This window comes from Bifidobacterium vansinderenii (assembly GCF_002234915.1).
Taxonomy (GTDB): Bacteria; Actinomycetota; Actinomycetes; order Actinomycetales; family Bifidobacteriaceae; genus Galliscardovia; species Galliscardovia vansinderenii.
Genome location: NZ_NEWD01000005.1, coordinates 1 through 57,671, shown reverse-complemented (window position 1 = coordinate 57,671; position 57,671 = coordinate 1). Strand labels below are relative to the sequence as shown.

Sequence of the window (57,671 nt, the reverse complement as noted above, 5' to 3'; positions counted from 1 at the left end):
ATCCGCCTGCTCGGCACTCCGCCAGGAGATCACTACATCTTTACCATGAACGCGTATGTCGATTTCATCACCGAATTCGGCCTAGTCATGTTCATCGCGGCATTGGCGTTGGTTTTTGTACATGTCACGCGTAATCATGCGTGGAACAAGATGTCCGTCTGCTGGCTGCTGCTGCTTGCCTATCTCTATATTCAGTTTGAGGGTTATGCCTTTTATGCCTTCTGGCTGTTCATCTGGGCTGTGGGCGCAAGCGTCCTGCCAAAGGCCGCCGTCCGTGAGCGGAAAGAGCGGGAAGGATGCGATAGGCGTCATGCGGAAGAGGAGCGCGGTTGACGTTATCCGGACGTGAGATCGTGCCCTTACCGTGTTTTGACGCTGACTCTTGGGAAGAATCGTGAAATTCCGAGGGTGCTCGAGAGCCTATACGCCCCCCGAAGAGTAATGTATCTCTGGGCCGTAATGCCCCCGAACTGTAGCGGGGGTTTGATAAAACGGTTACCGAAATATGTCAGATACAGTGGGACTCTGTGACGGGAACCGCAGGAGTCGCAGGCGGTCGTTGTAAGACGGCGCGAGACTGCAGAGAGGGTTGTCATGGCTGAGGAATACAACTGGCCGATCGACGAATTACGTGCCGGAAACGGGGGAAGCGTATCACGCGGTCCTTCGGTGTTCTCGTTCCCCTCCACCACGTCCACTGGTGATACTCCGTTGCTGGATCCCAGCGCGCTTGCCGCGCGTGCCGGCAACTCCGCGTTTGACGATAATCCCGGCAGGAAGGCCACTGTTGTTCTTACTTCGGTCGCCGTCGTGATCGCACTGGCCGCAGGTGGTGGATTTGCGTTTCTCCAGCATCGCGATTCGACCCAGTCGGCATTCGACTCCTGCCAGCAGTCGGTGTCCATCTACCAGCAGAATACTGAACGTCTGAAGAAGACCGTGAAGTCCGTGGAGCCGGCCACTCAGGTCGCCGCCGATGCGGTCGCCGATCCCGCAACCCTTGATGCTCTGCAGAAGGCACTTTCCGACACCCAGAACGTGCCGCAGATTACTAATGATTGCAATCCCAGTGCCGCAGCCAGTCAGAACAAGGCCGTCGACGAGAAGATCACCAAGCAGACACGCGATCTGGGAACGAAGAACGAGAACGTTCTTGACGCTAGTGATGCCGTGATGGCATCCAAGTCCGCCAAGGAAGCGGGTGAGGCTCGTCAGGCTCTGAAGGACCAGCTGACGGATGTGCAGACGTTCTTCAGCACTGCCGGAGCCAAGGCCGATCCTTCGGTTCGTGCGCAGCTTTCCGATGCCCTCAATCAGGCCCAGCAGCTGCTGACCACCGATCAGATCATGAGTCCGACCGTATATCAGAACGCGTCTTCTGCTTTGCAGGCAGCTGTGGATAAGGTGAATCAGTCCGTACTCGGCTGAAACCGGATCAAAGAGTCTCCCGTCACGCTGACCGGAATTCAGGTTGGTAGATTAATAACGATATAGAGTTGGAAATCTAGGAACATACGAAGAGAAGTAGAGGTCGGGCCATGCACATCATGTTTGTCTGCACGGGCAACGTCTGTCGGTCGCCCATGGGCGAACTGATGATGAAGCGGTATCTCGCCGGCTCGTCGATCACCGTGTCCAGCGCCGGCGTGAAGGGACTCAAAGACCGCCCGATCCACCAGTCCAGCGGCAAGCTCATGGCCAGCGTGGGCATCGACTCGAGCGCGTTCCGCTCCCGCATGCTCACCGCCGAAATGGCACAGGACGCCGACCTCATCCTCTGCTTCGAAAAGGAGCAGCGGCGCGACATCGTCTCGCTCGCCCCTATGGCGGTGAACTACACGTTCCTGGTCACCGACTTCGCCAACATGTGCCTCTACTCCGCGCAGCAGAAGCTCGTCAAGGGCCGAACGCTCGAGGAACGGCTGCGGTCCGTGATCAATGCGGCCTCGTTTATCCGTCCGATGATTCCCGCACCGCGTGACGTGGACGACCCCATGGGCAAGAGCTTCGACGTGTTCTGCCGTGCCGCCGAGCAGACCAACAAGGCGATCTGGATCATTCTCGACAGCATGCGCAAGCATTACACGGATGCGGTGACCAACGCCTCGGCCGGCCCTCGCAAGGACAGCGTGCGCAAGGCTGGCGCCGCGAAGGCCGATGCTGTGGAGGCTGATGCTGCAACCACCGCCATAGTCGTCACCGCAGGGAATGCGGCCGACCATTCGGGTGAAGCCACCGTCGTTCTTCCGCCGGTACAAGGGGCGCTCGCTAAATCAGGCAATTCCGGTAGTACGATCGGTGCTGACCACGGAAAGGTGACCGCAACGAAATGACCGACGACCAGAAGTTCACGCGAGGGGATGCCGAAGGAACCGTGGACAGACCATCGTCGCAGGACATGCCCGGACTTCGTCGGTCGGGTGTAGGCCCAGGTGCAGCTGGTACGGGCGGTGCGACGGTCGGGACTGTCGGCGCCGATGTGCCGATGATGGCGGATATCCCCGGATCCTCCGTACGATCGGGCATGCCGGTGATCTCGGATTCGCATTCCGTGTCGGGACCGGTGCCGATCTCATCCTCGAACGCGCCGGCCACGGTGGAGATCGTGTCCTCTGAAGAGGAACAGCCGGAGACGCTCCCCGCTGAGAACTCCGGGACCGCTGAAACCTTTGGAACCGTTGAGTCCGCCGGTCCAGTCGATCCGGCCGAGAATACGGATCCTGCTGAGACCACGCCGTCTGAGACAGTGAACGCGACACCGAATCCGGACATCACGGCAACCCAGACGATGCCGGTGATCCCGGCCGTGCTGCCTGAATCGTTGGCACCGGAGGATATCGAGGCCGCGTCGGTGGTATCCGATCCGTCCGAAAAAGCCGCGGACTCGGGAATCCCCATGCTGGACATTCCCGGTGGACCCGACGATCGAAATGCGACGGGAACGAACTCCGCAAACCAAATGAACCAGTTTTCAAACAATGTAACGTCACCGTCGGTCGTAGCGCCGATCATGGAGGATATGGTGTCTGATCGTGCAGTAAACGAAACCGCTGACAGTCCGGCCGTCACCACTGCCAGTGCTTCCGCGGATTCCGCGATTTCCGGACAGAACGCCGACAACGTGCCGTCGATCAGCCCGACAGATGCTTCTGCACACGCCGGTACCGATGAATCCGCAACGTCTGAAGTACCCACGGTTGTCGCCGACTCGAATACATCCGCCGTCGATGTGCCTACAACCGTTACGGAAGCGCCGACCATGGTGTTCTCTCCTTCTGCGCTCGCCGACGCCGCAGCACAGGCGGCCGCGAAGAACGGTGCTGCGGGCGGAGCTGCCGGTGCCGGATCCGCTGGTGCCGGGGCCAAGAGCACCGCACCCAAGTCGACCTCCGAATGGCTGTATCCGGACGACGCCAAGGCTGCGTCAGCGCGTCATGGCGGCGATCTTGTTGACACGTCCTGGGGCATCGAGCCCATCCAGTTCCCTGCATCCGTGACCGGTGCTGACGACACCGACGTCGACGCGACCAAGCCGTTCGGCGACCTGCCGCAGTTCGCCGGACCAGCCTCCGATGCCGACGACTTCGAGCACAGGGACAAGCCTGCGCTGGCCGCGCTCGCCGGAGCCGGATTCGCCGACGACATGGTGGACGAGGAGAAGCCCGAGGAAAAGAAGAAGTCGCCGTGGATCATCGTGGCGATCGTTGTCGCGATTCTCGTGGTGATCGGACTCGTCGTGGGCGTATTCGTTTACTGGAACTCGCTCAAGAAGGACGGCGCCCACTCCGACGCGATGACTCAGTGCATCGCCGCGAACAATCGCGTCACCATCGCCAACGACAAGCTCAGCAAGGCGTTGAGCTCCACCAAGGACGCGCAGGGCATCGCCGGCGATCAGGTGGCCGACGCCAACACCGTCAGCACGCTCAAGACCGCCGTGGAGGAGGCCGGGAGCGCGGGCAAGGCCAAGAGCTGCACGTATCTGGCCTCCACTGAGCAGCTGACCGCCGCCGCCAAGGACAATCGCACGCTGGCGAGCAAGCTGGAGAAGAGCGTGAAGAGCGTGACCGCCGCCGCCAAGGCCGTGACCGACAGCAAGCAGCAGAAGGAAATCGACACCGCCAAGCAGCAGCTGCAGGATCTGCTCGCCACCGCGCAGCAGACCATGGCCGACAGCGAGGGCGAGGTGTCCGACGAATCGACGCGCACTGCACTGCAGTCTGCCATCGACTCGGCGAATGGCGTGCTTGCGAACACGGATGCTACGGTTGATGACCTCAACAAGGCGAAGACCGATCTGCAGAGTGCGATCGATGCGGTGACCGCCTCCATGGACGAATATCAGGCGGCGCTTAAGGCGCAGCAGCAAAAGGAATCCAGCTCCGACTCGGATTCCAACGGTTCCAGCAACTCGAACAGCAACAGCGGAACCACCAAGCGCAACAGTGGTTCCACGACTCGTCGAACCACGAGCCCGTCGACCACGCATAGGAACACCACCAGCTCGAGCCCGAGTGCGTCGAGCTCGTCGCCCAGTACGACGACTTCGACTTCGCCCGGTACCAGCGGCACCGAGGGCAGCACGGACAACTCCGGCAGTGGCGGTAATGGTTCCGGTAACGGATCCGGTAGTGGATCCGGTGGCTCTAGCACCGACAGTGCTACCGGTGGTACGAGCGGCAACGGAACAACTGATAACGGTACGAATTCCAATAATTCAGGAAAGACGACCACTTCAAACTGACGCCGGTCGCTGTTGACACCCTCCCTCAGTCGCGCTTTGCGCGCCAGCTCCCTCCCTTGGAGGGAGCACGAGGATGGGAAGGGAGTTCTCCCTCCAAGGGAGGGAGATGTCACGGCGCATGTCGTGACAGAGGGAGAGCTCGAACTCCTACCAGTCCCAAAACCCGATTTATGGCTAAACTCAGCGCACTCTTTGATCACGCCATCGAAGAGTGAACCGGAAGACTGACACAGATCGTTGAAATTCCAAGGGTGGTTGTCAAGAAAGCGTGATGATTCTGGCGCACTCTTCGGCTCCGTTGTCGAAGAGTGCGCCAGAATCGGGGTTAAATCACTCGCCGCCGGCGAAATTCAGCTGTCGCCAGGCCTCATAGATGGCGATCGATGCGCAATTCGTCAGATTCAGGCTGCGCAGGCTCGGGCGCATGGGCAGACGCACCTGCTCGGCCACGTGCGGTCCTTCCATGATGTCCATCGGATCGGGAATGTTGCCCGGTTCGGGGCCGAACAGCAGAATGTCGGTCGGGCGGTACTCGATGTCCGTGTACAGCTTGGTGGCGTGTGCGGTGAACGCGATGATGCGCGAGTTCGGCATCGACTCCACCAGATTCTCGAAGTTCGGGTGCAGCACCACATGCGCCATGTCGTGGTAGTCCAGGCCGGCGCGGCGCAGCTTGGTGTCGCGCAGGTTGAAGCCCAGCGGTTCCACCAAATGGAGGATCGTGCCGGTCACCGCACACAGGCGGATGGCCGAGCCGGTGTTGCCGGGAATGCGCGGCGAGTAGTAGCACAGATGCGGAGTCACGGTCTCCGCCTTGGCGGCCGCATGCGGCGACAGCATGGCGTCAACCACGCTGATCGGATTGCCGTGGGCGTCGGTCACCAGTTCGTCGGGACCGTAGTTCGACTTGCGGTAGCCGTACTCGAACATTTTCTCGACCTTGGCTTCCGGGTTTTCGGCAGGATTCTGGGGATTCGCAGGGGTTCCCTGGGCTGCGTTCTCGGGGTTCTGTTCCATATTCACAATGGTCAAGGATAAGAACGGCGAACGACAGTTGAGATGGGGGATGTGCTGGGAATGGCTGGGGTGAGGATGCTTATTGGGTGGGGAGGGATTGGTGGGTGAATGGCATTGTTTCTGGCGGCTCCCCTCAGTCGGCTTTGCCGACAGCTCCCTTCGGGGAGGGGAACCTAGGTGTGCAAGGTGAGGGGATCTTGATGTTTTCCCCCCGAATATGTGGCTCCTTGTGCATAAGGGTGCGAGTTTTGTGGTTTTCGTATTGGTCGCAGAGAGAAAATCGGCGGGAAATTTGCGGAATCGTGGGGATTTTGGCATGGTTGCTTGATTGAAGACCACAAAACTCGCGGTCTGCGGCGAGCATGGTCGTGCAAGAGGCGCATATCGGGACTGATGGAGCGGAAATAGGGAAAAGATGGTGCAGGGAATGATGGGCGAACTACAGAACGATGAGATGGTCGGGCAGCGCAATCAGGTCCGGCTGAAGCTGGCTGCGTGGTGGGAAGCGAACGCGCGCGATCTGCCGTGGCGGTTCGGTCGCACCACGCCATGGGGTGTGCTCGTCTCCGAGGTGATGAGCCAGCAGACGCAGATGAGCCGTGTGGTGCCGTACTGGACCGCATGGATGGAAGCATGGCCGGACGCCGCTGCGCTCGCCAAGGCATCCACGGCCGAGGTGATCACCGCGTGGGGGCGTCTCGGCTATCCGCGTCGGGCGCTGCGATTGCAGGAGTGCGCCCGCGTGGTGGCGGAACGGTATGGCAATCAGATTCCCGACGACTATGACCAGCTGCTCGACCTGCCCGGCGTGGGCGACTATACGGCGAGCGCGGTGAGTAGTTTCGCGTTCGGTCGTCGCGTGCCGGTGATCGATACGAATATCCGTCGCGTGCTGTCTCGCGTGTTTCTCGGCAAGGAATCCCGTGGCGGTGCGGCGACCCGTGCCGAGCGTGATCTTGCGGCCGACGTGCTGCCGTTCGATACCGCGGAGTCGGTGACTTGGAATCAGTCGGTGATGGAGCTCGGTGCGGTGGTGTGCACGGCGAAGAAACCGTTGTGCGAGTCATGCCCGGTGTCAGAGGAGTGCGCGTTCCTGAAGGCCGGGCTGCCGGGGCTGGGGGAGAAGCGGACCCGTCCCCGCCAGCGGTTCCAAGGCACGGATCGTCAGGTGCGGGGCATCGTGCTTGGTGCACTGCGTGAGGCTACGGGCGGTGGCGTGGTCTCACGTGAGCGGATCGAGCGGCTGTGGACTGATCATGTGCAGTTGGACGCGTGTATCGCCTCGTTGGATGAGGACGGGCTGATCGAGATGCTGCCGGGTGGGGCGTTGCGGTTGCCGCGGTGAGGTTATATGGCTGGGAGTGTTATGAGCCCGGGGTGTTCGAGTGGGGAGGGAATTCTGGCTGTTTGATAAGCGGCTCCTCCCCTCAGTCTGCTGCGTAGACAGCTCCCCTCCGGTGGGGAGGGGAGCCGGAAGCTTCGAGTCCTTTGCGGGAATTGTATGCGGGTAGCTGTTGAAGGTGACAAGGAGGGGGAGCCAAAGGGGTTGAGCGTATTGGAAGAATAGGCCGGAACGGGTCCGATTACACTCGATAGCTATGGCACAGCGGAAGAACACGTCGAACGGATCCTCGCAGAAATTCACCAGAAAACCGGCTCGGAAACCGGTGCGCAAGATCAGCAAGAAGCAGCAGCAAATCTATCGCCGTCGTCGCATCGTGGCGGTAATCGTACTGCTGGCCGTGATCGCCGCGCTGTGTGGACTGGTGTACGGCGTGGTCCGTGGCGTGCAGGCCGTAAGCGGAGCATCGGCCGACTCATCGACGTCGCAGAGCGCGAGTGCGTCGACTGACACGTCGACCAAGTCATCCAAGTCGTCGAGTACGTCAAGCAAGTCGGCGTCGAAATCCACGAAGTCGAGCGCGTCCGCCAGTTCGACCAAGTCGAAGAATCCAGGCATCCCCAGCTGTACGGCGTCGGACGTGTCGCTGGATCTGACGGCCGACACGACCACGGTGGCGCAGGGCAGCAAGGTCAACTTCAAGGTCGTGATCAAGCATGACAGCAAGCGCGACTGTGTAATCGACGGGTCGAACGCGTCGCGCATTCTCACGATCACGTCCGGCGACAACACGGTATGGCGGTCGGATTCGTGCCCGGTGGAGTCGCGGCAGCTGCTCATGACCGGCTCCGACAAGGATTCGCAGACGATCGCGTGGAACACGAACAGCACCGGCAGCGAATGCCAGGCGGAGAGCGCACGCTCGAAGGTGGATGTCGGCACGTATGTGGCGATGCTGTCGGTGAAGGACCATCCGAAGATCAAGTCCTCGCCGGTGACGATCACGGTGCAGTAGGGCGGGGTCTGCGCGGTGGAGGTGCGGATCTTAGCGGTCGGGCACCTCATCCGTCACGCTTTGCGTGCCACCTTCCCCTCGAGGGGAAGGAAGAAGGAGCGGCGGGTGCTGTCGTTTGGCGGCTCCCTCTCAAGAGGGAGGAAGATCGGGGAGGCGGTCGCACGCTATTTGCGTTCGACGCCAAGAGCTCGTAGTGCGCGGGGGAGGGAATCGACCTCGATCACGGTGATGCCGTCCACGGCGATCGGCTTGGCGCCGCGGCGACGCTTCGGCACCACCACATGCGTAAACCCGAGTCGTGCCGCCTCACGCAATCGATACTCCAATCGCGGCACCGGGCGCACCTGACCAGTCAACGAAATCTCACCGATCGCCGCCCAGTCGCGCGGAATCGGCGCATGGAACGCGGCACTCGCCAACGCGGCCGCCACCGCCAGATCGCACGACGGCTCCTTCGCCAGTCCGCCGGCGATCGTGGAAATATACAGATCGTTCGTCAGCAGCGGCACTTTGCCATGCCGGTACAGCACGGCCACAAGCATGGCCAGACGGTTGGAATCAATGCCGTTCGTGGCGCGTCGCGGCGTCGGCAGCACGGAATTCGTGACCAGCGCCTGCACCTCGATCGGCAGACTGCGGTGGCCGTCCACGGTGAACGTGACGCACGTGCCCTCGGTGCCGCCGGGCGCATCCGAATCACCCGCGTCGGACAGGAACAGCGCACCAGGATTGGTCACCTCGTCGATGCCCTCGCCGCTCATGTCGAAACAGCCGACCTCGTCGGTCGGGCCGAAGCGGTTCTTCACCGCGCGCAGCATGCGCAGCGCGGTCTGTGGATCGCCCTCGAACTGGCAGACCACATCCACCAGATGCTCGAGAGTACGCGGGCCGGCGATCGAACCGTCCTTGGTCACATGACCCACGAGCAGCACGGGAATACCACGGCTCTTCGCCACGTCGATGAGCGCGCTCGCCACCTCGCGCACCTGTGTGGAACCGCCGGCGATGCCGTCGACGTCCTGCGAGGTGATGGTCTGCGCCGAATCCACGATGGCGAGCCGCGGACTGACCTGTTCGAGCAGGCCGAGCACGGTGGCCAGATCGGTGGTGGACGACAGCAGCAGATTCTCGTTCACCGCGCCGATGCGTCCCGCGCGCATACGCACCTGGGCGGTGGACTCCTCGCCGGAGACGTAGAGGACCTTGCCGGTGAGATCGGTGAGATCGACGGTGCCTGAGTCTCCTGTAGTGCCGGTGTTGCCGGCTTTTCCGCTGGCGGTTCGTTCCGAGTTGCTCCCGCCGATGCCGGCCGCCACACGTCCCGCGGTCTCCAGCAGTAGCGTGGATTTGCCGATGCCCGGCTCGCCGGCCACCAGCACCACCGATCCGGGTACGATGCCGCCGCCGAGCACGCGGTCGAACTCCTCGAATCCGGTGCCGATGCGATCCACGTCGTGATCGTCCACATCGGTGATCGGCGTGATCAGACTGTCCGGTACGTGCACGGCGGACGTGCGCGACGTGCGGACCGTGCCGATGCCGGCGCCAGTGCTAACGCCCGGGGCATCGTTCGTCATGCCGCTGCGCGCGCCACCTCTGGACGCCGTGCCGGTTTCCGTCACCGTGATCTTCGCCGCACGTGTGCGCGAGCTCGGCCGCGCCTCGTGAAACTCCTCGACGGTGCCCCACTGGCCGCATTCCGGGCATCGGCCGAACCACTTGCCGCCGCTCCAGCCACATTCCGAGCACAGGTACTGAGTTGAGGATTTCGCCATGGCATCCACGCTATTGGCGTTGTCTGACATTACGCATGTCTTTTGGCGTGATCACACTATGCCGTGGCGTGCATCCCTAGTGTGATCACACTAGGGAAACAGGGCGGAACCCGCGGCAGTGAGCGTCCTAACGCCGTGAGAGAATCGCCGTATGCCTAATCCGAATAACAATTCCACTTCCTCCCGTCGTCGTCTTGTTGTCGTTGTCATTGCGGCGGTGGTCGTGCTGCTGGCGCTGGCCAGCGCCTTCATCTGGCCGGGATGGGCGATGAAGAATCAGGATGGTTCCAGTCAGGCCTCGCAGACTCAGTCCGCGGCCGCTACGCCCACGATCAAGGCGAGCGCGCTGCCGACCGATGCCACCGACCTGCTCAAGGCCGCTCCCGACTCCGTGACCAACTACGCCCGCACCGGTGCCGAAGCCGCTCAGGATTGGGCATCCGCCAATCCGGTGGAGGAATACAAGGTCACGTATTCCACCGGTGACACGGCGAAGGATCTGACCGTGCTGGTCGGACAGTGGTCCGACGCGAACGCCGCCAAAACGCAGTACGATGCGGTGGCCGGTGCGCTCACCGGCGACACCTTGGCGCAGGGCAACGTGAAGGTGTCGGGCGCGAACACCGGCACGTACGTGGTGAAGACCGACGCATCGGACAAGAAGCAGGCCGTGGCCGTGTGGCAGAACGATACGGCGGTGTTTCAGGTGACCGGTCCGAAGGATGCGGTGCTGTCGTTCTACCAGCAGTTCCCGCTGTAATGCCGCTTGACGCCGCGGTTTTCCAACGTTTTGCCGTTGTTTTGCGGTGAAGTGTGGGAGTTCCGTGGTGTTCGTCCGAAAGCCGTAGTACTATTGGGCAAGTTGCAATCTTTTCGATACCTATAGAATGGAGGCTTCAGATGGGTTCCGTCATCAAGAAGCGCCGCAAGCGGATGAGCAAGAAGAAGCACCGCAAGCTGCTGCGTAAGACTCGTCACCAGCGCAAGTAGTGTTGCGCTCCGTTGCGAGCAGCTGAACAGCATGGGAAAGCCCCGGATCACTTGGTTGTGGTCCGGGGCTTTCGTGTATGCGAATCGTGCCGCTTGCCCGATGCGATTCGGATTCGATGCGATTCGCGGTTTGGCGGTCAGCCGGTCATCGACCGACCGCCGTGTGATCGCTTGGTCAGTGGATCACTTGTTGCCGTTGGTCATCACGCGCGGGCCGTTCGGATCGCCGACGATCACGGTGTCGACCATGTTGAGGAACAGGCCGTGCTCCACCACGCCCACGGTGTTGATCAGATCCTCGGCCAGATCCTGCGGGTGATCGATGCGCTCGAGGTGCAGGTCGACGATGAAGTTGTTCTCATCGGTGCGCACCTCCTTGCCGTCGGCGTCCAGACGCAGCACCGGCTTGTAGCCCTTGGCCTCGAACTTCTTGACCACGTGGCCGGCGCCGAACGGGATCACCTCGACGGGCAGCGGGAACTTGCCGATGGTGTCGACCACTTTGGACTCGTCCACGATCCACACGATCTTGTTGGAGTTGATGGCCACGATCTTCTCCCACAGCAGGGCGGCGCCGCCACCCTTGATGCCGTTGAAGTTCTTGTCCACCTCGTCGGCGCCGTCGATCGTCACGTCGATGTGGTCCACATCGTCCACGTCCACGATCTTGATGCCGTAGCTCTCGGCCTGCTCCTGCGTACGACGGGAGGTGGTCACGCCGGTGAACTTCAGGCCCTCCTCCTGCACGCGACGGCCGAGCTCGTCAACGAGGAAGCGCACGGTGGAACCGGTGCCCAGACCCGCGATCATGCCATCCTCAACGAGCTTGGCGGCCTCGATGCCCGCCGCCTTCTTCAGTGCGTCCTGCTGTGCCTTGTCCATGTCTTCTCCTTCGCGATATGTGCGTCTGAGCGATCGGTTTTGAACGTTCTATGTGTTCTCTGCCCAGTCTAGGCGGCCGCGTGGAATTTCGGGGGATGACGTGGACGGTATAGGCGGAACGTCGGGGCGTCGGTTAGTGCCGGCGGTTGGCACTCCGGTGGTTGGCGGAGGCTGACGGAGGGGATGCCGGCTCAGCGGTGCGGCATGATCGTCACGTCGCCGTCGAGCTGCATGTAGCCGTCGGCGTCCACGGTGCCGGTGAACGTGATTGTGCCGCTGATCGTGATCGTGCCGCCGGAGAACGACGGACTGCTCGACGGTGGCGGCGTGATACGCACTCGGCCCGACGCGTGCAGTCCAGTACCGGTCGCGCGATGCGGCTGCTGCTGGGTCGGCGCTGCCGTCTGATGAACGGCGGTCATCGTTCGCATGTCGTGGGAATTATCCCCCAGAGTGGTCGCCATCGAAGTCGCTTCCGTTGTTGCAGTGACTCGCGCCGCGTGAGCGGTGCCGTCGTCCGTCCCGCCGATCCGTCCGCTTTCCATGCTGACGTTCACCGTGGCATTCGACGTATTCGTCGAATCAGTCGACATTGCCGTGGCACTCGACTCGGTTGCCGACGAACCCGACGAAAAGTCGGCCAGTTCCGGCACTCCCTCTCTGCCGGCGAGACGCTGTGCCAGCGAATCCGCGTCGCGTTCGCGCTCGCCGGTCTTCCCGTCGGAACTGCGTCGATCGGTATCGGACATCGTCTTCCTGGTCTTCCCGGATGTCGTCGCGGACCGCGCGCCGACGGACGTTGCGCCGGATTCGTCTCCACCGGTCACGCCGCCGGTATCCTCGCCGTGACCGAGGTGGTACTCCGCCGCCGTGATCTGCCCGTCCATGAGCATCTGCGCGTCGGCCGGCACATCCGTGCCCTTGGAATACTCCGACGCCAGCAGCGACTCCCAACCCTCGCGGGGCAGGTACCCGTCGCGTACGCCGGACCGGCAGTCCTCCGCGTACGTGCGCGCCAACTCGTCCACCTTCTCGTTGCCGGCGTTGCCCGCATGGCCCTTCACCCACACGAACTTCACCGAACCGGGACGCTTGGAGATCTCCACGTCGATCGCCTTGATCACGGCCGCGTTCTTCACCGGCTTCTTCTGCGAATTCCTCCAGCCGTTGCGCTTCCAGCCGTGCACCCACTTAGTGGAACAGTTGATCGCGTACTGCGAATCCGTCTCGATCACCAGCGGCTCCTCGCCGGGGTGCGCGCGCAACGCCTCAAGCACCGCGCACAGCTCGCCGATCTGGTTCGTGCCGTTCGTGGCGCCGCCCGCATCGCAGTCGCCGCCGTGCTCGTGTCCGGGTCGGCCGCCCGCATGTGCCTCGTGGTCGGCCCACGCCCATCCCATCGGTCCATTCGGATTGCCCAGCGCGCTGCCGTCTGTAGAAACCGTAATCGTCATGCGTTCCACCCTACCGTCTGCCATTCTCGAAACGGGCTCATCGAGTTATGGAACGAGGGCGGTCTTTTCGTCCATCGGTTGGGAGTGTAATCATGAGTAACGGTCGATTCCGTTGCCATGCGCGAACGTATCGTAATCAAGGATTGGCTTTGGATTACGTTCCGCTGCGGGTCTGCAACGGAACGTAATCATGCTGCAGGTTTCGATTACGTTCCGTACCATGATACTGACCAAACGTAATCGTAGCGTTTCCTCCGATTACGTTACGGTGCTGGTCGGTCACGGAACGTAACGGGATCGGTGCTTTCGGTTACGTTCCGTCGCGATCGGGAAATGTATCGTACGCATATGCTGAGTGTTTCGTGAGGATACGAACGTGATTGGCGCACGGGATCCGGTATTGACACTCTTTGCGCAGCGCATGAGAGGTTCAGGTGACGTTCATTGCCGCTTTGGTACGCCCGCCTGCAGCAGCTTGCGTTCCAATCGTTCCGGATGGGTGAGATCCTCGAACTCGAACCGGACGATCGTGGTCACGCCCTGCGATTTCAGCTGATCCTCGCGCTCGCGTTCGGCGTGCACCTTCGCCTGGATGCTGCTGCGTTTCGTGTCGGTCATCACGTACTTGCCCATGCCGTCGAACTCCGCCACGATGATGACGCCGCCGGGCAGCTCCCATGTGAAATCCGCGCGCAGCGGTGCGCTTGGATTCGCGGGATTCGCGAACGGTCTCTGCAGTCGCGGCACGACGAACCCCAGCTGGATGATCGTCGCGCGGGCGAACGACTCACCGCCGTTCTCGCTCAACGGATCCGTGTACGTGCAGAGTGCCGTGACGTTCGCGCTGTCGATGCCAAGCGTGCGGCAACGATCGGGAAGACCCACTATCGACACCCCCTTGCGCGCCGCGGAATCGAACATCGGCAGCGCGTCGGCGAAGGGGAACAGCGTCGCGCAATCGATGAGCGTGCGATGGATATCGGTGACGGGGATTGACGACGTTCGTGTGTGATTGACGTTGCGCATGTATATGCGCTTCAGCTGACGGGATTGATGCGGTGACGGCGAATATGCGCTGGCGATGCAGATGATCATGCTGTGATGGAGGGCGTAGGAATGATCAAGATCGTATGCGCATGCGGCGGTGAGTCCGGCGAATATCCAGTTGGGGTGCATGAGGGACAGTGCTCGTGCGATGTGCAGGTGTCGTTGTATTGGCGTCAGAGTGTTCCAATACTCGACCCGTGCATAGAGGTTACGGTACGGGGAAATCAAAAGTGCTGCCTGTGTTCGCCGACGGAGGGCTTTGCGTTGCAAGTCGGTGGTGCCGATGGCGCAGCGCTGCCCGTGCTCGGCTTCGTTGAGGAGCTGTTCGGTAGATGCATGTGTTCTCATGTGCAAACGCTAAGGCGATATGGTGATGGGTGGCAAGGGCTGGGGGACAATGTGGTCGAACGTGGCCGAGCCGTTGTGTTTGTTGCTCATCCGTTGCATGCGTGCGTCGGATAAGCATTGAAATTGTGCGTTAGTGGTCTATTTGCCGCACGTATGCGTCGAATAGGCCCCGAAGAGGGGGATTCGGTGTTTGTGGGACGTATGCATGCGTCACATAAGCACCGAACAGTGAGCTTCGGTGCCTGTTTGACACATGCATGTGGCAGACAGGCCGTAACGATCGAGAACGGATGCGATGCGAGGGAGATTATGAGTGGCGGAATGGGCGAAGGATGAGAGTATACGGATGGAATGGGAACGAATGAGGGTGGGATTGGCTAGCGAGAAGCCCGAAGCGTGTACCGGACAGACGGGCGAGTGACGGAGAAGGCTGTGAATGTGAGGTTTGTCACAGGTATTGATTTTGGAAATGATTCTTGATATCGCGCGCGTGACTACGGAAACCCGTTGAGAAAATCAAGACTTGAGAATGGGAATTTTCTCGTCGTATCGTGCGGGTGTTCTTCACGAACCGCGCCTGTCATACACACATTGAGCAGTCGAGGCGACGGTCGTGGAACATGCAGTGTTGGAATATCCCGCAGGATCGTCATGATCATCGCGGTCGACCGAGCCGACGGCACCAGCCGGCGACTGAACCGACGCTTGGACCAGCGGATCGTGCCCCACGACGGCGCGAACCGATGGCCGAAACGAAAAAACACGAAGTCGGTGACGGCCGACGACGGGTCGATGGTTGATGCATGCCGGGATCGTCCTGTCGGAGCGCTGACGCCGATGCCCGCCCGACATGGAACACCTCGGATCTGCCGTGCGACCACGATTCGTGGATTTCACAGACGTGGAAGCGTGGCTCCGAATGTCTCATGTCAATCATCGGACGACGGACATCAGGTCTTATCTGACGGTCGGGGATCACCGATCCATGACCGGAAACGACGGATGCACGTCGTCGCAATGACACCATTGCGACGATGCCGACGCTTCGCAAGCGGGCACTGGGGAATGAGAAAGGAACACCAGTGTTCTTCAACAGCAGGAAACGAGCCGCGGCGCTCGCCTCCGTGGTCGCAGCGGCCACGATGGGCGCCGGACTGATCGTACCGGTGGCGTCCGCCGCCGACGCGACCGCCAAGACCACCAGCGACGCCACGCTGAGCTGGAGCCTGAGCAAGATCGCCAGCGGCGGCGCATGGGCCGGCGGCTGCAATTTCATCTCCGCCGGCGAGGCCGGCGACACGGGCAAGGCGATGACCGCGTGGACCGCCGACAATCCGAAGCCCGGCTTCCGGGCCACGGACGGCAACGTGAGCATCACGTACCCCGACGCTAAGGGCGACCTGACCGTGACCCCGACCTGGGACACCAAGTGCCTCACCGCCAGTGGCGCCGCGGCTCAGCCGTATATGGGCGGCAGCGGAACCTCCACCGGCGCCACCGTGAACTTCAGCAAGGGCACCGGCACCATCGACGCCTCCTCCAACACCGCGGACATCACGTGGAAGGGCTCCTTCACCGTGGCGTTCTACGGCGGCATGACCTACTGGTTCGCCGCCGACCCGGAGCTGAAGGTGAACGCCGACGGCACCGCCACCCTCACCGCCGACCTTTCCGGCTACGGAACCGACCGCAGTGGCGGCACCTGGAGCAAGCTGCCCGTGGCCGAAAACCAGACCATCGCCGAGCTGAAGAACGTGAAGGTGACCGACACCGGCTTCACCGTCACCCCCGAATACGATTCCATCAAGACCACCGAAGCCCCCGACGGCGGCTCCTGGCCGCAGGACTTCGTGACCTTCCAGGACAAGACCGGTCAGGCCTCCTACTGGTACAACAGCGGCTCCTCCGACGCTAACGCCAAGGCCAAGGCCCCGACTCCGATCACCGTGGCCTACACCACCAAGACCGCCGAGGACCCGAGCAAGGTGGGCAACGTCGGCACGCTGTCCGCCGACCCGACCGTCATCGACCCGACCAAGGACCAGCAGATCACCGTGACCGGTAAGGGATACACCGGTTCCGGCGCCGCCTACGGCACCTACGTGGTGATCGCCGACAAGTCCGTGTGGGAGCCGGGCAAGGTCCCGACCGACCAGAGCGCCTTCGCCATCCAGAAGTGGGTGCGCCCCGCCAATGATCCGAAGGACGGCTACGCCAACCTCGACAAGAACGGCAACTGGACCCAGACGCTCGACATCCCCGCCAACACGCTCGACCCGAACAAGGAGTACGTGGTCGGTACGTTCGCCGCGCACATGCTGTCCGTGACCAACCGCAACCTCGACCACGCCGTGGCCCTGACCCTCAAGGCCGCCGAACCCGAGGCCACCGCGCCCGCCGCACCGGCCAAGCCGACCGCGACCGTGGCCGGCACCATGGCCGACCCGTACCAGGTGAAGGTTGAGTGGAAGGCACCGTCCGACGGCGGTTCCGCGATCACCGGCTACACCGTGACCCTCACCCCGTCCACCGGTGATCAGATCACGCAGGACGTGGCCGCCGACGCCACCTCCGCCACATTCGGTAAGCTCACCGCGCCGGCCGTGTCGTACACCGCCAGCGTGGTCGCCAAGAACGAGGTCGGCACGTCGGCCGCATCCCCGTCCTCCGACGCCGTGACACCGAACGCCGACCCGACCTCCACCCCGGCCATCACCGTGACGCCGACCACCAACATCGACCCGTCCAAGGAGACCACCTTCACCGTGAAGGGCACCGGCTTCACCGGCGGCGCCGCGTTCTACGGCGCCTACGTGGTGGTCGCCGACACCGACGTGTGGAACGCCGGACAGAACCCGTCCAGCGCCAAGGACTTCGTCAAGGCCGCCTGGATCAAGGCCGCCGACATCAAGAACGGCGAATTCACCACCACCGTGACGATCCCCGCCGACACGTTCCAGTACGGCAAGAACTACGTGGTGGGCACCACCGCCGCGCACGGACTGTCGCTGACCGACCGTCGTCTCGACACCGCTAAGCCCATCGCGCTCAAGGCCCAGGCCCAGGTTCCGGACGCTCCGGCCAAGCCGACCGCATCCGTGCCGGCCGCCGGATCGGTGAAGGTGGAATGGAAGGTGCCGTCCGACGGCGGTTCCGCGATCACCGGCTACACCGTGACCCTCACCCCGTCCACCGGCGCCCCGATCACGCGTGACGTGGCCGCCGACGCCACCTCCGCCACGTTCGACGGCCTGACCGCCAAGGGCGTCTCCTACACGGCAACCGTCGTAGCGAAGAACGAAGCCGGCACGTCGGCCCCGTCCGTCGCCTCCGCCGCCGTGACCCCCACCGAGGCCACCAAGCCGTCCGCCCCGCAGAACGTGACCGTGAAGCAGGGTGCCGTCCACGAGCTGCTCGTCAGCTGGGAGAAGCCCGAGGACAACGGCGGTTCCGCGATCACCGGCTACACCGTGACCCTCACCCCGAAGGACGCCTCCGCCGCCAAGGTCAAGGCCTCCGCCCTGACCGCCGACGTGGACGCCAACACGTTCCAGCACGCCTTCTCCAAGCTGGATCCGGCCACTGAATACACCGCGTCCGTGACCGCCAAGAACGCCAAGGGCACCAGCGCCGCCGGACAGTCCGACGCCGCCGTGGCCCCCGCGCCGATCGCCCCGAAGCTGACGTTCGCCGACGCCGACGGCAAGGCCATCACCGAGCTCAAGCTCGACGTGGACGGCAAGGCGACCGTCAACGCCGTGATCGCCGGCGAGAACACCGACGACGTGACCGTCGCATGGGAGTCCTCCGACGCCGCCGTGGCCAAGGTGACTGCCGCCAAGTCCGGCGACAAGGCCACCGTGACCGCACTCAAGTCCGGCGCTGTGACCGTGACCATTAAGGCCACCATCGACGACACCGCAGTGTCCGCCTCGATGCCGGTGACTGTGGCCGCCCCGAACACCGACGGCGACAACGATAGCAACGGCAACGGCTCTGCCGACAACGGCAACGGATCGACTGGTACCACCAACGGCAACTCCGGTTCGACCGGATCCACGTCAGCGAACAACGGCACGGGCTCGTCCACCTCGACGAACACCAATGCCGCGAACGGCGCGAACACCAACAACACAGCCAAGAAGACCGCCACGCTGAGCAAGACCGGCTCCGCCGTGCTGGGCGTGTTCGGCGCCGCCGTCGTGCTCGTCGCTGGCGCGGGCATCGCGCTCGCCGCTCGCCGCCGCATGAGCCGCGACTGACGCCTAGGCAGTGCTCCCTCCATGGGAGGGAGCTGGCCGCCGCAGGCGGACTGAGGGAGGGATGCAGGAGCACCTGGTTTCAGGTGCTGGATCCCTCCCTCTGTCACGACGGGCGTCGTGACATCTCCCTCCCTTGGAGGGAGAACGTCCGAACTATTCCGTCACGACAGTCGCTATGACATCCCCTCCAAGGGAGGGAGCACTACAAACGCATGCTCTGAGGAAGAGGAATCCAATCCATGAACATCGGACATATGAGCCGCGATCTTCGCCGTGGCGCCCGTGCGCTGCTGGCGTCGGTGATCGCAGTCGCATGCCTGCTGTCCGTGGCGGGCTGCGCCAACATCGGCACCATCAGCGAGGCAAGTCTCGACTCATGCACCGTGCCGGACGCATCCACCGAACCGAACCCGCCGGAACTGCCCGACGTCACCGCGGCAAAACTCAGCAACCCCCGCACCATCGAAGGACCGACCACCGCGTACACCAGGTCGGATCAGATCATCCCCGTCAGCAACGCGCCCTTCGAACGGCAGACGCTACCCGTCACCGTCACCAGTGCCGACGGCCCTGAACAGACCGTCACCGACACCACGCGAATCCTCGCGCTCAACCAGAACGGCGGTCTCGCCGCCGCGGTCTACGCGCTCGGCTTTGGCTGCAACCTCGTCGGCCGCGACACCGCCACCGGCTCGTCCGGCATGGACAAGCTGCCCAAGGTGACCGCCAACGGCATGGATCTCAACGCCGAGGCGATCATGGCGTTGTCGCCCACCGTCATCATCACCGACACGAGCATCGGACCGTACGACGTGCAGCTGCAGCTGCGCCAGTCCGGCGTCCCCGTCGTGTTCATCCCGCTCGTCAGCGATCAGGGCGTCAAGGGCGTCGGCACGCAGATCCAGGCCGTGGCCGACGCGCTCGGCGTGAGCGAACTCGGCAAACAACTCGTCGAACGCACGAACAGCGAAATCGACCAGACCATCGAGGCAATCAACGAACGATTCGTACCCAAGGACACCGATCGCAGACCACGCATCGTGTTCCTCTACGTGCGCGGCACGTCGATCTACTACTGGTTCGGCGAAGGCTCGGGCGCAGACTCGCTCATCCAGTCGATCGGCGGCGTGGACGTGGCCAAGGAGGTCGGATTCGCCGGCATGTCCCCGACCAACGCCGAAGCCCTGATCAAGGCCGCGCCAGACGTGATCCTCGCCATGACGCTCGGCGTGGAATCGGCCGGCGGCGTGGACGGCATGCTCGATCTGCCTGGAATCAAGGAGACCCCCGCCGGCGAGCACCGACGGGTGGTGGACATGAGCGACTACGAAATCATGAGCTTCGGACCGCAGACCGCGCAGGTGCTCGCCGCGCTCGCCACCGCCGTGTACGCACCGGACCTCGCGTACCAGCCCTCGGACACCCAGAACGAGACCCCGAATCAGGAGGATGCGCAATGAGCGCAGCAACGACACAACGCCCGCAGCGGGCCGATCACATACGAACCAACGCCGCAAACCTCGGCCTCGCCGCCGAACCGCGCATGGGTCGAACCGCCGTCACGTTCCTCGTCATGACGGTGGCATTGATCGTCATGATCGTCGTCTCCGCATCACTCGGCCAGCTCATCATCCCCTTCGACCAGGTGATCGGATCGGTGCTCAACCGCATCGGCATCCACTGGCTCGACGGACCGTCCCGCGCGTTCGGCAACGAGGCATTGTGGAACGTGCGGTTCCCGCGCATCGCCATGGCCGTTGTCGTCGGCGCGGCACTCGGCGTGGCCGGTGCGGTGATGCAGGGCGTGTTCGGCAATCCGCTGGCCGAACCGGGTACCGTCGGCGTATCGTCGGGCGCGGCCGTGGGCGCCAGCTGCTCGATCCTCATGGGCTGGACGTTTCTCGGATCGTTCACCACGCCGTTCCTCGCGTTCGTCTGCGGACTGGGCACCACGGTGGCCGTGTATCTGCTGGCCCGTCGCGGCGGCCGTACCGAGATCGTCACGCTGATCCTCACCGGCGTGGCCGTGAACGCCATCGCCGGCGCACTCATCGCGTTCTTCACGTTCGCCGCGCCGACCAGCGCGCGCGACCAGATCGTGTTCTGGCAGATGGGCTCGTTCAACGGCAGCCGCTGGCAGCAGGTGGCGCTCGTGGCACCCATGTGCGTGATCGGCATGATCATCGTGCAGACGCTGGCCCGCCGACTCGACCTGCTGTCGTTGGGCGAACGCCCCGCCCGTCACCTCGGCGTGAACGTGGAACGACTGCGGTTCATCGCCATGCTGGCCGTGGCGTTGCTCGTGTCGTCGGCCGTGGCGTTCGCCGGCATCATCTCGTTCGTCGGACTCGTGGTGCCGCACCTGCTGCGCATGATCCTCGGACCGGGGTATCGCACGCTGCTGCCCGCGTCCGCGCTGGGCGGTGCGCTCCTGCTGACGATCGCCGACTTCGCCGCGCGCACGACCATCGCGTTCGCCGACCTGCCGATCGGCATGCTCACGTCGTTGGTCGGCGGACCGTTCTTCTTCTGGCTGCTGCGACGCAGCCGCTCCAAGTCGGGAGGCTGGGCATGACCATGACTCTTTCACTGCCGTGGCGCACGGATCATCTTGCGCCCGATATGCCCAAACCGGGCGACTGCGTACTCGAACTGTCGAACGTGAGCGTGAGCATCGGCGAGCGCGCCGTGCTTCGGGGCGTGGCCCTTGACGTGCGTGCCGGCGAACTGCTGGCGCTCGTCGGCCCGAACGGCGCCGGGAAATCGACGCTGCTCAACGCCATCACCGGGGACGTGCCGCTCACCGACGGCGAGATCTCCCTGTTCGGCAAGCCCGCCGGCGTATGGGATTCCACGGAGCTGGCCATGCGCCGATCGGTGCTGCTGCAGTCCGTGGACGTGACGTTCCCGTTCTCCGTGCGAGACATCGTGCGCATGGGCCGCGCTCCGTGGGAGGGCACTGCGCAGGAGATGAACGACGACGTGATCGTTGACGACGCCATGGCCACGACCGAGGTGACGGCGCTTGCCGACCGCGTGTACGCGTCGCTGTCCGGCGGCGAGCGCGGTCGTGCCGCGTTCTCCCGCGTGCTGGCCCAGACCGCACCGATCCTGCTGCTGGACGAGCCGACCGCGGCCATGGATGTGAAGCATCAGGAGATGCTGATGCGTGTGGGTCGCGAGTATGCGGCTGCCGGCTGCGCGGTGGTGGTGATCGTGCACGCTCTGGATGCGGCTGCCGCGTGGGCGGATCGTGTGGCGCTGCTGGAGCGCGGCCGGCTGCGCGCGCTGGGCACGCCGGAGGAGGTGCTGACCCCGCAGCTGCTCAGCGACGTGTACCAGTGCCCGATCGACGTGCTGCGGCATCCGGACGGCGGGCTGATCATCGTGCCAGGGCGACCGGTGGTGGCGCGCAACGTGTATGGCCGATGCAGCGTTGGCGTGGGTGATGGCGTGGGCGCTGAAGCCGACGTTGCGAATGGCTCGAGCGATGGTGTGAGTTAGGAGATCGATGAAGGTGACGAGGACGATGAGGCAGAAGGCGCCCGCCCGTCTGGCGGCGATGATGGTCGCCATGCTGGTCGCATTGGCCGCGCTGGCGACGGTCGGAACGGTGGGTTCGGTTCCCGTGCGGGCGGCCGGCGCCACGGTGTCGGTTTCGGTGCAGGGCGGCACGCTGAACCCGGACGCCGCGACCACGGTGGACCTGTCGGGTAGCGGATTCCAGTCGGTGCAGGGCGGGTTTGGCGGCATCTACGTGCTGTTCGGATGGGTCAGCGATCCGAACGGGGATTCATGGAAGCCGTCAAAGGGCGGCGTGACCGGCGAGACCTACCGGTACGTGCCCGACGACGAGAACAATCCGACGGGGTACGACGTGTTCGTCGCGTTCCCGGGCGATCCCACGGCGTCGGCGGCCAACGGCGGGCAGATCGCGTCCGACGGCACGTGGCGCGCAACGATCACGGTGCCCGGCGCGAAATTCACCAGCGTCGACCGGTCGAACAATCCGGTGAGCGTCGACTGCACGGCTGTGCAGTGCGGCATCATCACGATCGGCGCGCACGGCGTGGCCAACGCCACCAACGAGACATTCACGCCGATGACGTTTGGTTCATCATCGGCGCAGCAGACGAATGACGACCAGGCCACGAATGGTCAGTCCGCGGCCGGCCAGTCCGCCACCGAGACCACGGATGGGTCCGACGCAAACCAGGCCGATCAGTCGGCTGCCGCCGGCACCGGTCAGCAGGATGGCGCGAACACGCAAGATAACGGTACGAACGACACGACGAACGCCGCGGCATCGGCTGCGGACTCCGCAACGACAAGCAGGGGGAACGACATGACGACGAGCATCCCGACCTTGGGCGTGGCCGGCTGGCTGCTGGTGGCCGCAGTGGTCATTCTGGGAATCTCGACCATCGCGCTGGCCGCGGGAATCGGCGGATACCTGGCGGCCAAGGCGCTACTGCTTGGCATCTCGCCGGCGGCGTTGGACCGGGAGGCGGCCCGTCGCGAGCGCAGGGCTGCCACCGTGCGCGCCCGCGAGGAGATCAGGACGGAACGCCACCGGCGGAAGCTGCACGAGCGACTGCTGAAGGAGCGGGCGCGGGCCGACAAGGCGCAGGCTATGGCGGAAGGCCGGCCCGCCGATTTCGAGACCGACGCCGATGCCGAGACGGCCGTCACGGTGAACGGGGAAGGCTCGTCCGTTACCGCCGATGCCCGCCCCTCCATCTTCGTGCCTGGCGGCGGTCTGCGCTCGCGGAATGCCGTGCAGGGCGTCGAAGCCGAGACGGGGGCGGCGTGATGAGTTTGGGACGGACCGTACTGAAGACCATCTGCGCGCTGTCCACGGTCGTGGCGGTGGGCGCCGGATCGGTGGCCGCCATCGCGCCGGCGTTCGCGGCCACGGGAACCAAGGCGAACGGTGCCGATGCCGCCTCGTCCTCCTCCTCGACCGATACCACGGTGACCGACGTCGTGCTCGACTGGGGCGTGAATCCCGAAAGCGGCGGCGGATCGTATGCGGGCGGCTGCAACGCCCTGTCCGCCGGCACCACGGGCAACGCTGGCGGCGCCACGATCTGGACGGCCGACTCCGTCGACACCGACGGCGAGCCGCTGTATCGCACGGTCGATGAGAGCGCGCATGCGCAGATCCTCAAACCCGATGCGAACGGCGACCTGCGGCAGGTGTCCGGGTTCGACACACGATGCACGAACCGCAACGGCACCAGCATCAGCGGCAGAACCGGCGGACTCACCTTCACACCGCAGGGCGCGACCGATGCCGAACCCACGTACTCCGAGAACATCGTGCGACTGACCGGCGGCGAGGGAACGGTGAACGCCGCAGCCGGCACCGCGCACATCGCATGGAAGGACGCGTCGTTCACCATCGTCTACTACGGCGGCATGACCTACTGGTCGATCGCCGACCCCGTGCTCGACATCAAGGACGGCAAGGGAACACTCACCGGCACGGCCACCGGGTACGGCGCCGACCGCAATGATCCGGGCAAATGGTCGACGCTGGAGGTCACCACCATTCATCTGGCCGATTTCACGACCGGAACCGGGAACGGCGACGCCGATCAGATCGTGTTCGGCGACGAACGCATCGACGTACAACCCGACTACCTCGGCGTGGACGTCGGGGAGGGTCAGGCCGATCGGACCGACGCTAACGCGGCATGGTGGGGATCGTTCCCCGAAACATGGGTGGCGTTCAACAAGCTGACCGGACAGACGTCGTACTGGTACACCACTGACGGCGGTTCTGACAGCATTCAGCCGCGCAAGGTGGCGTCGCCCATCAGCATCACGTGGGGGGAGGCCGCGCCCGCGCCCGATACGCCATCGAATCCCGGTGACGGCGACGGTAGCGGCGGCGGATCCGGAGACAATTCCGGCAACGGTGGGAACGGTGGCGGCGATGTTGGCGGGAACGGTTCCGGCAACGGTGACAACACCGGTTCCGGCAACGGTCCTGACAATGGTTCCGGTGGCGATTCCAATTCCGGCAATTCCGGCAACGGTGAGAACGGTGGCGGCGACGCTAGCGGGAACGGCGCCGGCGGTTCCGGAGACGCCGACGGCAACGCCACCGTCACCTATTCGAACGTCACCCTCCGCTGGGGCATGAACGACGAGACGAACTCAGCATCCTACTACGGCGACTGCAACTTCCTCTCTGCGGGCAAGGCGGGCAACACCGGATCCGCCAGGGTCTGGACGAAGGATCTCTACAAGGCCGTGGACGGCAACGTCAGCATTGAAAAGCCGAACTCGTCCGGCCAATGGGTGCGCGCGTCGTGGGACAGCCGATGCCTCACCCGCAGCGGTGATGGCGTTACCATGGGCAAGCGCGCCGACGGCCGATCGATCAACACCGAATCGCAGGTGGTGATCGCCAACGGCTCCGGCGTCATGGCGTCGGACGGTTCCGTCACGATCTCATGGAAGGGATCATGGACGGTCGCCTACTACGGCGGCATGACCTACTGGAGCGTCACCGACCCCACGCTCACGCTCGACGCGAACGGCAACGGCGCGCTCACCGCCACCGCGTCCGGCTACGGATCCTCGATGACCGACTCCGGCAAATGGGTGACGCTGTCGCCGCGCACCATCCACGTGGCCGACATCACGGGCGTGAACCTCAGCCAGGCCGAGTCGGCGCACGGCTTCACTGTCACACCGAACTATCTTGGCGTCGCGGTGACCGCAAGCGGCGACCACGGCGGACAGGCGGCCAAAGACGACGGCAACGCCGCATACTGGGGATCGTTCCCGCAGTCGTTCGTCGACTTCCAGATGGAAACCGGACAGTCCGCCTACTGGTACACGGCAGGTGGCGCGCGCGACTTCGCCAAGGTCACGCTGCCGATGTCCGTGCAGTTCGACGCCTCGTACACGGTGGACGTTCCCGCCGATTCGCCCGCTGCGGCTACGGCCGCCGGCGCGGCGGCATCGTCCGCTTCCGGCTCCTCGTCGTCCACGTCGAGCAGCGGAGGCAGCGGCAGCGGTGCCTCGTCCGCCTCCGCGTCCGGTTCGACCGGGAATAAATCATTGGCATCTGCGAAAAAGACCGATGATCAGCAGAAGAACGACGCTTCCGGCAACGACAATGGCGGCAGTCGTGCCGGCCGTTCCTCCGCATCCGACGACGAGCCCCTGGCCGAGGCCGGCACGGTCACGCTGATCGAGGACAATGCGCGTACCATCGCCGCCGGTTCGGCCGGCGTGGCCGCCGCGACCGCGATGCCGCTGGGATGCGGCTGGCTCATCCGTCGCCGTCTGGGACTCGACCCGTCCGACGCGCTCGACCGTCTGCTCGCCGGACGATGACGGAACGGAAAGGCGGTCTTTCGGATTACGTTCCGTTGACGCCGCGAAACGGTTCGTAACCGAACAACGCTCTTCGATTACGTTTCGTTCTGTTGAGATGACGGAACGTAATCGTATCCGACCGTTCGCGGACTTGACGGTGACGAAACGTGCGCGAATGCATACGAAAGGGGTCTGGCGTCACAGTCGTACTGCGATGCCAGACCCCTTTCGTATTTCGCTTGTATCTCGGTTATCGATTCGACGACCGATTACGCGACTACTCGCTCAGCGCCTTGTCGACCACGGCGCCGGCCTCGTCGAGCACCTTGTCCAGTGCCTCGGGGGAGACGAAGGACTCGGCGTACACCTTGTAGATGTTTTCGGTACCGGACGGGCGGGCGGCGAACCAGTTGTCCTTGGTCGTCACCTTCAGACCGCCGATCTTGGCGCCGTTGCCCGGAGCCTCGGTCAGCTTGGCGGTGATGTCCTCGCCGGCCAGCTGCGTGGCGGTCACGTCGCTGCCGGACAGCGTGGCGAACTTCTGCTTCTGCTCGAGCGTGGTGGGCGTGTCGATGCGCTTGTACCAGCTCTCGCCGAAGCGCTCCACCTGCTCCTGATGCAGCTGGGCCGGGTTCTTGCCGGTCTTGGCGGTGATCTCGGCGGCCAGCAGGTCGGGGATCAGACCGTCCTTGTCGGTGGTCCACACGCGGCCGTCGCGACGCAGGAAGCTCATACCGGAGCTCTCCTCGCCGCCGAACGCCACCTCGCCCTTGAACAGCGGGTCGACGAACCACTTGAAGCCCACCGGCACCTCGACGAGCTTGGCGCCGATGGAGGCGGCCACGCGGTCGATCAGCGAGGAGCTCACCAGCGTCTTGCCGATGCCGGCGCCCTTCGGCCAGTCGGGACGGTTGCCGCCGAACAGGTATTCGACGACTACGGCGATGTAGTGGTTCGGGTTCATCACGCCCCAGTTCGGGCAGACGATGCCGTGACGGTCGGCGTCCGGGTCGGTGCCGCCGACGAGATCGTACTTGTCCCACGCGCCGGCGTTGAGCTCGTCGACCAGACCCTTCATCGCGTACGTGGAGGAGGGGTCCATGCGGATCTTGCCGTCGTGGTCGATGGTCATGAAGCGCCAGGTCGGGTCGACCTCGGGACGCACCACGTCGATCGACAGGCCGAACTTCTCGTTCATGAGCGGCCAGTAGTTCACGGAGGCGCCGCCCAGCGGGTCGATGCCCAGACGCACGCCGCTGTTGCGGATCACGTCGAAGTCGATCACGTTGCCCAGATCGGACACGTAGTGGTCGCGGAAGTCGAAGCGCTCCACCAGATCGGACTTGACGGCCTGCTCGAACGGCACGCGCTTGACGGACTTGTAGTCGCCGAGCAGCTCGTTCGCACGGGCGGCGATCGCGTTGGTGGTCTCGGCCGGAGCCGGGCCGCCGGTCGGCGGATCGTACTTGAAGCCGCCGTCGGTGGGCGGGTTGTGCGACGGGGTGACCACGATGCCGTCGGCCAGATCGTCACCGCTGAAACGCTGGGTGCTGTCGGCCGCGCGGTTGTGCGTCAGGATGGCCTGGGAGACCACGGGGGTGGGGGTGAAGTCGTCGCGCGAATCGATGCGCACGCGCACGCCGTTGGCGACGAGCACCTCGATGGCGGTCTTCCACGCCGGCTCCGACAGGGCGTGCGTGTCACGGCCGATGTACAGCGGTCCGGTGACGCCGTCCTTCTTGCGGAATTCGGCGATCGCCTGTGAGATGGCGACGATATGAGCCTCGTTGAACGAGGTCTTCAGGCTGGAACCACGGTGGCCGGACGTGCCGAACGACACGCGCTGCTCGGGCACCGAGGGGTCGGGGACGAGGTCATAGTACTTGCCGATGACCTCATCGACGTTGATCAGATCTTCTGGGGTGGCGGGAAGTCCCGCATTTTTAGCAACCATGACACCATCTTGCCACACGAAACGGCGCAAACGCGTGCATGAAATGAACAATCCCTGTCGAAACGCCGACGCCGTGTTGACGTTTCGACGACTTTCGCCGGTGTGGGATGGCACAGGTCGGCGTGGGACGGTGCGGCAATCGGCGGAACGGGCTAAGTTTGTGGTGAATCAAAGGCAAGACCGGCGATGCGCAGAGAGAACACCGGCGAGAACGGAGAACGGGCAATGGCGAGCGAACGTGATACGGCGCGGGCGATCATCGCGGCCATCGGGGGAGCGGGCAACGTACGGGGGCTCACGCATTGCGCCACCCGTCTGCGATTCGAGCTCGTCGACGCGTCACGGGTCGATCAGGCGGCGATCGACGCCAATCCCGCGGTTCTGGCCGGATTTCCCCGTCAGGGCGACCGGTACCAGGTGGTCATCGGCGGCGATGTGGAGGATGTCTACCACGCCGTGATGGCGCTGCCCGGCATGGCGGACGAATCCGACGGGGTGCCGGTCGCCGATCGATCCCCCCTCGGCGGCATGGACGTCGGTTCCGCTGCGACCGAATCCACGACCGTGACCACAAACGCAAACGTGGCCGACGCATCCCTTGCCGACACGCCCATACCCACGGCGTTGCGCGAGCGCGGCACACGCTGGCTGGCCTGGTTCTTCGAATACCTGTCCGATTCGTTCCGTCCGATCATCGGCGTGCTGCTCGGCGCGTCGATCGTCATCGCCATCGTCAATCTGGTCGCCGCGTTCGGCGTGCGCACGGCCGATGTCGGATCGCCCGGCTGGATGTTCGTCACCGCGATGTGGAAGGGCGTGTTCTACTTTCTGCCGATCATCGTCGCGTACAACGCGTCGCGCAAACTCAAGGTGGATCCGTGGCTGGGCGCCATGATCATGGCCGCGTTCATGACGCCGCAGTACACGGGGCTCATGGATCTGCCGGTCGCTTCCTGCTCGGTCAACGCCACACTGGGATCGCGCTCGTGCACGGTGCCGGTGTTCGGCCTTCCCATGCTGGTGAGCGACTACAGCGGCAACGTGTTCGTGCCGCTGCTCATGGTATTGGCGCTCGCCGGGCTCTACCACGGTCTGCGTCGTGTGGTGCCGGCGAACATGCGCATGGTGTTCATGCCGTTCCTATGCATGGCGGTGATCACGCCGCTCACCGGATTCGTGATCGGGCCGTTCGGCGTGTGGCTGAGCAACGGCATCTGCACGGCGTTGGCATGGCTGAGCGTGCATGCGCCGTTCGCATTCGCCGTGCTGCTGCCGCTGATCTATCCGTTCCTCGTGCCCGTCGGGTTGCATTGGCCGCTCAACGCGCTCATGCTCATGAACGTGCAGCTGCTCGGCTACGACTTCATTCAGGGGCCGATGGCCGTATGGAATTTCGCGTGCTTCGGGTCCACGGCCGGCGTGCTCATCGTGTCGTTGCGCGAACGCAATGCGGCCATGCGCGCCACGGCGTCGGGCGCGCTGGCGGCCGGTCTGCTTGGCGGTCTGACCGAGCCGAGCCTGTACGGCATTCATCTGCGTTACCGGCTGGTCTATCGCCGTATGCTCGCCGGCTGTGCGGCGGGCGGTGTGGTGATCGGCGTGCTGGGTCTCATGTTCCCGTCGGTCACGCCGTCGGGCGCGGTGGTGCATGTGGTCACCGCCAGCGCGTTCGCGTTCACGTCGCTGCTGACGATTCCGCTGTTCGACCCGATGTGGGTGTACGTGGTTGCGATCGGCGTGGGATTCCTTGTGCCGATGCTGCTGATCGTGGCGCTCGACTACCGCACTCCGGAGGAGCGCGAGCGCATGCGTGCGCGCGGTGCCGCCGGCGTCTCTTCCGTAGGACGTGATGATGACGGCCGCGATGATCACCGTGATGATGGTCGCGATGCCGTTGCTCATAATGACGATGCCGTTGCCGATCCCGGACGGATCGTCGAACCTGCGGATAACATCGAACCTGCGGATGACGTCGAATCCGCTGACTCGGCTGGGACGCCCGAATCCGAATCCGCCGTCACGCTGAACTCGCCGGACGACGACGTCACTTGTATTGGTGCACCCGTTCCCGGTCATACGATCGCGCTCGACGACGTGAACGATCCCGTGTTCGCATCGCGCGCGCTCGGCGAGGGCGTGGGCATCATGCCGGCGGGCGAGCCGGCGGAGGGAACGGAAACCACCGTGGTCGCACCGGTATCGGGTACGCTCAAGACCGTGGCCAAAACCGGTCATGCGTTCGGCATCAAAACCGACGACGGCATTGAAGTGCTGGTGCATATCGGTATTGGTACAGTGAGAATGAATGGCACGGGCTTTGCCATGGCGGTGTCCAAAGGAGAACAGGTGAGTGCGGGTGACGTGTTGGCGACGGTCGACTTCGGTCGCATCGTCAAGGCCGGATGCAGCGCGGTGACGGTGATGACCGTGGCCAACAGTAGCCGGATGACAACGGTTTCGCCCGTGCTCGACGCCATGCTGTCCGCGGGAGAAACGGCGATCAGAGTGGAACGCTGACGACAATGAACGAAACGGTACGAAGGGGAAAGGGAACAGGCATGGAGATTCTTCGCGTATTCAACAACAACGTCGTGCTCGCCAAGGACGACGACGGTGGCGAGGTGATCCTCACCGGCCGTGGCATCGGATTCCAAGGCAAGCCGGGCAAATCGATCGATCCTGCGAGCGTGGTGCGCAAGTTCGTGCCGTCCGACGGCCGTGACCCCGACCATCTTGCGCAGATGCTCACCGATATTCCGCCCGAGACGCTTCGCTCGGTCCTCGAATCGATGAAGGAGGCCGGACTTGACGAGTCCGCGCTCGGCAGCACCACGCTCGTCGTGGCGCTCGCCGATCACGTGGACAACGCCGTGGCCCGCGCCCGCAACGGCGTGCACATCGCCTACCCGCTGATGGGCGAAGTGCGCAACCTGTACCCGAAGGAGTATGCGCAGTCGCAGGCGTTGCTCAAATCGTTGAACAAGCGTCTCGATGGCGTGCTGCCGGACGAGGAGACGACCGCGCTGAGCCTGCATCTGGTGAACGCCGGTTTTTCGTCGGGCGACCTGACATATACGTATACGATGACGGGCGTGATCCAGCAGATGCTGGCGATCATCGAACAGAGCTACGGGGTGACGCTCGATCAGGCGTCGGTGAACGTGGGACGGTTCATTACGCATCTGCGCTACCTGTTCGTACGCATCCACCAGAACCAGCAGCTGGAATCCGAGCCCGATCCGATCGTGGCGGCCATCCGCGACTCCTATCCTGAGGCCATGCAGTGTGCGTCGCGCATCGCGTCGGTGCTGGAGCTACGGCTCGACGCCGACATCACCGAGGACGAGGTGGCGTATCTGGCGTTGCACGTGGCGCGCGTGGCCGGCAAGGCGAAGTGACGGCCATGCCGACTGCGTCATGTCCGGCAGTGTCATGACCTCATGAACTGAAATTGTGTGTTGCCTGTTCGCATCGGTACCTTACGGACGGGTATTGAAAAGAAAGGACCGCTATGCTTTCCCGTTCCGTGACGATCGGCACCCCGCTCGGCCTGCATGCGCGCCCGGCCGCGCTGTTCGCCCAGGCAGTGCTGGAATCCGGATTCGACGTGCACATCGCCACCGCCGATGGTGAGGCCGACGCCGGCAGCGCGCTGGAGATCATGACTCTGAACGTGGATGGCGGCGACACCGTCACGCTGAGCATCCCCGACGATTCCCCGGAAGCCGCCCGCGCGCTGGACTCATTGAGCGCTCTCCTCTCCGGCAACCTCGACGTCGCCTAGCACCCCTTCCCGTTCCCCAATCTCTTCGTGCTCCCTCCCAGGGAGGGAGCTGTCCGCCAACGGCGGACTGAGGGAGGGCTCCCCACTACTCCGAGGGATGTCTTACCCATGCTCCTTTCTTAGGAGGGAGCTGTCCGGCTATCCCGGACTGAGAGAGGGTGCCCATCCCGCATCACCAGATTTCCTCGAAAGGATCCCCATCCCCATGCCATCCTCCACCCCATCCACCTTCCACGGCATCGGCATCTGCCCGGGAACGGTCGCCGGGCCGGCCGTCATCCTCGCCGGACGAATCGGGGGAGACGTCGCCGCGGCCGAACCCGAGCCTCCCTGCGCCGACCCGAACGCGGAAACCGAACGCATCGCGGGCATGATGGCCAACGTCGCACAAGAGTATCGAGATCTCGCAGCGTCGGCCGATTCTGCCGATGCCCGGGCCATGCTCGAGGCGGCGGCATTGCTCGCCGTGGACCGGGGGCTGATCAACGCGGTATCCAAGCGACTGCACATGGGCGATGGTCCGAAGCTCGCCGTCCGCAACGCGGTGGAGGAATATGCGGCGCTGTTCCGCAATCTCGGCGGTCGTCTCGCCGAACGCGTGGCCGATCTGGAAGATATTCGCGACCGTACGCTCGCCGCGATGGAGAAGAGAGCCGTCGGCGAAGGCACGGGAGCGCAAGGCGGCGCCCATGCCATACCGGCACTGTCCGAGCCGTCGGTGATCGTGGCTAGGGAACTGGCACCGGCCGATCTGACGATGCTGCTGGGCACGAACCGCGACATGGTGCTGGGCATCGTCTGCGAAGCGGGCGGCGCCACCTCGCACGCGGCGGTCCTCGCCACACAGGCCGGCATCCCCACCGTCATGCGCGTAACCGGACTATTCGATGCCATGACCGACGATTCGTACGACGATTCACATTCCGCCGGTGGGCGCATGATTGCGTTCAACGGCGAAACCGGCGACGTCGTGCTCGACCCCACCGACCGTGAGATCGCGCTGCTTCGGGAGCAGCCGGACCCCGGTGCGGAATTGGGGTTGGGAGCCGAAACGATCAGCGATCCAGCCGTGCCGGACGATTCGGATTCGGATGCGGGTGCGGCCGGCGTGCCGGGCGCCGCCGTTGCCCAGGGCGGCAGCGTCACCGCAGACACCAACCCTGAAGTCAGGGAGGTCAAGCTTCTGCTCAACCTCAGTGGTTCCGAGGACCTCGCCGCCATGGGCGAAACGATCGCCGAATCCGATGGCGTGGGCTTGCTGCGCACCGAATTCCTGTTCCTCGACCGTGCCGATGCGCCGAGCGTGACGGAACAGGCCGACCTTTATGAACGGGTGCTGCGCGCGTTCCCCGGCAGACGCGTGGTGATCCGCACCCTCGACGCGGGCTCCGACAAGCCTCTCGCGTTCCTGCCGCGGACGGACGGCGACGCGGAGCCGAATCCGGCACTCGGCGTGCGCGGCATTCGCCTGAGCCGGGTATATGAATCGTTGCTTGATGATCAGCTCGCCGCGCTCGCCGAGGCGTTTGATCGCACGTATGGGGATGTCGATTTGTGGGTCATGGCGCCGATGATCGCCACCGTGGAGGAGGCTGAATGGTTCGCCCGCAAGGCCCGTGCGTACGGACTGCCCAACGTGGGCGTGATGATCGAGACCCCCGCGGCCGCGTTGTGTGCGCGGGAGATTCTGGACGTGGTGGATTTCGCGTCGATCGGCACGAACGATCTGACGCAGTACGTGATGGCCGCGGACCGGTGCAACAGCGCCGTTTCTGGCCTGCTCGACCCGGCGAATCCCGCGGTGATGCGGCTGATCGCCATGGTCGGTGCGGCGGTGCGTGAGACCGGCAAGCCTGTAGGAGTGTGCGGCGAGGCCGCGGGGGATCCGCGCATCGCGCCGAAGCTGGTGGAGATGGGCGTGACCTCGCTGTCCGTCGCCCCCGCCCGGCTCTCTGCACTCCGTCGATCGCTGGCACGCCTTTCCGCAGAGTAAATAGGCATTGGCTCCCCTCTTGGAGAGGAGCTGTCGCCAACGGCGACTGAGGGGAGCGAGCGGCTTAATCCTTGGAAGACTGCTGTTCCTGAGCCGCCCGTGACCGATCGTCGTCAGACGCCATTGCCGTCGCTTCCTCGACAAGCTCGGAGTCCCCGGCAGCCGGCACCTTCACCGGCTCCATCACTCCCGTCGCGTCCGGCATGGTCGCCGGCACCTCAGGCACGCGCACGCACAGCGCACGATGCTCCACGGTGAACTCGATCAGCGAGGTCTTGCCGAGAATATCACCGTCCACCTCGGCCAACGCAGGCTTCTCCAAACGGATGCGAGCGCGCACACCCTGCGTCTGATCCACCGACGAATTCGTCGACAACGGATTCTGCTCGGCCTTGCGGGTGATCGTCTGATGCACCACGTCGCCGAACAGGTTCGCCCAGCCGATCAGTCCGCCGGTCGTATCGATGAGTTCGAAGTCGAGGATACCGTCGTCGTACGCGGCCTCCGGCATGAGCGAGAATCCCGGAATCTGACCGCAGTTGCCGGCCATGAACGTGCGGAACGAGATGTTCTTCGACGTCTGCTCCTTGCCGTCCGTGCCGATGATCGTCACGTCGCCGTGATAGCGCGGCGTGAACAGGTTCTTCACGCCGCCGACGAAGTACGCAAGCCAGCTGATGTTCTTCTTCAGCGCCGGATCGGTGTCGTCGATCATCGCCGCGTCAAAGCCGATGCCGGCGATGATCAGGAACGCGTGCTTGCGCTCCGGCTCCTCCGAATCCAGCAACGCCAGACGGCCCATGTCGACCTTGCGCGAACCATGCGACGTGGCCACGGTGAGCGCCGCGTCGACGTCGCCGATCGGAATGCCCATGTTGCGGGCGAAGAGATTGCCGGTGCCGATCGGCACGATGCCGAACGGACGATCCGAACCCGCCACCGCACTCGCCGCCGTGCGCACCGTACCGTCGCCGCCCACGGCGACGATCGCGTCCGCACCGCGTTCCATGGCCTCCCTGGCACAGTCGCGTCCGTCCTTGTCGAGCTGCGTCTCCACGATCATCGGTTCGGCAAGATGATGCGACTCGAAGAACGCGAGGATCTGCCCCTTGACCTCCTCGGCGCCGGGCTTGGACGGGTTGAGAATGAACGCGTAGTGCACGGGCGCCTTGTCACGCTGCACGATGGCCGTCGCCAGCCGGTGCTTGCGGTACGCCTGAACGGCGAGGAAAACGGCGACGCCCACGGCGACCACGGCGATCGCGATGAGCACGATCCAGACTGGAGACAACGATGACAACATACTTTCCATTGTGTTATCCATCCCCTGTTCAAGGGCGCAACGGCTCGCGGATTTCTTCGTTTTCCGCACAAAAACCATCGGAAAAATCAACGAAAGACCGTTGCCGGCAGTGTCTCATGTGGGCGTTAACGTAAGCCATATGCTTGATATTCAATTCATCCGTGAACACGCCGACGTTGTCAAGGAATCGCAGCGCAAGCGTGGCGAATCCGTGGAACTCGTGGACGAGGTGCTGCGCTCCGACGCCGCCCGTCGCGAAGCACTGAAGGAATTCGAGGCCGCCCGCGCCGAGCAGAAGGCCATGGGCAAGAAGGTCGCCTCCGCTCCGGCCGATCAGAAGGCCGCCATCATCGCCGAGACCAAGGAACTGGCCAACAAGGTCTCCGAATACAAGTCCGAAGCCGACAAGGCCGCCGAGGAATACACCACCGCCATGTGGAAGCTGTCCAACGTGGTGGAGCCGGAAGCCCCCGAAGGCGGTGAGGACGACTACGTGGTCGTCAAGAAGATCGGCACCCCGCGCGACTTCGCCGCCGAGGGCTTCGAGCCGAAGAACCACCTCGACCTCGGTGTGGGCGTGGCCGGCATCGACATGCGCCGCGGCGTGAAGGTCTCCGGATCTCGCTTCTACTTCCTGCGCGGAGCCGTGGCCCGCATGGAGATCGCCATGCTCACCATGGCCGTGGACCAGGCTGAGCAGAACGGCTTCATCACCACCATCACCCCGACGCTCGTGCGCCCCGAGATTATGGCCGGCACCGGCTTCCTCAACGCGCACTCCGACGAGATCTACCGTCTGCGCGAGCCCGACGACGACTACCTGGTCGGCACCTCCGAAGTGGCGCTCGCCGGCATGCACGAGAACGAGATCCTGAACCTGGAGAACGGCCCGCTGCGCTACTGCGGCTGGAGCTCCTGCTACCGTCGCGAGGCCGGTGCCGCCGGCAAGGACACCATGGGCATCATCCGCGTGCACCAGTTCAACAAGGTGGAGATGTTCGTCTACTGCAAGCAGGAGGACTCCCGCGCCCAGCACCAGTTCCTTCTCGGCATGGAGCAGGAGATGCTCGGCAAGATGGAACTGCCGTACCGCATCATCGACACCGCCGCCGGCGACCTCGGCTCCTCCGCCGCCCGCAAGTTCGACTGCGAGGCTTGGGTGCCGACGCAGGGCCGCTACCGCGAGCTGACCTCCACCTCGAACTGCACCGAGTACCAGGCCCGCCGCCTCAACATTCGCGAGCGCACCGAGGACGGCTCCACCCGTTCCGTCAGCACGCTCAATGGCACGCTGGCCACCACCCGCTGGCTCGTGGCCATCCTCGAGAACCACCAGCAGAAGGACGGTTCCATCGTGATCCCGACCGCCATGCGTCCGTACATGGGCGGCCGCGAGGTCATCGAGCCCACCACCTGGGAGGCCTGATTCCCTGTACCTTGGCCCCGATCGCGGGCTGTTGAAGCCCCCTCCTTCTTGGAGGGGGCTTTCTGTATTGCGGCCGTGTTTTTCCGAGTCTCCCGAGTCTGCGTCGGGGATTTCCCGGCCGATGATTATCCTGATGGTTCCGTGCGGCGGTCCGGTCAGCGATAGCCGTCCCAGACGGGGGAGGGGAAGAGTCGTTCCTCGCAGTCGGCCCAGAGACTGGTCAACGATATCTGGGGGTTATGCAGCCATTGCACCTGAATGCCGTCCATGGTGGCGTCGCACACGCGCATCGTGGCGCGTATATCCACGCCGTCCGGGACCTGCCATGCGGCTTGGCAGGCCCACTCCAGCGTCTTGTTCTCGCGCTTGACGAAGTAGTCGTGCGCGGGATGTGAAGGTTCTAGCGTCTCCGCGTTGAGCATGCTGAACAACTGCACGAACACGGGACGCTTCTCGTTGACGCGCGCCAGCAGACGGTAGTAGGCGGGCAGTGGTGCGGGGCCTTCATAGTCCACGGTGCCGGGTGTATGCCGCCTGATGAATTCCACGAATTCCGGTGTCTCGTCGTACCGCTCGGTGATGATCAGCGTCAGCAGATTCTTTTTGTTTTTGACGTAGTAGAGCAGATTCTGCTTGCTCATGCCTGTCTTGTCGCTGATGCGTTCGAGCGAGGTGCCGTAGAAGCCGTATCTGGCCATCAGTTCCGTGGCTGCGTCGAGTATCGTGTCGAGACGATCGTCGAACTTGCTCATGATGGCTTCTCTCCTGTGCGTTGGCGTGGATGGGCGACCGTGCCCATCGCATGTACCATCGTACATTACTTTTACCTAATGGTAAAGCAAGGGCATGGCGGCTGATCGTGTACATGATGATTGATGTTGCGAATTATTGACGATTTGTTGCTCGAATAGGTGAGACACGCCTTAAATTTCAACATTCTTGATATTTTTTACCGACTGGTATATTTTTTACTTGCGGTCAATTTTTACTCAAGTCAAAAACATGAGGAACGACCGTGTTGATGACGGTCGTATCAACGGTCGCCGATTGACGATTGTGATCAACTGGTCGACCGATCCGGCCGATTGATCATTCGACGTGTGGAGTCGAAGCAGACCTACCGCGTCGAGGCATGGAAGGATGCGCTTCGCCGGCGGCGAAGCGGCTCATAATCAAAGGAGTGAATGAGCATGACAGCCTCACAGACGGAGCACAAGAAAAACGGACCCGAACCGCCCAAGGGGGCGATCAGTGCGCATGACGCGATTGAAGCTCTTGCCAACCAGCCCATAACCATGGCCCAGCGCGTGCGATTCCTCGCGGGATTCCTGCTGTGCGGCATTCTGTGGTACGCGCCGTTCGCAGCTGCCATCGGCATTCTGCTGCCGCAGAGATTCCTCGACGACGGTGTAGGCAACCCCACTGCTCTTGTTGCCCAGCTCAACTCCATCGGCGCATTCGTGGCTCTCGTCGCCAACCTGCTGTGGGGCACGCTGTCCGACCGTTCCCGTTCGCGCTTCGGGCGTCGCTCACCGTTCATGATTATCGGTGCCGCACTCGCCGGCCTGTTCCTCTGGCTCACCTCCGTGGTTGGCAGCCCGGCGCTGATCATCCTGTGCTGGTGCGGTGCGCAGCTCTTCCTCAACATGCTGCTCGCGCCGTTCCTTGCTGTACTATCCGATCGCGTGCCGGAGAACAACCGCGCCAGCATGTCGGCCGCCTACGGCCTCGGCGTGACGGTAGGCCAGTCTGTCGGACAGATCGTGGGCGCCCAGCTCATCCATAACCTCGGCTTCGGCATCCTCCTGTCCGGCGTGCTGCTCGGCGTCACCGGCCTGCTCGTCGTGGTCATCTGGCCCAAGGAACCCTCTGCGCAGAACCTGCCCCGTACCAACGAGGGCTTCGGCTCGCTCATCAAGGCGTTCACTCCGCCTACCAAGAACTGCCGTGACTTCTATCTGGCGCTGTTCGGACGCCTGTTCATGGTCACCTCCATGTACATGATCGTCAACTACCAGTTGTACATTCTGCAGCAGTACATCGGACTCGACGCCACCGGATCCGCTGCGGTGCTGTCCGTCACCGCCGTGATCATCATGGTCGCGTCCCTCATCGCGTCCGCGGTCACCGGCCCGCTGTCCGATCTCATCCAACGCCGTAAGGCGCTGGTGATCGGCGCCGCCGTGATCATCGCCATCGGCTTCCTCATTCCCGCCTTCGCGCCGAGCATCTGGGCCATGTACGCGTGGAGTGGCCTGTACGGTTTCGGCTACGGCGTGTACAACGCCTGCGACCAGGCGCTCAATGTCGACGTGCTGCCCAGCAAGGCAGAAGCGGGCAAGGATCTTGGCATCCTCAACCTCTCCAACACCGTCGGACAGATGGCAGGTCCGGTCGCCACGTCGATCATCGTCATGGCGTTCGACAGCTATCAACTTGCCTTCCTCATCGGCGCGATCGTGCTCGTGGTCTCCTGCGTGTTCATCGCCCTGATCCGCAAGGCCAAGTAACCTCCCACGATTCCGTCCCATCGACCCATTGATTGGTCCCCATCGGTCCTATCGAACACCCGTCTGTAAACGACACCAGCAAAGGAGCACATCATGGTAAACGTCAACGAACTCACGCTTGAGGAGAAGGCGGCGCTCACATCGGGAGCCGACGCTTGGCACCTGACCGGTGTGGAATCCAAAGGCATTCCCGGATACATGATCACCGACGGCCCCCACGGACTGCGCAAGATGAAGCGGTCAACCGGAGTCTCTGGACTCTACGACACCGTTCCCTCGACATGCTTCCCTCCTGCGGCGGGATTCGCCAACTCGTGGAACCCCGAACTCGTACGGGAGGTCGGCGTGGCCATGGGCGAGGAATGCGTGCAGGAGAAGGTGGCCGTTATCCTCGGTCCCGGCGTGAACATCAAGCGCAACCCACTCGGCGGTCGCTGCTTCGAATACTGGTCCGAGGATCCGGTGCTCGCCGGACGTCTGCCAGCCGCGCTCATCGAAGGGGTACAGTCGCAGGGCATCGGTACGTCGCTCAAGCACTTCGCCGCCAACAATCAGGAGACCGACCGCATGCGTATCTCCGCGCGCATCACCGAGCGTGCGCTGCGTGAAATTTACCTGTCCGCGTTTGAATACATCGTCAAGCATGCCAAGCCATGGACCATGATGTGCTCCTATAACCAGATCAACGGCGTATTCTCCTCGGAAAACCCATGGCTGCTCACCAAGGTTCTGCGCGACGAATGGGGGTACGACGGCATCGTCATGAGCGATTGGGGTGCCGTGCACGATCGCGCCGCATCTGTGGCCGCCGGTCTCAATCTCGAAATGCCACCAAGCAACACCGACGACGACGTCGTGATCGCCGTTCGTGAGGGGCGCCTTGACGAAAAGCAGCTCGACCGCATGGCGCAGGGCATGCTCGATCTGCTCGAGAAGGCCCGACCCGCCATGGAACGCGACTACACGTTTGACAAAGACGCCCACCATGCGCTCGCGCGCCGTGCCGCTCAGGAATCCATCGTGCTGCTCAAGAACGACTGCGGCATCCTGCCCCTCGCCGCCGACGATCGCATCGCCGTGATCGGCGAGTTCGCACGCACCCCGCGCTATCAGGGAGGTGGCTCCTCCCACATCAACCCCACCCGTATGGTCTCTTTCCTCGACGCACTAGCCGAACGTGGTGTGGACGCCACCTTCGCCCCCGGATTCACACTCGACGACACCAAGCAGGACGGTGCGCTGACTGGCGAGGCCGTCGCCGCCGCGCAGAACGCCGACAAGGTAGTCATGTTCCTTGGACTGCCCGACCTTGCTGAATCCGAGGGCTATGATCGCACTGATATTGACCTGCCCGCCAAGCAAATCGAGGTGCTGCATGCCGTGGCAGTGGTCAATCCGAACGTCGTAGTGGTGCTGTCCAACGGCGCGGTGGTGTCCGTGCGAGACTGGCAGTCCGACGCCAAGGGTCTGCTCGAGGCCTGGCTACTCGGTCAGGCCGGCGGTCAGGCTACGGCGGACGTGCTGTACGGCGACGTGGACGCCACCGGACGCCTGTCCGAAACCATCCCGCTGGACATCGAGGACAACCCGTCCACGGTGAACTTCCCAGGCGGCGAAGGCTATGTGGATTACGGCGAGGGCATCTTCGTCGGGTACCGCTACTACGACAGTCGCAACCTCGAAGTCGCCTATCCATTTGGCTATGGACTGAGCTACACCGAATTCGAGATCGGCGACGCCAGGGTCGAGGCGACCGGACCGACCAGCGCGAAGGCCAGCGTCGTCGTTACGAACGTCGGCGATCGTGAAGGCTCCCAGGTGGTGCAGGTGTATGTGGCGCCGAACCATGCATCTTCCGCCGTGCGCCCCTGCCACGAGCTCAAGGCGTTCGCCAAGGTGCATCTCGTGCCGGGCGAAAGCCGGACCATCGAATTCGATCTTGACGATCGTGCGTTCGCCTACTGGTCAGAACGGTACGAGGACTGGCATGTGGAGGCCGGCGACTACATGATCGAATTCGCCTCGTCATCGCGTGACGTGGCCGATGCCGCGGCCGTTACGCTCGACGGCGACGGCAAGACTCTGCGTCTGACCGACATGTCCACCATCAAGGAATGGCTCGACGATCCGGTCGGATCCGCGATCTTCAACGCCCGCGCCGCCGAATTCGAGGAGGACGGATCCACGTTCTGGATCGACGACGAGGTGAATGCCATGTTCTTCCTGACCGTACCGTTGAACAGCATCACCACCTTCGTGGGGCCCAAGGGACGGTGGTTCAAGGAGACGGTGCTCTCCGACTACGACGCTGCAGTGGCTCGATAGCGTCGAATGCGTCGTGGCGGCGAACAGGCACGCCGCCACGACGCTGTGCGCAAACGCTGTCTCCGACGTAATCGTTAGCGTATTCTGTCGTGACGATTGTCGGATGACAGCGTTATTTTTTTCTCGTTCCGTAAACAATCATCCCCGTCATGGGGGTTCCGCAAGGAAGAGATCAACGATGACGCAGGAGCAGATAAGCGCCAGCCAGAAGAACGTCAAGAGCGAATCCTCCAAGGCCGCGGTGGAGTCCGTAGCCTCCGCTGGTCGGCCTGCCCCGCGTGACGACCGGTTCTTCACCCTGCCGGTGATCTCACTGGTCGCCATGAGCTTCATGCTCGGCATGAGTGAATTCATCATCGTTGGTATCCTCCCGGACATCGCCGAAGGCCTGAACGTGTCCCTGACCACCGTGGGAGGACTCGTCTCGTTGTTCGCGTTCGTCTACGCGCCGGCAACGCCGATCGGCGCCTCGATCAGCTCCCGGTTCGAACGGTTCCGCACCCTCTTGTTCCTTGCCATCGTGTTCCTGATCGGCAACCTCATGTGCGCGTTCGCCGTCGGCTACGGCATGCTCGTGGCAGCGCGAATCGTGATCGCACTGATCTCCGGCACCACCGTGGCCGTATCCATGACGTTCGCCGACGACGTGGCCACACCCAAGAACCGCACCAAGTTCGTGGCTTGGGTGTTCTCCGGCTTCTCCATCGCATCCGTGTTCGGCGTGCCGATCGGCACCACCATCGCCAACATGTTCGGCTGGCGATGGTCGTTCCACGTGATCAACCTGCTCACCGTGGCGCTGATCGTGCTCATGTGCGTCGTGCTGCCGAAGAACCATTACGGGCCCAAGTCGCGCTTCCTCGCCCAGTTCTTCATCTTCACCGAAAAGCGCATCTGGGGCGGCATCCTCGCCGTCGTGTTCGCCGCGGCCGCAACCTACGTGTTCTACACGTACCTCACCCCGATCCTCGAACAGGAGATCGGCATCCCCGAACAGTACATCTCGTTCGCGCTCGCCGCGTACGGTCTGGCCTGTCTCGGCAGCAACCTGTACGGCGGCAAGCTCGGCGACCGCGGCCGTGGCGTGGTGCCGCTGGTCAAGGGCCGTCCGATCTACCTGATCCAGGCGGTGTTCATGGTGGCGCTGCCCTTCGCCGTGCTCAACCCGCTCATCGGCTGCGCAGTATTGCTCGTGCTCGGCTTCCTCATGTACCTGCAGAACACGTCATCGCAGATCTTGTACATGGACGTGGCCGCCGCCACCCACCCCGGCTCGCTGAACCTCGCGTCGTCGTTCAACTCCATGTCGTTCAACATCGGCATCGCACTGGGCTCGGCCGTCGGCGGTCTGGTGACCGACCACGTGGGCATGCGCTGGCTCGGCCCGTTCGGCGCCATCTTCGCCGTACTCGCCTATCTCACCGCCGTGTGGCTCAACGTTGATCTTAAGCGTCGCGAGGCCGCTAAGGCCAAGTGATCCGCATTCTGTTCCCCTTGGTGTAATCACACCAGGACAGGAGGGGACGGGAACACAAAGACCGCGGTTTGGCGAACCGGCCGCTTTGCATTATGATGGTTCGCGTGCTTTTGCGTGTCGGGAACTCCGGCATGTGAATTCCGTGGACAGATGTCTGAGCGGTCTAAAGAGACGGTCTTGAAAACCGTTGTGGCGCAAGCCACCACGAGTTCGAATCTCGTTCTGTCCGCGATTGGGCTCCCTGGTTTCTACCGGGGAGCCCTTTGCATATCAGCCGGTCGTGCACTGAACGCACACTGACCAATCGCGCACCGCTGCCGTCAGCCCAGCAGCCGCATTGAACGACCAACCCACTCCAGCAGCCACCGATACGGCTCATCGATGCCATATTCGGCGATGGCCGTTCGGATCGCATTGTCGTCGATGCTCAGCTCCATCATCCGCGCCTCGTTATCGTGGCCATCCCTCACGCACACCTCAAGCAGATCGTTCTTGGTGGGCAGGAACCGGCCGGTCCGCAGATATTCGACGATCTGCAGGGAGAAGAAGAAATGCTTGTACGCGGCGTGCAGCGACTCCACACAGGACTCCAGATCGTCGTCATGCCGCAGGAACGCGTTGTTCGTCAGATGATACAGGCTCGCCAGACTGGCCTGCGCCCCCAGCACAGTATCGCGCGGCTCCATGTTCGGCAGATTGTTCGTCAGACTCCCGAACCACGTCTCCGTGCCCTGCGCGAACTGGAACAGTTCATACATCGGCCAATGCACGAGCTGACGGCGGCCGGACGCGAACATTACCACACGTTCGCCGTACGGCAGATCGCGAATCACCCGACGCAGCGTCTTCAGATCGTCGATGGTCATGTCGTTGAGAATGACGAGCAGATCGATGCCGCTGTCGGGATTGGCCTCGCCGCGCAGATAGCTGCCCTGCAGGCCGACGCACTGCAGGCGCTCACCGAACGCATCATGCAGCGCGGCCACCACCTGCGGGCGCCATGTGTACAGATCGACCAGACTTCGTCTCATGATGCCAGTCTAGTTCCGGCCCGGTGCGGTCGTGCGTGATAGTGTCGCCGATATGAATGGGAATAATCATGATTCACGCGGCGATCTCAACGTCGTGTTCGACTTCTGCGACGTGCTGCTCAACTGGGATCCCAAGAGCGGCACGTATGATCTGCTGGCCGGGGAGTTCGGCGTCGACGCGTGGAGGGACTTCTACGACGAGGATGCGCCGTACGGCATGTGGCACTACGATGGTCTGCTCGACATCGGACTCGATCCACAGGAGGCTGCCGCCGACTACCGCGCGCATCATCGTGGCGAGGACTGCGAGCGCATGTTCGACGTGTACTATGCGCATCGCGAGCAGGCGTTCCGTGGCATGATCACCGGCATGGATACGCTGCTGAACGATCTGGCGCGGCGTGGCGTGCCGGTGTGGGGTCTGACGAACTTCACGCAGGACGCCGTGGATTATGCGACGGCGAAGTATCCGTCGCTGCGGCTGCTGCGCGACGTGATCGTCTCGTCCACGGAACGGTTGAAGAAGCCGGATCATCGCATCTACGAGCTGGCCGCGGAACGGTTCGGCATTGATCCCGGCCGGTCCGTGTTCATCGACGACAAGATGTGGAACGTGCGCGGTGCCAAGGAATCGGGATTCCGGTCCTTCGTGTTCACCAACGCGCTCGATGCCCGCGCCCAGCTCGCGCAGTTCGGAGCGTTCTCGCGTCGCTAGGAATCGTGCACTACCGGTACCACAGGCGACGAATCACGCTGTGCCACACCACGTGGGCGGTGGCGGCGAGCGTGAGCAGTGCGGCGGCAAATACCTTCGGGCGGCGCAGCTGGTTGCGTACCGAGGCACCGTCGGTCATCAGATGATCGCCGAAGAACACGCGCACCTCGTCGCCGCTGTGCGGTCCGATCAGTTCGCCGAACGTGAGCATGCGCGAATCGTAGGCCGCCGGATCGTCCTCGTGGAATACGAACAGGCGGATGCCGCGCAATGCCGATTTGGGGCCGTACGATTCAAACCCGCAGGTTGGCGCGTATCCCAGATCGAGGCCGTCCACGTGTCCGATGAACGAGTTCTTGTGGTCGTGGCCGGTGAACAGTGCGAAATAACCGCCGGTGTTGCGCAACGTATCAACCTCGCCGCAATTCTCGTCCGGGCAGCCGATCGACTCGCCGAGCATAGAGCCTGGGCGGCACACGGATTCGTCGATCACATAGCACTGCCCGGCGAAGGCGCGCGTGCCCTCCACGGCGTTCGGCGTCCATGCGGGCACAGGGCGGAGGCAACGGTAGAACTCCTGCGGAGGAATGTGTTGGAACGCGATGGCCGGCACGGGCTTGCCATCGCCGTTGACCTCACCTAGATGATGCTGCACGTCAGCAAGCCATTGCAGCGCCTCCGGGCTGGGGGAGCCGTAGCCGGCGCTGTCGGCCAGATCGAGGGCACGGGAATGCTTGGCGTAGAACTCGTGCGTGATGGAGTGCAGGGCCTGCGGGGTGCCCTCCATGTAGGATGCGGGCTCGCCGTCCTCATCGCCCGCCTTGCCGGCGTAGTCGCCGGAGTTGACCATCATCACGCTCATGGCGATGCGATCACTGCCGTCGGATGCAGCGATCGGCAGGGCGAACGTGCCGGGCTCGCAGGCCAACGGGTCGGCATTGCCCTTGGTCTGCGAGTCGTCGTCGGTCTTCGGAACGGTGTCGGTCTTTGGATTCAGGCACCCGTCGAACTCACGGTACATGTCATCCTGTTCGTCCACGAGCACGCCGCACTGGAAGTCATGGTTGCCATAGGTCGCGGCGAATGGCACATGCGCTTCGATCGCGGGGGAGAGGAACGCGGCGAACGTGCGGCGGACCTTCTGCCGGGTGGCGTCCATCGCCGCGGCGAGCAGCGCCTGATGATTCGCGGAATCGGCGTCCACGTCGGGGCCGGACTCGTCCATCGGCGTGATGCCGCGCACACGGGCCTCAAGTTTGGTTACTGCGCGGATGTGCTCGCCGGGCTCGTCGTCGCGCCGGCGCAGGAACGTGTCGATGTATGCGGGATCGTATCCGCGGATCTGGTCGCCGGTAAACACGATGAGATCGGGATCCCCCTCGGCGATGGCCGCCCGGATCAGGCGAAGCGTATCCTCATTGACGTTCGGTCCGTCCTGAATATCGGCCATCTGAAGCACGCGGAAGGTGCCGTTCCTGCGAAAACGAAGAGTCATATTAATCCACTGTATTACTTCGCACATGGGAATGGGAGGTTCTGTAGGAAGTTGAAAGCTTCTGTTCGCCTTCCGGTTACGTTATGAGGGATTGGGTGTGGGTCTCGGACGTCGCCGGTTCACAAAACGCAGATACCCGGACGTGCGCGTTGCAATACAAGGCGTCAGGCCCGGTATCTGCGTTTTGTGAACCGGCAATCCCGGTGCCCCGAACAAAACCTCACACAATACTCCGATCAGACGCCCATCGAATGAGCTCCGCCCGGTTCGACAGCTGCAGCTTGCGCAGCACGCGCGAGGCGTGCGTCTCCACGGTCTTCACGGAGATGAACAGCTTGGCCGCCACCTCGCGATACGTGTAGCCGCGCGCGATCAATCGCATCACCTCGCGCTCGCGCGGCGTGAGCTGGTCCAATTCCTCGGAGTCGATGCCGTATCCGGTACGGGAATCCGAGTCGGAGCCAGACCTCGCGTTCCAACCGGAGGCGGTTCCGGCGCTCGCCGCCCCGGCCTGGAACATGGACAGCACGAATCCCGCCAGCTTCGGCGAAAACACCGTATACCCCTGCGCCACCTGATGGATCGAGGAGACCAGATCCATGCGCGAGATCGTCTTGGTCACATACCCCAACGCGCCGGCACGAATCACAGCGCCCACATCCTGCGCTGAATCCGACACGGACAACGCCAGAAACGCCGACTCGGGCGAGGCTTCCCGCGACTTGAGAATGATCTCCGCGCCGCCGCCGCCCTCGCCGCCGGGCACATGCACGTCAAGCAGTACCACATCCGGTTTGGTCTGTGTGATCATCGCCACCGAGCCCTCCACGTCCGCGGCCTGCCCGACCACGTCGAACCGGTCGCCAAGAATCGTGATCACGCCGGCACGAAACACCTCATGATCGTCCACGATGGCCACGGTGATGCGTCGATCGTCACCGGCCCCCTCGTCGAAATCGTTGCCACTCATCATCTCATCCATCACGTCCTCTCCTTCTGTCACACGCTTCCTATGGTCACGCGGTCACGGCCGTCCCGCAGCGACCGGCATGTGCATGTGCACCTCGGTGCCGAACTCGGCGGACGACTCGATCTCCACCTGACCGCCGCGCCGCATCACACGGCCCATGATCGACTCGCGCACGCCAAGCCGCCCCTCGGGAATGGCGTTCGGGTCAAAGCCATCGCCATGGTCCTTCACATACACGTCCACGCCGTCGTCCATCACCTCACAGTACACGCTGATCGGCGGCCGACCATGCTTGGCCGCGTTGGTCAACGCCTCGCGCGTGGCCTCGAGCAGCGCGGTCAGTGACTCGTCCGGCTGTACGTCACCAACCGTCACCACATCGATGGGCTCGCCCACGCGGGCCTCCGCTTCGGCGGCCGTCTCCCTGAGTCCGGTGACGAACGACTGCGACTCCGTACTGCGCCTCTGATACAGCCACGACCGCAGTTCCCGCTCCTGGGCGTGGGCGAGCTGCCGTACGATCGCCGGATCATCGGCATTCACTTGGATCAGCGACAGCGTCTGCAATACGCCGTCGTGCAGATGCGCGGCCATGTCGGCGCGCTCCTCCTCACGCTCCTTGGCCGCCTGCTCGTCGGCGAGTCTACGGGTCATCGCCGTGACGCGCGGCCCGATCATCAACGCGGCCGCGCCGGCCAGCAGCAGCACACAGACGATCACACGCAGCGACCGGTTGGCGGTCCGCTCATACCCGATATACGTGGAGAAGGCGAGCAGCGCCACCGCGAGCAGCGCCCCCCCGGTGGCCAGACTGATTCGTCCCGACGTACGCGGATACCGCCGTAGTGCCCAGTCGGCCAGTACGCCGGTGGCGGCGAAGAACAGCGTGATCGCAGGGGAGACCTCATGAAACAGATTCCCCAGCAGCACCGTCAGCGGAACGATCACCGTATATGCCGCCACGATCACCGATATGGTGGACGCGTCGTGCAGCAGATCGGTGAACGAACGGCTTCGGGCGGGGGAGAAGCCGTTCGCGGCCGTCGTGGCGTTCGTCGAGGCGGCCGCCATATCCGCTGATCTGGCGGCCGTTCCCATCACATCCGCGTTCCCCCTGGCCAACGGCATGCTCATCACATCGACGCGCTCCCGCTCGGCCGAACGTGGATCGCCCTTCGGTACGAACGCCCAGAGAAAGACATACAGCACCAGTCCGAACCCGAACAGCGGCGTGGCTAGCACCATGAACGCGCGCACCAACGGCGTCGGCAATCCCAGATGCGCCGCCAGTCCGGAGCATGCCCCACACAGCAATCCGCCATGACTGCGATCGGGGCGTAATAGCGGAACGTGCGCGGGGGCCAGCGGCTGAAGCGGTACCGTGGCAGATGCATTCGCGACAACGGCTTCCACCGTTCCCGTCGCGTCCGGCGTCGCGCCCTCCGCGGTTATGCCATCGATCGTGCGGCGCGTCACGATCGGCGGGGCTTGCAATACGATCATCATGCCTCCATTCCTACCGCAGCCATGCGCGGACCATGCCGAACCGCCGCCGATCTCAGGAAAAATCAGGCGATCGCGCGGAAAATGTCAGGCAATGTCAGGGCAAACCCCCATAGACGGATGGTATGTCGCCGTGGTCTCATGAAGATATGAACGACAACGACAAGACTTCGCACGGCGCAACCGCACACGATACGACCGTGCATGACAAGACCGCACCGCCCAAAGAATCCCGCTTCTTCCGATGGGTGCGCGACAGCGCCGTCGAGCGCTCGCCATACCGATGGTTCGGCGGCGTGTGCGGCGGTATCGCCTACCGCATCGGCGTGAGTGAACTGCTGATCCGGGCCGTGTTCGTGGCCTCCTGCTGCTTCTTCGGCGTGGGTGCAGCCGTGTACGGACTGGCGTGGCTGATTCTGCCGGACAGTCGCGATGGCCAGATTCTGCTGCAGCGACTCGGTCATGGCAAGCTGTCGTGGCCGTTGGTCGGCGCGAGCCTCATGTTCTGGGCGGGATTCCTTGCCATGGTGAACCTTCCCGCGACGATGACGGACGGGCGCGTCGACACGGTCGGCTGGTGGATGTTCGTCTTCGTCACGATCGGGTTCCTCGCATTCCTCAATTGGAGCGGGTCGCGCGCGCAGTATGTGGTGAGGCCGTCGTCCGCGGTCCGTCCTGTGCGCAGTCTGGAGGATGAGATGCGGAACGCGCAGACCGGGGGAGTGGATGCGCCGTCGGCTGATGCATCTTCGACGACTGTCATGGCGTCAGATGGTGTGACTGATACAGCGGCGACTGCGACTGCGGCGATGGCCAAGATTGACGATACGAATAGTTCTGCGGCAAAAACCTCATCCGTCCAGCTGGAGCCCATCGCCGATGCGTCCGTTCCCGTCAGTCCCAAACCGCGTTTGCGTCGGCGTCCGGCCGGATTCCTCGTCGTCGGCGTGGTCTGCGGACTGATGCTGGTCTCGCTGGCCGGCGTGCTGCTGATGAACGCCATAACGCAGGCGGATCCTCAGGAGATGATTCGCTCCATCCTGATCTGGGTGTGCGCCGCGGCCGCCGTAGTCGGCATCGTGCTGGTGGTACTGGGATTCCTTGGCCGTAAATCCGGCGGTCTGCTGCCGATCTCCGTACTGCTGTTCATCGCCGTGACGATACTGGCGATGACCGGCGTCACGTATGCCGGCACGTCGTCTGCCGATGAATCGCGCAACTACGCGGTGAAAAACGTGTATTCGAATCTCGAATTGGGCAGTGGCGATGACCAGATGCGGATGTACCGCGACGGACTGACGCTCAGCGGCGAACATTCGGGCGGCTTTTCCCATGCGACGATCAATCTCAGTGATGCCGCGGAATGCCCGACCGGCACCATCCACCTGAATGTGGAATACACGCAGCTGGTGGTGCGCATGCCGCGCGGCTGCGGATTCCTGCTGGGCAACGACGCGATGGGATACCCGATGGCAGTCAGCGGACTGCGGGGTCTCTCCTCGAACTCGCCATTGCTGAGCGGATTCACCTTTGCGGCAGACGGAGACCTCTCCAGCGGTCAGCTTCCCGCCGCCATGGCGCCGAGCACCGATTCAGATACCGGTTCGGCCGATGGCTCCGGTGTGGTTGGTGATACGAGTTCGGTTGGCGATACGAATGCGCAGGATTCCGGTGACGGTTCCGATGCCGCGACTTCAGACGACACTTCCGAAAACGGTACTTCGGATGGCTCGGACATCGATTCCGATGAAGACCTGTACGACTATTCCACTAACTGGACCACCGACGACACCAAACTCCTCCGCATCGATGCCACCGTCCGCTTCGCCTCCATAGAGGTCAGCGCCTTCGACAATCACTAGTCCGGCTTCCCTCCCCTCAGTCAGCGCAGCTGGCTGAGGGGAGCGCCACCGCTATTTCGTCTAGCCTCAATTCCCTAGCAGCCTCCAGCAAACCTACTCCACACAAAAAGGACCCAACCCATGCCCACTAACACCCCCAACCCCACACCCACCGATTCCCTCGCCGACATCACCGCCGAGCTCCCCGCCAACCCCTTCGCCGCCAACGCCGCCAAGGTCCCCCTCTTCTCCGCCGACTCCGTCAGCACCACCGAACTTCCGAAAGTCGCCTCCGCTGATTCCTCCGCAACACGGTCCGCGGAAAACCACGAAACCGAGTCCGATGTCCCCTATACTGAGAAATTCCGTGCCGGCTCGTCGAGCGGATTCGTATCCGATACCCTGGCCGAGCCCACGATCCCGATTCCCGGGAAATCGGTTCGTCTCACTGTGGACGGCGACGATAAGTCTGGGGATATTTCCCCAAAGCAATCCACCGTTGTACACACCGCTGCGCATAACACTGGGGATATCAATAATCAACGAAGCGCCGCTGCCGCCGCACCCGATGAAACCGAAACGCCATCCCCCTGGAAGACCGGCATCAGCGTCCTGACCGTCGTCTTCGGTCTACTCCTGTTCATACTCGCCAGCTTCGGCTTCCTTACCGTCTACCGTTTCCCCGAACCGATCTTCTCCATACATTCCGGTTCACTTGACGCCCTCCTGTTGGCCGCGGTCCTCGCCGTTGCCGGCCTGGCCATTATCGCCGGCGTCCTCATCCGCACAGTCCGCCGGAATCGGGAATAACGGTGCCGGTGCCAAGACGTCATGTCCCAAGATGTCATGTCATGCATATGATGCCGGCGAACAAATAAAAAATCGGCTCTGTCGACGATGGAAACCGTCGACAGAGCCGATTTTATGACTGTCGCTTTATGCCATAATGCGCATAATCGACAGTTGCGTATGGATCACAGCACGCCCTGGGCGACCATGGCGTTGGCGACCTTGACGAAGCCGGCGGCGTTGGCGCCGAGCATCAGATCGCCCTCGTGACCGTACTCCTTGGCGGCGGCCAGGGATTCGGCGACGATGGTCTCCATGATGTTCTTGAGCTTGGCGTCCACCTCGTCGAACGTCCAGGACAGACGGTAGCTGTTCTGGCTCATCTCCAGACCGGAGACGGCCACGCCACCGGCGTTCGCGGCCTTGGCCGGGCCGTACAGCAGGCCGTTCTCCTGGTACACAGCGATGGCCTCCGGGGTGCTCGGCATGTTCGCGCCCTCAACGACCACCTTGCAGCCGTTGGAGACGAGAGCCTTGGCGGACTCCTCGTTGATCTCGTTCTGGGTGGCGCACGGCAGGGCGATGTCGCACGGCACGGTCCACACGCCGGAGCAGCCCTCGTGGTATTCGGCGCCTTCGACGCGCTCGGCGTACTCCTTGATGCGGCCGCGCTCGACCTCCTTGATCTGCTTGACCACGTCCACGTTGATGCCGTTCGGATCGTAGACATAGCCGTTGGAGTCGGACACGGTCACGACCTTGGCGCCCAGCTGCTCGGCCTTCTGCGCGGCGTAGATGGCCACGTTGCCGGAACCGGAGATCACCACGGTCTTGCCTTCGAAGGAATCGTTCTTCAGCACGCGCAGCGCCTCGGCGGTGTAGTAGCACACGCCGTAGCCGGTGGCCTCGGTGCGGGCGAGCGAGCCGCCGAACTCCAGGCCCTTGCCGGTGAGCACGCCGGAGTATTCGTCGCGGATGCGCTTGTACTGGCCGAACAGATAGCCGATCTCACGGCCGCCCACGTTGATGTCGCCGGCGGGAACGTCGGTGAACTGGCCGATGTGACGGCACAGCTCGGTCATGAAGGCCTGGCAGAAGCGCATGACCTCGGCGTCGGACTTGCCCTTCGGGTTGAAGTCGGAGCCGCCCTTGCCGCCACCCATCGGCAGCGTGGTCAGGCTGTTCTTCAGGATCTGCTCGAAGCCGAGGAACTTGATGACGCCCTCGTTCACAGTCGGGTGGAAGCGCAGACCGCCCTTGTACGGGCCGATGGCGGAGTTGAACTGAACACGGTAGCCGCGGTTCACCTGCACCTTGCCCTCGTCGTCAACCCAGGCCACGCGGAACTTGACCACGCGCTCGGGCTCGACGATGCGCTCGAGGACGCCGTTCTTCTCGTATTCGGGGTGCTTCTCGACAACCGGCTCGAGGGTCTCGAAGACCTCGCGCACGGCCTGCAGGAATTCGGGCTGGTCTCCGTCGCGCTGCTCCACCTGTGCGTAGACGCGCTTGAGATACTCGTTGTTCAGCATCATGCTCCTTAGCATGTTGGGAGCCACGTCGCCCACGATTTCCCCCGACATTGTTGAAACGCGACAGTCATGGCCGGGCGACGATGCTCTGATTGATGAAACACCCTCATCATAAGGCAGGATGTCCATTTACGGAATACCCATCGCACAATGTGGGACGGAGACATGGGAACGGCGGCTCATCCGCCCGAACGATCCGCCATTCCCGATCACCGGTCCTACTGCGCGGCCTCGGCCTCATCAAGACCGTCGAAGCCGCCGAGGATCACCGTCGTGGCGATCGTCTGCTCGGTCAGGTTCACGCCGGCGTTGCGCAGATCGATCACCATCAGTGCGTACTTGTGGAACGTACGGTCCGAATACGTGCCGAGCTCGCCGCGCAGATACGTCTCGAACGACGTCGTGCCGATCACGTCCTCGTCCGTCGTCAGCACGCGCATGGCCTGACCGAGTTTCGGATAGCGCTCGCGGAAGTCGCGCGCCCACGCCACCTGCTGTTTGATCACGGCCTCCTGCGCTGCAACGCGTTCCGGGTCAAGCACGGGCAGCGACGGCTCGAGCTCCCTGTGATAGCGCTCCGGCTCGGTGGACTCCATCATGCGCGCGTACTTCTCGGTGAGTAGATTGCGCCCCGACTCGTCGGCGTCGTCGAGATCCTGCGCGTAGCTGTCGAGCAGATCGAGACGCCACGTGAGGAACTGGCTGATGCGCATCTGATGGAAGGTAGGCCAGTTGCCCTGGCAGTTGGCACGGCCGCCCTCGTTGTTGACCTGCTGGAACTGCTGCCATTCGTGACGCACGATCAGCTCGGCCTTGTGCGCCTGCTCGTTTACATTACGCTGGTCGTCGTACCACAGCGTGCTGGTCAGCACGTTCTTGTCCGCGGCGTCGGTGGTGGTCATGTGTGGACTCCTCGTTTTCTGATTTGTGTTTTCCGATTCGGCTTTTGTGATCTCGTGACGATGATTTCGTACCGATGATCTCGTGACGATAAAGGCTTGAATCCGCGGATTCACAGGCTCTTCAGCCACGGGTTGGCGATATGCTCCTCCACGTACGGGCGCTGCCATTCGAGGAAGGTCTCGTCGCTGCGGGTGAGCCCGTCGCGCTTGAGTTCGGTCACGATCTGCCCGCAGATATGGTCGATGATCTCGTTGACCTGCTTCACGGCCGGGCCAGCGCCCTTGCCTCCCTCGCCGAATCCCGCACCGCCGTAGCATGCTGCCGACGAGATGCGCAGCAGCGTCTCCAGCTGTTCGCACACGTCGGACATGCGCGTGGCCAGACCCCGGCTGAGCCTGCGCAGCGCGGCGAAACTCCACTTGTAGTAGGGCAGATAGCCCACGGTGATCGGCTCGTTGACCAGATACACGAACGATGCGGTCGCCTTGACGAACTCGTCGATCGCCAGCCATGCGGCAGCACCGTCGTCACGCTCGATCATGCGCGGGAAGTTGTACTGACCGGCCTGCGAGATCATGCCGATCCTGCGCGACAGCAGTGCGACGCGCACCTCGTCGGGCATGTTCTTGAATCCCTGACGCGTCTTGGAGAACTGTCCCAGCGGGTCGGCGAACACCTTGCCGTTCGTCGCCGCGGCAAGCGTGGCCTCGTCGAGCAGCAGCCATTCATGCGCCTTGGACGGGTCGTTGCCCGGCGCCTCGCGATATCCGGTGATGCCCTCGAAGAAGTCGCCGATCGAGAACACGCCCTCGCGGCGGTTCGCGCCCTGCGCGCGCGGCGTGGACGAATCGGCGGTCTTCACCGTGAATCCCATGAACTCGTGCGGCAGCAGCGTCTCGTAGTCATGCTGCAGACGCTCGCCGATCGCGGTGTAGTCCTCGTCGGTGAGCCACAGGCAGAAGCGCGGCGCGAAGTCGTGGTCCTGCGAGATGGCGTCGTCGAACCCGTAGCATTCCGAACCGTGCCCGACCAGTCCGGCAGCGATGCGGCCCTTGTAATCGGCGTAGCGGTCGGCGATCATCGGCTTGCCGCAATGCAGCCAGTACTGCTTCGCCAGCTCCAGTCCACTGATGGACGGACGGGCCGTGGCGGCCGGCGTCTCCGCGATGCGCGCGGCGGTCTGCGAATCGTCGACGAACTGATCGCTGTCGTCATTCCAGAAATCCGAACCGTCGTCGGCGGGCACGCTCACGCCGGCCTTCGCCGCGGCCTGTTCCACGGCGTCCAGATTCTCCTCGGTGATGGTGTAGTAGTCGTTGTGTCCGTAGCATTCCTCGATCACGGCGAGCGACTTGCGGTAGGCGCGCACCGCGTTGTCGAGTCGCCCGGCGTGGAAGCACGCCTGCGCGTAGCCGGCGAGCGCGGAGGCGAAGTGTGCGCTGTTTTCGAGATGCCCGCGCTTGTAGATGCGCAGCGCTTCGGCCGCGTGCTTCATGGCTTCGCTATCGCGGTCGGCGTTGAGCAGGATCAGTGCCAGATTCGTATGCGTGGACGCCACGTCCACGTCCTCGGCGGCGTTCACGCTCGACGATTCGAGGATGTGCAGCGCCTTGCGCAGCTCCTGCTCGGCCGGCTCGTACCGGTTGGTCTCGCTGTAGAGAATGGACAGATTGTTGTGCAGTGCGGCGAGACGGCGGTCGGTGGGGGAGAGGGTCTTCTCCGCGGATTCCAGTGCATCGCGGTAGAGTCGTTCCGCGTCGTCGTACTTGCCGGCCGCGCGCATGGCGGTGGCCGCGTTGATTAGTGTGGTGGTCCAGGCGTCGCTGCCCTCGAGCCCCATGCGCTTGGCCAGTTCCAACGATTCCGTGACCAGTGGCAGGTTGTCGGCGTGCCGTCCTTGCGAGCGGTAGAAGCCGAGCAGTTCGTTGATCACGGTGAGCTGGCCGGCGTCGTCGTTGAGTCGGCGCGCCTCGTCGAGCGCGTGCAGCAGGTACGGTTCGGCCTTGGTGGCGGCGTCGTGCGCCGAGAATATGGAGTCGAGTCCCTGAATGAATCCGTTGACGTCAAATGCGCCGTTCGCTTCGTTGCCCATGCATCCCCCTGATCCGGTCGGTCATACGTCGGTCCGCGTTCGTCGCGTCCCGTGGATTACGCATCGTTCCCAAGTCTAGATGTCCGTCCGGCGCGGGGGAGTGCCGGACGGACGAAATCCCTGTGATCTTACCCACACATCGTTGGTGTGATCACACGTGCACTTCGCGCATGCGCTCGTACGCTCCGGTGTTCGTCTCGTGACGCATGGAGTACACGGCCAGGCAGATCACGGCGAGCAGGGCGAGCGGGGCACCCGTCAGCGACGGATAGTGGTAGTCCATGTTGGTCATGGTCAGCGCGGCTCCGCCGATCATGGAACCGACCGCGTTGCCGAAGTTGAACGCCACCTGCACGGTCGCGCCACCGATCAGCTCGCCGCCGCCCTTGCCCGCGTTGGCCATGAGCAGCTGCTGCGGCGAGGAGACGAAGAACAGACCGAACGCCACCACGAACGTCATGATCGCCGTGCCGACGTGCCCGCCGGGAATGAAGAAGATGACCACCAGGCCGATCATGGAGATCGTCTGGCCGAGCGCGGCGGTGCCGGCGTACCGCCATGCGTCGCAGATCTTGCCGCCGATGAGACCGCCGACCACCATGCCGAATCCGGCGAGCATCATCAGCACCGGCACCATGCCGGACGGGTAGCCGCCCACGTTGGTCAGCCACGGCGAAACATAGCTCCACCAGCAGAAGACACCGCTGTTGCCCAGGAACACGGCCGCGAGGATCAACCACGGTCCGCGCTTCTTCAGGAACTCGAACTGTCCGGCCAGACCCTTGTCCGGTACGGCGGGAATACGGGGGATCCACGCCAGCGTAAGCACGATCGTCACCGCTGCCCATGCGGCGAGCACGCCGAACGCGAGACGCCACGACAGGAATTCGCCGAGCATGGTGCCGGCGGGCACGCCGATCATGTTCGCCACGGTCTGGCCGGTGACCATCGCGGAGACGGCCTGCGCCTCCTTGCCCTTGTCGGCCACGGTCTTGGCGATCAGCGTGGCCGTGCCGAAGAACGCGCCGTGCGGCAGGCCCGAAATGAACCGGGCGAGAATCAGCATGGCGGAGTTGACGGAGAACGCCGACATGCTGTTGCCGACCACCACCAGCACCATGAACAGGATGATGAGGTTCTTCGGCGGCACTCGGCGTCCGAAGACGAGGATCAGCGTGCCCACGCACACGCCGATCGCGTATGCGGAGATGTAGTGGCCGGCCTGGGGGATGGTGACGCCCATGCGCGGGTTCTAGTGATCGTTGCAACACCTGGTGATCCGGGAGGAGATTTCGGGTGGGCAGGTGGGTGTTCGATGGTGTTGGGTACGCGACTCGTGGCGAGATGTGCAAGGCGCGTCGGGATCGGTACGTGGAGCTCATAGCCGGCGGGATGAACTACACGCAGGCCGCGAGAGCGGTCGGGGTCTCGAAGCGTACGGGCAAGGTATGGCGTAACGGGGGCGCCAGCGGCGGTCGTCGTGTGCAGCCGTCCGTGGTGATCCGGTATGCTCCCGTCATGCATGAGTCGAAGACGATCAGCCCACGGTTCCTGGATCTGGAGAGTCGCATCAGCATCGCCGATTGGCGGCATGCCGGCATGGGCGTGCGCGAGATCGCCAGACGGCTCGGACGTCCCGCGTCGACCGTGTCCCGGGAGCTCGCGCGCAACACGAATCCATCCACCGGCGAGTATGAGCCGAACCGGGCCCAGCGGATGAGCGCCGGACGTCGTTCGAGGCCCAAGACCGCGAAGGTGCGTGCGGTGCCCGGCCTGCTCGACTACATCCGGCGCAGGCTCTCCGACGAGTGGAG

The 57,671-nt window shown here is 63.5% G+C and carries 41 protein-coding genes, 1 tRNA gene and 2 pseudogenes (1 of these 44 running past the window's edge); 27 read left to right on the top strand and 17 right to left on the bottom strand.

The genetic code is table 11. The features are described 5' to 3' along the window. From Tam10B_RS02930 to Tam10B_RS02920, 3 genes and pseudogenes are all read left to right on the top strand, one after another. A protein-coding gene (locus tag Tam10B_RS02930) for a hypothetical protein (RefSeq protein WP_233133554.1) crosses the window boundary here: on the top strand, nt 1–333 show its final stretch. The gene continues 1,050 nt to the left of window position 1, outside the view; the window shows 333 of its 1,383 coding nt (coding positions 1,051–1,383); its start codon lies off the left edge, out of view; it ends in the stop codon at nt 331–333. 261 nt (nt 334–594) lie between these two features. Beyond that, nucleotides 595–1,428, top strand: coding sequence for a hypothetical protein (locus Tam10B_RS02925; protein ID WP_093959773.1), 834 nt, complete (start codon nt 595–597; stop codon nt 1,426–1,428). Between the two features lie 110 nt (nt 1,429–1,538). Continuing rightward, nucleotides 1,539–2,084, top strand: a pseudogene (locus Tam10B_RS02920) (arsenate reductase/protein-tyrosine-phosphatase family protein); the annotation flags it as partial. A gap of 184 nt (nt 2,085–2,268) precedes the next feature. Here the strand turns inward: Tam10B_RS02920 and Tam10B_RS12865 are convergent. Continuing rightward, nucleotides 2,269–3,261: a hypothetical protein gene (locus Tam10B_RS12865; protein ID WP_143248515.1), complete on the bottom strand. Its 993-nt coding sequence runs from the start codon at nt 3,259–3,261 to the stop codon at nt 2,269–2,271. Here Tam10B_RS12865 and Tam10B_RS02915 point away from each other — a divergent pair. Further along, the gene (locus Tam10B_RS02915) at nt 3,260–4,744 is read left to right on the top strand and encodes an FIVAR domain-containing protein (protein ID WP_143248514.1); all 1,485 of its coding nucleotides are present in this window, start codon (nt 3,260–3,262) and stop codon (nt 4,742–4,744) included. The genes Tam10B_RS12865 and Tam10B_RS02915 overlap by 2 nt on opposite strands. Nucleotides 4,745–5,074: 330 nt before the next feature. Here the strand turns inward: Tam10B_RS02915 and Tam10B_RS02910 are convergent, their stop codons facing one another. Then, entirely contained in the window at nt 5,075–5,761 is a 687-nt protein-coding gene (locus Tam10B_RS02910) for a tRNA (cytidine(34)-2'-O)-methyltransferase (RefSeq protein ID WP_198947510.1), read from the bottom strand. Nucleotides 5,762–6,191: 430 nt separating this feature from the next. On the opposite strand from Tam10B_RS02910, the gene Tam10B_RS02905 reads away from it, so the two are divergent. Both Tam10B_RS02905 and Tam10B_RS02900 read left to right on the top strand, forming a co-directional pair. Further along, on the top strand, nt 6,192–7,106 hold the full coding sequence (locus Tam10B_RS02905; RefSeq protein WP_093959799.1) for an HhH-GPD family protein: 915 nt from the start codon (nt 6,192–6,194) through the stop codon (nt 7,104–7,106). A gap of 253 nt (nt 7,107–7,359) precedes the next feature. Then, on the top strand, nt 7,360–8,118 hold the full coding sequence (locus Tam10B_RS02900; protein ID WP_093959769.1) for a hypothetical protein: 759 nt from the start codon (nt 7,360–7,362) through the stop codon (nt 8,116–8,118). A gap of 164 nt (nt 8,119–8,282) precedes the next feature. On the opposite strand, the gene Tam10B_RS02895 is transcribed toward Tam10B_RS02900, so the two are convergent. Continuing rightward, nucleotides 8,283–9,893, bottom strand: a complete 1,611-nt coding sequence (locus Tam10B_RS02895; protein ID WP_093959798.1) for a DNA repair protein RadA — start codon at nt 9,891–9,893, stop codon at nt 8,283–8,285. Between the two features lie 151 nt (nt 9,894–10,044). Between Tam10B_RS02895 and Tam10B_RS02890 the strand changes: the two genes are divergently transcribed. After that, a complete protein-coding gene (locus Tam10B_RS02890) occupies nt 10,045–10,653 on the top strand; it encodes a hypothetical protein (protein ID WP_093959768.1) in 609 nt (202 codons plus the stop codon). A 140-nt stretch (nt 10,654–10,793) separates the two neighbouring features. Continuing rightward, nucleotides 10,794–10,883 carry a 30S ribosomal protein bS22 gene (locus Tam10B_RS02885; protein ID WP_004268639.1) on the top strand — a complete coding sequence of 30 codons (90 nt, stop codon included), beginning with the start codon at nt 10,794–10,796 and terminating at the stop codon, nt 10,881–10,883. Between the two features lie 183 nt (nt 10,884–11,066). Here Tam10B_RS02885 and rpiA read toward each other — a convergent pair whose 3' ends face one another. The 3 genes from rpiA to Tam10B_RS02870 form a co-directional block, all read right to left on the bottom strand. Continuing rightward, nucleotides 11,067–11,765 (bottom strand): ribose-5-phosphate isomerase RpiA, encoded by a 699-nt coding sequence (rpiA, locus tag Tam10B_RS02880; protein WP_093959767.1) that lies wholly within the window; start codon nt 11,763–11,765, stop codon nt 11,067–11,069. A 191-nt stretch (nt 11,766–11,956) separates the two neighbouring features. Next, nucleotides 11,957–13,219, bottom strand: coding sequence for a ribonuclease H family protein (locus Tam10B_RS02875; protein WP_093959766.1), 1,263 nt, complete (start codon nt 13,217–13,219; stop codon nt 11,957–11,959). A 441-nt stretch (nt 13,220–13,660) separates the two neighbouring features. Beyond that, nucleotides 13,661–14,614 carry a hypothetical protein gene (locus tag Tam10B_RS02870; RefSeq protein WP_143248513.1) on the bottom strand — a complete coding sequence of 318 codons (954 nt, stop codon included), beginning with the start codon at nt 14,612–14,614 and terminating at the stop codon, nt 13,661–13,663. A 1,082-nt stretch (nt 14,615–15,696) separates the two neighbouring features. Between Tam10B_RS02870 and Tam10B_RS02865 the strand changes: the two genes are divergently transcribed. The 6 genes from Tam10B_RS02865 (at nt 15,697) to Tam10B_RS02840 (ending at nt 26,232) form a co-directional block, all read left to right on the top strand. Next, nucleotides 15,697–18,876: a fibronectin type III domain-containing protein gene (locus Tam10B_RS02865; protein ID WP_093959764.1), complete on the top strand. Its 3,180-nt coding sequence runs from the start codon at nt 15,697–15,699 to the stop codon at nt 18,874–18,876. A 239-nt stretch (nt 18,877–19,115) separates the two neighbouring features. Further along, entirely contained in the window at nt 19,116–20,336 is a 1,221-nt protein-coding gene (locus Tam10B_RS02860; RefSeq protein ID WP_198947509.1) for a heme/hemin ABC transporter substrate-binding protein, read from the top strand. Continuing rightward, nucleotides 20,333–21,451, top strand: a complete 1,119-nt coding sequence (locus tag Tam10B_RS02855; protein WP_093959763.1) for a FecCD family ABC transporter permease — start codon at nt 20,333–20,335, stop codon at nt 21,449–21,451. Before Tam10B_RS02860 ends, Tam10B_RS02855 begins: the two co-directional genes overlap by 4 nt. Beyond that, entirely contained in the window at nt 21,448–22,380 is a 933-nt protein-coding gene (locus tag Tam10B_RS02850; RefSeq protein ID WP_198947508.1) for a heme ABC transporter ATP-binding protein, read from the top strand. Before Tam10B_RS02855 ends, Tam10B_RS02850 begins: the two co-directional genes overlap by 4 nt. Nucleotides 22,381–22,405: 25 nt before the next feature. After that, on the top strand, nt 22,406–23,689 hold the full coding sequence (locus Tam10B_RS02845; protein WP_143248512.1) for a hypothetical protein: 1,284 nt from the start codon (nt 22,406–22,408) through the stop codon (nt 23,687–23,689). Next, complete coding sequence (locus tag Tam10B_RS02840; protein ID WP_093959761.1) at nt 23,689–26,232, top strand: hypothetical protein; 2,544 nt, start codon at nt 23,689–23,691, stop codon at nt 26,230–26,232. The genes Tam10B_RS02845 and Tam10B_RS02840 overlap by 1 nt, the downstream gene beginning before the upstream one ends. Nucleotides 26,233–26,491: 259 nt before the next feature. Here Tam10B_RS02840 and pgm read toward each other — a convergent pair whose 3' ends face one another. Next, a complete protein-coding gene (gene pgm, locus Tam10B_RS02835; protein WP_093959760.1) occupies nt 26,492–28,168 on the bottom strand; it encodes a phosphoglucomutase (alpha-D-glucose-1,6-bisphosphate-dependent) in 1,677 nt (558 codons plus the stop codon). A 225-nt stretch (nt 28,169–28,393) separates the two neighbouring features. Here pgm and Tam10B_RS02830 point away from each other — a divergent pair, with 225 nt between their 5' ends. The 4 genes from Tam10B_RS02830 to Tam10B_RS02815 all read left to right on the top strand — a co-directional run bounded on the left by Tam10B_RS02830 (nt 28,394) and on the right by Tam10B_RS02815 (nt 33,945). Continuing rightward, complete coding sequence (locus tag Tam10B_RS02830; RefSeq protein ID WP_093959795.1) at nt 28,394–30,685, top strand: glucose PTS transporter subunit IIA; 2,292 nt, start codon at nt 28,394–28,396, stop codon at nt 30,683–30,685. Nucleotides 30,686–30,726: 41 nt separating this feature from the next. Then, nucleotides 30,727–31,566 carry a PRD domain-containing protein gene (locus Tam10B_RS02825; RefSeq protein WP_093959759.1) on the top strand — a complete coding sequence of 280 codons (840 nt, stop codon included), beginning with the start codon at nt 30,727–30,729 and terminating at the stop codon, nt 31,564–31,566. Nucleotides 31,567–31,679: 113 nt separating this feature from the next. Next, entirely contained in the window at nt 31,680–31,952 is a 273-nt protein-coding gene (locus Tam10B_RS02820) for an HPr family phosphocarrier protein (RefSeq protein WP_093959758.1), read from the top strand. Nucleotides 31,953–32,157: 205 nt separating this feature from the next. Then, the gene (locus tag Tam10B_RS02815; protein WP_158214111.1) at nt 32,158–33,945 is read left to right on the top strand and encodes a putative PEP-binding protein; all 1,788 of its coding nucleotides are present in this window, start codon (nt 32,158–32,160) and stop codon (nt 33,943–33,945) included. A gap of 64 nt (nt 33,946–34,009) precedes the next feature. Here the strand turns inward: Tam10B_RS02815 and Tam10B_RS02810 are convergent, their stop codons facing one another. After that, nucleotides 34,010–35,248 carry a diacylglycerol/lipid kinase family protein gene (locus tag Tam10B_RS02810; protein WP_093959756.1) on the bottom strand — a complete coding sequence of 413 codons (1,239 nt, stop codon included), beginning with the start codon at nt 35,246–35,248 and terminating at the stop codon, nt 34,010–34,012. Nucleotides 35,249–35,387: 139 nt separating this feature from the next. On the opposite strand from Tam10B_RS02810, the gene serS reads away from it, so the two are divergent. Continuing rightward, complete coding sequence (gene serS / locus Tam10B_RS02805) at nt 35,388–36,674, top strand: serine--tRNA ligase (RefSeq protein ID WP_093959755.1); 1,287 nt, start codon at nt 35,388–35,390, stop codon at nt 36,672–36,674. Between the two features lie 155 nt (nt 36,675–36,829). Here the strand turns inward: serS and Tam10B_RS02800 are convergent, their stop codons facing one another. Then, nucleotides 36,830–37,426 (bottom strand): TetR/AcrR family transcriptional regulator, encoded by a 597-nt coding sequence (locus Tam10B_RS02800; protein ID WP_158214110.1) that lies wholly within the window; start codon nt 37,424–37,426, stop codon nt 36,830–36,832. A gap of 438 nt (nt 37,427–37,864) precedes the next feature. Between Tam10B_RS02800 and Tam10B_RS02795 the strand changes: the two genes are divergently transcribed. The 4 genes from Tam10B_RS02795 to Tam10B_RS02780 all read left to right on the top strand — a co-directional run bounded on the left by Tam10B_RS02795 (nt 37,865) and on the right by Tam10B_RS02780 (nt 43,215). Continuing rightward, on the top strand, nt 37,865–39,184 hold the full coding sequence (locus Tam10B_RS02795) for an MFS transporter (RefSeq protein WP_158214109.1): 1,320 nt from the start codon (nt 37,865–37,867) through the stop codon (nt 39,182–39,184). A gap of 93 nt (nt 39,185–39,277) precedes the next feature. Further along, nucleotides 39,278–41,509: an exo-alpha-(1->6)-L-arabinopyranosidase gene (locus Tam10B_RS02790; RefSeq protein ID WP_093959752.1), complete on the top strand. Its 2,232-nt coding sequence runs from the start codon at nt 39,278–39,280 to the stop codon at nt 41,507–41,509. A gap of 322 nt (nt 41,510–41,831) precedes the next feature. Next, entirely contained in the window at nt 41,832–42,986 is a 1,155-nt protein-coding gene (locus tag Tam10B_RS02785) for an MFS transporter (RefSeq protein ID WP_332881254.1), read from the top strand. A 144-nt stretch (nt 42,987–43,130) separates the two neighbouring features. Beyond that, a tRNA-Ser gene (locus Tam10B_RS02780) sits at nt 43,131–43,215 on the top strand. 91 nt (nt 43,216–43,306) lie between these two features. Here the strand turns inward: Tam10B_RS02780 and Tam10B_RS02775 are convergent. Continuing rightward, nucleotides 43,307–44,017, bottom strand: coding sequence for a nucleotidyltransferase domain-containing protein (locus Tam10B_RS02775; RefSeq protein WP_143248511.1), 711 nt, complete (start codon nt 44,015–44,017; stop codon nt 43,307–43,309). 52 nt (nt 44,018–44,069) lie between these two features. Between Tam10B_RS02775 and Tam10B_RS02770 the strand changes: the two genes are divergently transcribed. Further along, complete coding sequence (locus tag Tam10B_RS02770; protein ID WP_093959749.1) at nt 44,070–44,732, top strand: HAD-IA family hydrolase; 663 nt, start codon at nt 44,070–44,072, stop codon at nt 44,730–44,732. A gap of 10 nt (nt 44,733–44,742) precedes the next feature. On the opposite strand, the gene Tam10B_RS02765 is transcribed toward Tam10B_RS02770, so the two are convergent. From Tam10B_RS02765 to Tam10B_RS02755, 3 genes are all read right to left on the bottom strand, one after another. Then, a complete protein-coding gene (locus Tam10B_RS02765; RefSeq protein WP_093959748.1) occupies nt 44,743–46,227 on the bottom strand; it encodes a metallophosphoesterase family protein in 1,485 nt (494 codons plus the stop codon). 220 nt (nt 46,228–46,447) lie between these two features. Beyond that, nucleotides 46,448–47,197 carry a LuxR C-terminal-related transcriptional regulator gene (locus Tam10B_RS02760; protein WP_093959794.1) on the bottom strand — a complete coding sequence of 250 codons (750 nt, stop codon included), beginning with the start codon at nt 47,195–47,197 and terminating at the stop codon, nt 46,448–46,450. A 54-nt stretch (nt 47,198–47,251) separates the two neighbouring features. Then, on the bottom strand, nt 47,252–48,703 hold the full coding sequence (locus Tam10B_RS02755) for an ATP-binding protein (RefSeq protein ID WP_093959747.1): 1,452 nt from the start codon (nt 48,701–48,703) through the stop codon (nt 47,252–47,254). 146 nt (nt 48,704–48,849) lie between these two features. Here Tam10B_RS02755 and Tam10B_RS02750 point away from each other — a divergent pair, with 146 nt between their 5' ends. Both Tam10B_RS02750 and Tam10B_RS02745 read left to right on the top strand, forming a co-directional pair. Beyond that, the gene (locus Tam10B_RS02750) at nt 48,850–50,562 is read left to right on the top strand and encodes a PspC domain-containing protein (protein ID WP_158214108.1); all 1,713 of its coding nucleotides are present in this window, start codon (nt 48,850–48,852) and stop codon (nt 50,560–50,562) included. Between the two features lie 120 nt (nt 50,563–50,682). After that, the gene (locus Tam10B_RS02745; protein ID WP_093959745.1) at nt 50,683–51,351 is read left to right on the top strand and encodes a hypothetical protein; all 669 of its coding nucleotides are present in this window, start codon (nt 50,683–50,685) and stop codon (nt 51,349–51,351) included. 164 nt (nt 51,352–51,515) lie between these two features. Here the strand turns inward: Tam10B_RS02745 and gdhA are convergent, their stop codons facing one another. The 4 genes and pseudogenes from gdhA to Tam10B_RS02725 all read right to left on the bottom strand — a co-directional run. Further along, nucleotides 51,516–52,862, bottom strand: a complete 1,347-nt coding sequence (gene gdhA, locus Tam10B_RS02740) for an NADP-specific glutamate dehydrogenase (RefSeq protein WP_093959744.1) — start codon at nt 52,860–52,862, stop codon at nt 51,516–51,518. Nucleotides 52,863–53,080: 218 nt separating this feature from the next. After that, nucleotides 53,081–53,731 carry a DUF4125 family protein gene (locus Tam10B_RS02735; RefSeq protein ID WP_408606624.1) on the bottom strand — a complete coding sequence of 217 codons (651 nt, stop codon included), beginning with the start codon at nt 53,729–53,731 and terminating at the stop codon, nt 53,081–53,083. Nucleotides 53,732–53,874: 143 nt separating this feature from the next. After that, the gene (locus Tam10B_RS02730; protein ID WP_093959742.1) at nt 53,875–55,857 is read right to left on the bottom strand and encodes a DUF4037 domain-containing protein; all 1,983 of its coding nucleotides are present in this window, start codon (nt 55,855–55,857) and stop codon (nt 53,875–53,877) included. A gap of 151 nt (nt 55,858–56,008) precedes the next feature. Continuing rightward, nucleotides 56,009–57,097 (bottom strand): annotated as a pseudogene (locus Tam10B_RS02725) (MFS transporter); the annotation flags it as partial. A 104-nt stretch (nt 57,098–57,201) separates the two neighbouring features. Between Tam10B_RS02725 and Tam10B_RS02720 the strand changes: the two are divergent. After that, nucleotides 57,202–57,671, top strand: a 470-nt coding sequence (locus Tam10B_RS02720) for a helix-turn-helix domain-containing protein (RefSeq protein WP_456297848.1), incomplete at its 3' end; no start/stop codon positions are given.

Bases quoted from the DNA above. Each gene is read 5' to 3' on its own strand.
- Tam10B_RS02925 (WP_093959773.1), top strand. From the start codon at position 595: ATGGCTGAGGAATACAACTGGCCGATCGACGAATTACGTGCCGGAAAC.
- Tam10B_RS02915 (WP_143248514.1), top strand. From the start codon at position 3,260: ATGGTGTTCTCTCCTTCTGCGCTCGCCGACGCCGCAGCACAGGCGGCC.
- Tam10B_RS12865 (WP_143248515.1), bottom strand. From the start codon at position 3,261: ATGGTCGGCGCTTCCGTAACGGTTGTAGGCACATCGACGGCGGATGTA.
- Tam10B_RS02910 (WP_198947510.1), bottom strand. From the start codon at position 5,761: ATGGAACAGAACCCCGAGAACGCAGCCCAGGGAACCCCTGCGAATCCC.
- Tam10B_RS02905 (WP_093959799.1), top strand. From the start codon at position 6,192: ATGGGCGAACTACAGAACGATGAGATGGTCGGGCAGCGCAATCAGGTC.
- Tam10B_RS02900 (WP_093959769.1), top strand. From the start codon at position 7,360: ATGGCACAGCGGAAGAACACGTCGAACGGATCCTCGCAGAAATTCACC.
- Tam10B_RS02895 (WP_093959798.1), bottom strand. From the start codon at position 9,893: ATGGCGAAATCCTCAACTCAGTACCTGTGCTCGGAATGTGGCTGGAGC.
- Tam10B_RS02890 (WP_093959768.1), top strand. From the start codon at position 10,045: ATGCCTAATCCGAATAACAATTCCACTTCCTCCCGTCGTCGTCTTGTT.
- Tam10B_RS02885 (WP_004268639.1), top strand. From the start codon at position 10,794: ATGGGTTCCGTCATCAAGAAGCGCCGCAAGCGGATGAGCAAGAAGAAG.
- rpiA (WP_093959767.1), bottom strand. From the start codon at position 11,765: ATGGACAAGGCACAGCAGGACGCACTGAAGAAGGCGGCGGGCATCGAG.
- Tam10B_RS02875 (WP_093959766.1), bottom strand. From the start codon at position 13,219: ATGACGATTACGGTTTCTACAGACGGCAGCGCGCTGGGCAATCCGAAT.
- Tam10B_RS02870 (WP_143248513.1), bottom strand. From the start codon at position 14,614: ATGAGAACACATGCATCTACCGAACAGCTCCTCAACGAAGCCGAGCAC.
- Tam10B_RS02860 (WP_198947509.1), top strand. From the start codon at position 19,116: ATGAACATCGGACATATGAGCCGCGATCTTCGCCGTGGCGCCCGTGCG.
- Tam10B_RS02855 (WP_093959763.1), top strand. From the start codon at position 20,333: ATGAGCGCAGCAACGACACAACGCCCGCAGCGGGCCGATCACATACGA.
- Tam10B_RS02850 (WP_198947508.1), top strand. From the start codon at position 21,448: ATGACCATGACTCTTTCACTGCCGTGGCGCACGGATCATCTTGCGCCC.
- Tam10B_RS02845 (WP_143248512.1), top strand. From the start codon at position 22,406: ATGAGGCAGAAGGCGCCCGCCCGTCTGGCGGCGATGATGGTCGCCATG.
- Tam10B_RS02840 (WP_093959761.1), top strand. From the start codon at position 23,689: ATGAGTTTGGGACGGACCGTACTGAAGACCATCTGCGCGCTGTCCACG.
- pgm (WP_093959760.1), bottom strand. From the start codon at position 28,168: ATGGTTGCTAAAAATGCGGGACTTCCCGCCACCCCAGAAGATCTGATC.
- Tam10B_RS02830 (WP_093959795.1), top strand. From the start codon at position 28,394: ATGGCGAGCGAACGTGATACGGCGCGGGCGATCATCGCGGCCATCGGG.
- Tam10B_RS02825 (WP_093959759.1), top strand. From the start codon at position 30,727: ATGGAGATTCTTCGCGTATTCAACAACAACGTCGTGCTCGCCAAGGAC.
- Tam10B_RS02820 (WP_093959758.1), top strand. From the start codon at position 31,680: ATGCTTTCCCGTTCCGTGACGATCGGCACCCCGCTCGGCCTGCATGCG.
- Tam10B_RS02815 (WP_158214111.1), top strand. From the start codon at position 32,158: ATGCCATCCTCCACCCCATCCACCTTCCACGGCATCGGCATCTGCCCG.
- Tam10B_RS02810 (WP_093959756.1), bottom strand. From the start codon at position 35,248: ATGTTGTCATCGTTGTCTCCAGTCTGGATCGTGCTCATCGCGATCGCC.
- serS (WP_093959755.1), top strand. From the start codon at position 35,388: ATGCTTGATATTCAATTCATCCGTGAACACGCCGACGTTGTCAAGGAA.
- Tam10B_RS02800 (WP_158214110.1), bottom strand. From the start codon at position 37,426: ATGAGCAAGTTCGACGATCGTCTCGACACGATACTCGACGCAGCCACG.
- Tam10B_RS02795 (WP_158214109.1), top strand. From the start codon at position 37,865: ATGACAGCCTCACAGACGGAGCACAAGAAAAACGGACCCGAACCGCCC.
- Tam10B_RS02790 (WP_093959752.1), top strand. From the start codon at position 39,278: ATGGTAAACGTCAACGAACTCACGCTTGAGGAGAAGGCGGCGCTCACA.
- Tam10B_RS02785 (WP_332881254.1), top strand. From the start codon at position 41,832: ATGAGCTTCATGCTCGGCATGAGTGAATTCATCATCGTTGGTATCCTC.
- Tam10B_RS02775 (WP_143248511.1), bottom strand. From the start codon at position 44,017: ATGAGACGAAGTCTGGTCGATCTGTACACATGGCGCCCGCAGGTGGTG.
- Tam10B_RS02770 (WP_093959749.1), top strand. From the start codon at position 44,070: ATGAATGGGAATAATCATGATTCACGCGGCGATCTCAACGTCGTGTTC.
- Tam10B_RS02765 (WP_093959748.1), bottom strand. From the start codon at position 46,227: ATGACTCTTCGTTTTCGCAGGAACGGCACCTTCCGCGTGCTTCAGATG.
- Tam10B_RS02760 (WP_093959794.1), bottom strand. From the start codon at position 47,197: ATGAGTGGCAACGATTTCGACGAGGGGGCCGGTGACGATCGACGCATC.
- Tam10B_RS02755 (WP_093959747.1), bottom strand. From the start codon at position 48,703: ATGATGATCGTATTGCAAGCCCCGCCGATCGTGACGCGCCGCACGATC.
- Tam10B_RS02750 (WP_158214108.1), top strand. From the start codon at position 48,850: ATGAACGACAACGACAAGACTTCGCACGGCGCAACCGCACACGATACG.
- Tam10B_RS02745 (WP_093959745.1), top strand. From the start codon at position 50,683: ATGCCCACTAACACCCCCAACCCCACACCCACCGATTCCCTCGCCGAC.
- gdhA (WP_093959744.1), bottom strand. From the start codon at position 52,862: ATGCTGAACAACGAGTATCTCAAGCGCGTCTACGCACAGGTGGAGCAG.
- Tam10B_RS02730 (WP_093959742.1), bottom strand. From the start codon at position 55,857: ATGGGCAACGAAGCGAACGGCGCATTTGACGTCAACGGATTCATTCAG.